Annotated in this window: 52 protein-coding genes and 1 pseudogene (2 of these 53 only partly in view); 40 read left to right on the top strand and 13 right to left on the bottom strand. The window is 59.8% G+C overall.

The window, feature by feature from the left end; translation table 11 throughout:
• Positions 1 to 40, top strand: partial view of an amino-acid N-acetyltransferase gene (gene argA / locus C8K63_RS13400; RefSeq protein WP_108217144.1) — the 3' end only. It extends 1,259 nt beyond the left edge of the window; the window shows 40 of its 1,299 coding nt (coding positions 1,260-1,299); the start codon falls outside the window, past its left edge; its stop codon occupies positions 38 to 40.
• A gap of 111 nt (positions 41 to 151) precedes the next feature.
• On the opposite strand, the pseudogene tauA reads toward argA, so the two are convergent.
• Positions 152 to 376: pseudogene (gene tauA, locus C8K63_RS30790) on the bottom strand (taurine ABC transporter substrate-binding protein); the annotation flags it as partial.
• Positions 377 to 808: 432 nt separating this feature from the next.
• Here tauA and C8K63_RS13385 point away from each other — a divergent pair.
• The 10 genes from C8K63_RS13385 (at position 809) to C8K63_RS13340 (ending at position 10,546) form a co-directional block, all read left to right on the top strand.
• Entirely contained in the window at positions 809 to 2,149 is a 1,341-nt protein-coding gene (locus tag C8K63_RS13385; RefSeq protein ID WP_108217142.1) for an OprD family outer membrane porin, read from the top strand.
• Between the two features lie 412 nt (positions 2,150 to 2,561).
• A complete protein-coding gene (locus tag C8K63_RS13380; RefSeq protein ID WP_108217141.1) occupies positions 2,562 to 3,905 on the top strand; it encodes an OprD family porin in 1,344 nt (447 codons plus the stop codon).
• Between the two features lie 292 nt (positions 3,906 to 4,197).
• Positions 4,198 to 4,836, top strand: coding sequence for a peroxiredoxin (locus C8K63_RS13375; RefSeq protein ID WP_108217140.1), 639 nt, complete (start codon positions 4,198 to 4,200; stop codon positions 4,834 to 4,836).
• 282 nt (positions 4,837 to 5,118) lie between these two features.
• Positions 5,119 to 5,712 (top strand): NADPH-dependent FMN reductase, encoded by a 594-nt coding sequence (gene ssuE / locus C8K63_RS13370; RefSeq protein ID WP_108217139.1) that lies wholly within the window; start codon positions 5,119 to 5,121, stop codon positions 5,710 to 5,712.
• Between the two features lie 91 nt (positions 5,713 to 5,803).
• Positions 5,804 to 6,784: a sulfonate ABC transporter substrate-binding protein gene (locus C8K63_RS13365; RefSeq protein ID WP_108217138.1), complete on the top strand. Its 981-nt coding sequence runs from the start codon at positions 5,804 to 5,806 to the stop codon at positions 6,782 to 6,784.
• Between the two features lie 25 nt (positions 6,785 to 6,809).
• On the top strand, positions 6,810 to 7,958 hold the full coding sequence (gene ssuD / locus C8K63_RS13360; RefSeq protein WP_108217137.1) for an FMNH2-dependent alkanesulfonate monooxygenase: 1,149 nt from the start codon (positions 6,810 to 6,812) through the stop codon (positions 7,956 to 7,958).
• 9 nt (positions 7,959 to 7,967) lie between these two features.
• On the top strand, positions 7,968 to 8,750 hold the full coding sequence (ssuC, locus tag C8K63_RS13355; protein WP_108217136.1) for an aliphatic sulfonate ABC transporter permease SsuC: 783 nt from the start codon (positions 7,968 to 7,970) through the stop codon (positions 8,748 to 8,750).
• The gene (gene ssuB, locus C8K63_RS13350) at positions 8,747 to 9,553 is read left to right on the top strand and encodes an aliphatic sulfonates ABC transporter ATP-binding protein (protein WP_108217135.1); all 807 of its coding nucleotides are present in this window, start codon (positions 8,747 to 8,749) and stop codon (positions 9,551 to 9,553) included. Before ssuC ends, ssuB begins: the two co-directional genes overlap by 4 nt.
• A gap of 33 nt (positions 9,554 to 9,586) precedes the next feature.
• Entirely contained in the window at positions 9,587 to 9,802 is a 216-nt protein-coding gene (locus tag C8K63_RS13345) for a molybdopterin-binding protein (protein WP_007967989.1), read from the top strand.
• Between the two features lie 126 nt (positions 9,803 to 9,928).
• Positions 9,929 to 10,546, top strand: a complete 618-nt coding sequence (locus C8K63_RS13340) for an LpxA family transferase (protein ID WP_108217134.1) — start codon at positions 9,929 to 9,931, stop codon at positions 10,544 to 10,546.
• Positions 10,547 to 10,550: 4 nt separating this feature from the next.
• Here the strand turns inward: C8K63_RS13340 and C8K63_RS13335 are convergent, their stop codons facing one another.
• Positions 10,551 to 11,189: a TetR/AcrR family transcriptional regulator gene (locus C8K63_RS13335; protein ID WP_108217133.1), complete on the bottom strand. Its 639-nt coding sequence runs from the start codon at positions 11,187 to 11,189 to the stop codon at positions 10,551 to 10,553.
• Between the two features lie 200 nt (positions 11,190 to 11,389).
• Complete coding sequence (locus C8K63_RS13330; RefSeq protein WP_108217132.1) at positions 11,390 to 12,766, bottom strand: glutamine synthetase family protein; 1,377 nt, start codon at positions 12,764 to 12,766, stop codon at positions 11,390 to 11,392.
• A 667-nt stretch (positions 12,767 to 13,433) separates the two neighbouring features.
• Between C8K63_RS13330 and C8K63_RS13320 the strand changes: the two genes are divergently transcribed.
• The 7 genes from C8K63_RS13320 to C8K63_RS13285 all read left to right on the top strand — a co-directional run bounded on the left by C8K63_RS13320 (position 13,434) and on the right by C8K63_RS13285 (position 21,835).
• Positions 13,434 to 14,792 carry a glutamine synthetase family protein gene (locus C8K63_RS13320; RefSeq protein ID WP_108217130.1) on the top strand — a complete coding sequence of 453 codons (1,359 nt, stop codon included), beginning with the start codon at positions 13,434 to 13,436 and terminating at the stop codon, positions 14,790 to 14,792.
• 59 nt (positions 14,793 to 14,851) lie between these two features.
• Positions 14,852 to 16,216: an aspartate aminotransferase family protein gene (locus C8K63_RS13315; protein WP_108217129.1), complete on the top strand. Its 1,365-nt coding sequence runs from the start codon at positions 14,852 to 14,854 to the stop codon at positions 16,214 to 16,216.
• Between the two features lie 171 nt (positions 16,217 to 16,387).
• Positions 16,388 to 17,497, top strand: coding sequence for a polyamine ABC transporter substrate-binding protein (locus C8K63_RS13310; RefSeq protein ID WP_108217128.1), 1,110 nt, complete (start codon positions 16,388 to 16,390; stop codon positions 17,495 to 17,497).
• A gap of 243 nt (positions 17,498 to 17,740) precedes the next feature.
• Positions 17,741 to 18,838 (top strand): polyamine ABC transporter substrate-binding protein, encoded by a 1,098-nt coding sequence (locus C8K63_RS13300; RefSeq protein ID WP_108217126.1) that lies wholly within the window; start codon positions 17,741 to 17,743, stop codon positions 18,836 to 18,838.
• A 50-nt stretch (positions 18,839 to 18,888) separates the two neighbouring features.
• Complete coding sequence (locus C8K63_RS13295) at positions 18,889 to 20,031, top strand: ABC transporter ATP-binding protein (RefSeq protein WP_108217125.1); 1,143 nt, start codon at positions 18,889 to 18,891, stop codon at positions 20,029 to 20,031.
• A gap of 35 nt (positions 20,032 to 20,066) precedes the next feature.
• On the top strand, positions 20,067 to 20,948 hold the full coding sequence (locus C8K63_RS13290; RefSeq protein WP_256594946.1) for an ABC transporter permease subunit: 882 nt from the start codon (positions 20,067 to 20,069) through the stop codon (positions 20,946 to 20,948).
• Positions 20,945 to 21,835 (top strand): ABC transporter permease subunit, encoded by an 891-nt coding sequence (locus tag C8K63_RS13285; RefSeq protein ID WP_108217123.1) that lies wholly within the window; start codon positions 20,945 to 20,947, stop codon positions 21,833 to 21,835. The genes C8K63_RS13290 and C8K63_RS13285 overlap by 4 nt, the downstream gene beginning before the upstream one ends.
• Before the next feature lie 52 nt (positions 21,836 to 21,887).
• On the opposite strand, the gene C8K63_RS13280 is transcribed toward C8K63_RS13285, so the two are convergent.
• Entirely contained in the window at positions 21,888 to 22,529 is a 642-nt protein-coding gene (locus tag C8K63_RS13280) for an HD domain-containing protein (RefSeq protein WP_108217122.1), read from the bottom strand.
• Between the two features lie 289 nt (positions 22,530 to 22,818).
• On the opposite strand from C8K63_RS13280, the gene C8K63_RS13275 reads away from it, so the two are divergent.
• Positions 22,819 to 23,784, top strand: a complete 966-nt coding sequence (locus tag C8K63_RS13275; RefSeq protein WP_108217121.1) for a GlxA family transcriptional regulator — start codon at positions 22,819 to 22,821, stop codon at positions 23,782 to 23,784.
• Between the two features lie 145 nt (positions 23,785 to 23,929).
• Here the strand turns inward: C8K63_RS13275 and C8K63_RS13270 are convergent, their stop codons facing one another.
• Positions 23,930 to 26,329, bottom strand: a complete 2,400-nt coding sequence (locus tag C8K63_RS13270) for a penicillin acylase family protein (RefSeq protein WP_108217120.1) — start codon at positions 26,327 to 26,329, stop codon at positions 23,930 to 23,932.
• Between the two features lie 103 nt (positions 26,330 to 26,432).
• A complete protein-coding gene (locus C8K63_RS13265; RefSeq protein ID WP_108217119.1) occupies positions 26,433 to 27,014 on the bottom strand; it encodes a DUF6436 domain-containing protein in 582 nt (193 codons plus the stop codon).
• A 96-nt stretch (positions 27,015 to 27,110) separates the two neighbouring features.
• Here C8K63_RS13265 and C8K63_RS13260 point away from each other — a divergent pair, with 96 nt between their 5' ends.
• Complete coding sequence (locus tag C8K63_RS13260) at positions 27,111 to 28,058, top strand: alpha/beta hydrolase (RefSeq protein ID WP_108217118.1); 948 nt, start codon at positions 27,111 to 27,113, stop codon at positions 28,056 to 28,058.
• Between the two features lie 47 nt (positions 28,059 to 28,105).
• Here C8K63_RS13260 and C8K63_RS13255 read toward each other — a convergent pair whose 3' ends face one another.
• The gene (locus C8K63_RS13255; RefSeq protein ID WP_108217117.1) at positions 28,106 to 28,858 is read right to left on the bottom strand and encodes a DUF2059 domain-containing protein; all 753 of its coding nucleotides are present in this window, start codon (positions 28,856 to 28,858) and stop codon (positions 28,106 to 28,108) included.
• A 108-nt stretch (positions 28,859 to 28,966) separates the two neighbouring features.
• Between C8K63_RS13255 and C8K63_RS13250 the strand changes: the two genes are divergently transcribed.
• Together C8K63_RS13250 and C8K63_RS13245 are read left to right on the top strand one after the other, a co-directional pair.
• The gene (locus C8K63_RS13250) at positions 28,967 to 29,599 is read left to right on the top strand and encodes a 2OG-Fe(II) oxygenase (RefSeq protein WP_108217116.1); all 633 of its coding nucleotides are present in this window, start codon (positions 28,967 to 28,969) and stop codon (positions 29,597 to 29,599) included.
• 2 nt (positions 29,600 to 29,601) lie between these two features.
• Positions 29,602 to 30,087 carry a DUF523 domain-containing protein gene (locus tag C8K63_RS13245; protein WP_108217115.1) on the top strand — a complete coding sequence of 162 codons (486 nt, stop codon included), beginning with the start codon at positions 29,602 to 29,604 and terminating at the stop codon, positions 30,085 to 30,087.
• A 56-nt stretch (positions 30,088 to 30,143) separates the two neighbouring features.
• Here C8K63_RS13245 and C8K63_RS13240 read toward each other — a convergent pair whose 3' ends face one another.
• Positions 30,144 to 30,734, bottom strand: coding sequence for a transporter substrate-binding domain-containing protein (locus C8K63_RS13240; RefSeq protein WP_108217114.1), 591 nt, complete (start codon positions 30,732 to 30,734; stop codon positions 30,144 to 30,146).
• Positions 30,735 to 30,869: 135 nt separating this feature from the next.
• Here C8K63_RS13240 and C8K63_RS13235 point away from each other — a divergent pair, with 135 nt between their 5' ends.
• Positions 30,870 to 31,292 carry a DUF4399 domain-containing protein gene (locus tag C8K63_RS13235; protein ID WP_108217113.1) on the top strand — a complete coding sequence of 141 codons (423 nt, stop codon included), beginning with the start codon at positions 30,870 to 30,872 and terminating at the stop codon, positions 31,290 to 31,292.
• Positions 31,293 to 31,353: 61 nt separating this feature from the next.
• Here C8K63_RS13235 and serA read toward each other — a convergent pair whose 3' ends face one another.
• The gene (serA, locus tag C8K63_RS13230) at positions 31,354 to 32,583 is read right to left on the bottom strand and encodes a phosphoglycerate dehydrogenase (RefSeq protein ID WP_108217112.1); all 1,230 of its coding nucleotides are present in this window, start codon (positions 32,581 to 32,583) and stop codon (positions 31,354 to 31,356) included.
• A 204-nt stretch (positions 32,584 to 32,787) separates the two neighbouring features.
• Between serA and C8K63_RS13220 the strand changes: the two genes are divergently transcribed.
• The 4 genes from C8K63_RS13220 (at position 32,788) to C8K63_RS13205 (ending at position 37,062) form a co-directional block, all read left to right on the top strand.
• Complete coding sequence (locus C8K63_RS13220; protein WP_108217110.1) at positions 32,788 to 34,182, top strand: FAD-binding oxidoreductase; 1,395 nt, start codon at positions 32,788 to 32,790, stop codon at positions 34,180 to 34,182.
• Positions 34,183 to 34,221: 39 nt separating this feature from the next.
• A complete protein-coding gene (locus tag C8K63_RS13215) occupies positions 34,222 to 34,887 on the top strand; it encodes a fumarylacetoacetate hydrolase family protein (protein ID WP_015097256.1) in 666 nt (221 codons plus the stop codon).
• 144 nt (positions 34,888 to 35,031) lie between these two features.
• Positions 35,032 to 35,958 (top strand): SdiA-regulated domain-containing protein, encoded by a 927-nt coding sequence (locus tag C8K63_RS13210; RefSeq protein WP_108217109.1) that lies wholly within the window; start codon positions 35,032 to 35,034, stop codon positions 35,956 to 35,958.
• Between the two features lie 186 nt (positions 35,959 to 36,144).
• Positions 36,145 to 37,062, top strand: coding sequence for an SdiA-regulated domain-containing protein (locus tag C8K63_RS13205; RefSeq protein ID WP_108217108.1), 918 nt, complete (start codon positions 36,145 to 36,147; stop codon positions 37,060 to 37,062).
• A gap of 127 nt (positions 37,063 to 37,189) precedes the next feature.
• On the opposite strand, the gene rpiA is transcribed toward C8K63_RS13205, so the two are convergent.
• Entirely contained in the window at positions 37,190 to 37,864 is a 675-nt protein-coding gene (rpiA, locus tag C8K63_RS13200) for a ribose-5-phosphate isomerase RpiA (protein ID WP_007976402.1), read from the bottom strand.
• A 298-nt stretch (positions 37,865 to 38,162) separates the two neighbouring features.
• Between rpiA and ilvA the strand changes: the two genes are divergently transcribed.
• Together ilvA and C8K63_RS13185 are read left to right on the top strand one after the other, a co-directional pair.
• Entirely contained in the window at positions 38,163 to 39,677 is a 1,515-nt protein-coding gene (ilvA, locus tag C8K63_RS13190; protein WP_108217107.1) for a threonine ammonia-lyase, biosynthetic, read from the top strand.
• A gap of 39 nt (positions 39,678 to 39,716) precedes the next feature.
• Positions 39,717 to 40,142, top strand: a complete 426-nt coding sequence (locus C8K63_RS13185) for a DUF2269 domain-containing protein (protein WP_108217106.1) — start codon at positions 39,717 to 39,719, stop codon at positions 40,140 to 40,142.
• Positions 40,143 to 40,235: 93 nt separating this feature from the next.
• Here the strand turns inward: C8K63_RS13185 and C8K63_RS13180 are convergent, their stop codons facing one another.
• Positions 40,236 to 40,892 (bottom strand): HAD family phosphatase, encoded by a 657-nt coding sequence (locus C8K63_RS13180; RefSeq protein ID WP_108217105.1) that lies wholly within the window; start codon positions 40,890 to 40,892, stop codon positions 40,236 to 40,238.
• Between the two features lie 143 nt (positions 40,893 to 41,035).
• Between C8K63_RS13180 and C8K63_RS13175 the strand changes: the two genes are divergently transcribed.
• Together C8K63_RS13175 and ptsP are read left to right on the top strand one after the other, a co-directional pair.
• Complete coding sequence (locus C8K63_RS13175; protein WP_003229203.1) at positions 41,036 to 41,515, top strand: RNA pyrophosphohydrolase; 480 nt, start codon at positions 41,036 to 41,038, stop codon at positions 41,513 to 41,515.
• A gap of 22 nt (positions 41,516 to 41,537) precedes the next feature.
• Positions 41,538 to 43,817 carry a phosphoenolpyruvate--protein phosphotransferase gene (ptsP, locus tag C8K63_RS13170; protein WP_108217104.1) on the top strand — a complete coding sequence of 760 codons (2,280 nt, stop codon included), beginning with the start codon at positions 41,538 to 41,540 and terminating at the stop codon, positions 43,815 to 43,817.
• A 127-nt stretch (positions 43,818 to 43,944) separates the two neighbouring features.
• On the opposite strand, the gene C8K63_RS13165 is transcribed toward ptsP, so the two are convergent.
• A complete protein-coding gene (locus C8K63_RS13165; RefSeq protein WP_108217103.1) occupies positions 43,945 to 44,691 on the bottom strand; it encodes an NRDE family protein in 747 nt (248 codons plus the stop codon).
• 133 nt (positions 44,692 to 44,824) lie between these two features.
• Between C8K63_RS13165 and C8K63_RS13160 the strand changes: the two genes are divergently transcribed.
• The 3 genes from C8K63_RS13160 (at position 44,825) to C8K63_RS13150 (ending at position 47,532) form a co-directional block, all read left to right on the top strand.
• Complete coding sequence (locus C8K63_RS13160; RefSeq protein WP_108217102.1) at positions 44,825 to 45,607, top strand: sulfite exporter TauE/SafE family protein; 783 nt, start codon at positions 44,825 to 44,827, stop codon at positions 45,605 to 45,607.
• A gap of 97 nt (positions 45,608 to 45,704) precedes the next feature.
• On the top strand, positions 45,705 to 46,511 hold the full coding sequence (gene lgt / locus C8K63_RS13155) for a prolipoprotein diacylglyceryl transferase (RefSeq protein WP_108217101.1): 807 nt from the start codon (positions 45,705 to 45,707) through the stop codon (positions 46,509 to 46,511).
• Positions 46,512 to 46,560: 49 nt separating this feature from the next.
• Entirely contained in the window at positions 46,561 to 47,532 is a 972-nt protein-coding gene (locus C8K63_RS13150; RefSeq protein ID WP_108217100.1) for a thymidylate synthase, read from the top strand.
• Between the two features lie 135 nt (positions 47,533 to 47,667).
• Here C8K63_RS13150 and cadR read toward each other — a convergent pair whose 3' ends face one another.
• Positions 47,668 to 48,117, bottom strand: a complete 450-nt coding sequence (gene cadR, locus C8K63_RS13145; RefSeq protein WP_108217099.1) for a Cd(II)/Pb(II)-responsive transcriptional regulator — start codon at positions 48,115 to 48,117, stop codon at positions 47,668 to 47,670.
• A gap of 93 nt (positions 48,118 to 48,210) precedes the next feature.
• Here cadR and C8K63_RS13140 point away from each other — a divergent pair, with 93 nt between their 5' ends.
• The 6 genes from C8K63_RS13140 to C8K63_RS13115 all read left to right on the top strand — a co-directional run.
• Entirely contained in the window at positions 48,211 to 50,472 is a 2,262-nt protein-coding gene (locus tag C8K63_RS13140; RefSeq protein ID WP_108217098.1) for a heavy metal translocating P-type ATPase, read from the top strand.
• A gap of 16 nt (positions 50,473 to 50,488) precedes the next feature.
• Positions 50,489 to 51,352: a LysR family transcriptional regulator gene (locus tag C8K63_RS13135; protein WP_108217097.1), complete on the top strand. Its 864-nt coding sequence runs from the start codon at positions 50,489 to 50,491 to the stop codon at positions 51,350 to 51,352.
• Between the two features lie 219 nt (positions 51,353 to 51,571).
• Positions 51,572 to 52,648: a putative 2-aminoethylphosphonate ABC transporter ATP-binding protein gene (locus tag C8K63_RS13130; protein WP_108217096.1), complete on the top strand. Its 1,077-nt coding sequence runs from the start codon at positions 51,572 to 51,574 to the stop codon at positions 52,646 to 52,648.
• The gene (locus C8K63_RS13125) at positions 52,648 to 54,372 is read left to right on the top strand and encodes a putative 2-aminoethylphosphonate ABC transporter permease subunit (RefSeq protein ID WP_108217095.1); all 1,725 of its coding nucleotides are present in this window, start codon (positions 52,648 to 52,650) and stop codon (positions 54,370 to 54,372) included. The genes C8K63_RS13130 and C8K63_RS13125 overlap by 1 nt, the downstream gene beginning before the upstream one ends.
• Before the next feature lie 39 nt (positions 54,373 to 54,411).
• Positions 54,412 to 55,437 (top strand): putative 2-aminoethylphosphonate ABC transporter substrate-binding protein, encoded by a 1,026-nt coding sequence (locus tag C8K63_RS13120; protein ID WP_108217094.1) that lies wholly within the window; start codon positions 54,412 to 54,414, stop codon positions 55,435 to 55,437.
• Positions 55,438 to 55,605: 168 nt separating this feature from the next.
• A protein-coding gene (locus C8K63_RS13115) for a phosphonate degradation HD-domain oxygenase (RefSeq protein WP_108217093.1) crosses the window boundary here: on the top strand, positions 55,606 to 56,047 show its 5' portion. 116 nt of this gene lie beyond the right edge of the window; 442 of the gene's 558 nt are visible here — the first part of the coding sequence; its start codon is at positions 55,606 to 55,608; its stop codon lies off the right edge, out of view.

The following is a 56,047-nucleotide window of genomic DNA, read 5'->3' as shown; positions in this document are numbered from 1 at the left end:
CTATCAGCGTAATTCGAAAATCTTCGAAAAAGCCCTGTAACGCTCTGGCTTTTGTGGCGAGGGAGCTTGCTCCCGCTGGGTCGCGTAGCGGCCCCAACTGGGAGTCCTTCGGACTCCAACGGGAGCAAGCTCCCTCGCCACAGAGTTCGCGTTACTGCTGCACCAACCTCGCACTGACATGCGGCGAATACTCCGGCAGCACCGTCTCGACCTTCCCTTGTTCCTTCAAGAATTTCGCTGTCTCGCCAATCTCCTTGGCCGTGCCGCCATTCAGCAGCGCAGTACTCTGTTGCACCCTGGCATCCGGAAAAGCGGAACCGGCCACGACCTGCGGATGTTTGTCGACGTAATCCTTGCGCGTGACCCAGACCTCAAAGTGAAAGAAAACGCGAACGATACACAAACTGTAACAATTGATCCGGATAGTGCGCGTTTGGACGTCATGGGACCGCCTTTCGGTAAAAGATTTGTTTCCGAATTGCGTAAGAAACTAATCGATCTAAAAAAGCAAAAATAAATACCGTTTAGGAATTGGCTTGTGAGCCAAACCCTCTATTCTGTGGTAGTTGGGGAGTGGGGAGCTAAATTCCTAAACGGTATTAGAAAAGAAGTAGTCAATTCTTTTCAGGTTTATGACGAATTCATGACCCTGCAAGGACCAAAAAACCGGGGATTAGACTATGGTCGTAGACACACATGGTTACGATTGACTTGTAGGTCACGCTTTGGCGCTAATCGCGCATCTTAGGATTTCGGGCATCGACTCGAGACCAGGAACACAAGAATTAGAATCGAGAGGAGCTACACAATGAACAAGTCCACCTTGGCTCTGGCCGTGACCGTTGGGGTATTGGCGCAGCAAGCAGGCGCCGCCGGTTTCCTGGAAGACAGCAAGGCTTCCATCAGCTCTCGCACCATGTATTACGACGCCGATATGCGTGAAGGTGCGAGCACTCCTGCCAACCGTCAGCGAGAAACCGCTGAGGGTCTCAAATTCGATTACCTGTCCGGTTTTACCCAGGGTACTGTCGGCTTCGGTATCGATGCCCAGGCACTCGTCGGCATCCACCTGGATGGTGGCAAGGGGCATCACCCGACCGGTAACAGCAACTCGTTCTTCCCTAGCGATGGCAATGAGGCGGCCGACGAGTGGAGCCGTCTGGATGGCAACGTCAAGGCGCGCTTCTCGAAGACCGAAGCTCACCTGGGTGGCGCCCTGGCACCTAACCTGCCGATCCTGATCGCGAACGACAGCCGTCTGCTGCCGCAGACCTTTGAAGGTGGCACCATCACCTCCAAAGAAATCGACAATGTGACCTTTAACTTTGGTCAACTGGAGCACGCGTCGGGTCGCGCCTCCTCGAACTCCACTGGCCTGTCTGTGGCTGGCGCTACTGAGGACAGCAACAAATTCCTCTACGGCGGTGCTGACTGGAAGGTCACCAAAGACCTCATGCTGCAGTACTACTATGCGAACCTGGAAGACTTCTACAAGCAGAACTTCCTCGGTCTGGTGCACGTCTACCCGATCGCGGCCAATCAGTCGTTCAAGACCGATATCCGTTATTTCGACAGCAGCTCCGACGGCAAGAACGGTGATCCGGGCTTCCAGTTCAACAACAACAATGGCTTCGCCAAGGAAAAGGGCGTGGTCGATAACAAGACCTGGAGCGCCATGTTCACCTATACCCTGGGTGGCAACGCATTCCTGATCGGGCATCAGCGTGTCAACGATGACGGCGGCTTCGTTTTCTTGAACCAAGGCAACCTTGTCGATAACAACGGTAATCCTGAAGGTGCCGGCGGCGCGAGCTTCTACTCGTTTACCGACGCCACGGTTGGTAGCTTCATCCGTGCCGGTGAAAACACCACGTTCGGTCAGTACTCCTATGACTTCGCCTCCCTGGGTGTACCAGGCTTGAAAGCTTCGATTGCTTACTTGAATGGCCAGGACATCAAGGCTACCAACGGTGTTGGTAAAGACCTGAGTGAACACGAGACCGACGCGCGCATTGATTACGTGATTCAAACGGGCGCACTCAAAGGGTTTGGTACGACGCTGCGTCACGGTACCTACCGTGGTAACACCAGCACCCTTGACCAAGACCAGACCCGTCTGATCTTCAACTACACCTACAGCTTCATGTAATAGCCGTAAGAAAAGAGCCCCGTCGATTGGCGGGGTTTTTTTTCGCGTTGAATTTTATATTCCATAATCAAAGGTTGTATTTATTTTTTATTCTTTTTGGTTTTTTAATCCGCGCCTTAAAGTGCACCTGTCCGACACTCATCCATGAGCTCGGATTTGGCATTTTCCTCCCTCGACAATTGATCAGTTACAGGAATTGGCCTCGCTGCCGATACCTCGGATCTGTTGTGGGAAGTCATATTCCAAAACGGAATTAAAAAATATTAAAAACTCTTATTGGCTTTAAGGCCATGTATCCCGCGGCCCGCCAAATGACCGGTCTAGACGGTTTACCGCGAATTTATGCATTCAGGATCCCGGGCAATCGATTCGGGACCAGGAACATCAGAATTAGAAACGAGAGGAGCGAAACATGAACAAGTCCACCCTGGCCATGGCTGTGGCCGTCGGGGTATTGACCCAGCAGGCAAGCGCCGCGGGTTTTATCGAAGACAGCAAGGCAACATTGGGGCTGCGTAACTTCTACATCAACACCGATTACCGTGACGGCACCGGCCCGAACAAAAACGAAGAATGGGGCCAAGGCTTCGATCTGCGCTTCATCTCGGGTTACACCCAGGGTACCGTCGGCTTCGGTATCGATGCGATCGGCCTGTTGGGCGTCAAGCTGGATTCGGGCGGCGGTACCAACGGCGCCACGGCGACCTCTTACGGCGGTACGGTTTTCCCGAGCAAATCCAACGGCGAGGCAGTTGATGATTTTTCCAGCCTGGGCCTGACCGCCAAAGCCAAGGTTTCCCAGACCGAACTGAAGCTGGGCACCCTGCAGCCGAAAAATCCGGTGATCGTGACCAACGATGGTCGTTTGCTGCCGCAAACCTGGCAGGGTGGCCAGATCGCTTCCGCCGAGATCAAGGACCTGTCGCTGGTCGGTGGCCAGATCGAAGCCGTCAAAGGCCGTAACTCCAGCAACAATGAGCAGATGTCGATTTCGGGCGCGAACACTCGCGGCACCAAATTCCGCGACAGCAACAAGTTCATCTATGCCGGTGGCGACTACAAGATCACCAAGGACCTGACGGCCCAGTACTACTACGGCAATCTGGAAGAGTTCTACAAGCAACACTTCCTGGGTCTGGTGCACAACTGGGCTATCGGCCCTGGCGTGTTGAAGTCGGACTTGCGTTACTTCAACAGTTCCGACGACGGTGCCAACGGCCACGACCCTCTGTTCTTCACCACTGGCAACTACAGCGGTGCAGCCAACGGTAAAGGCAAGGTCGACAACAACCTGTACAGCGGCTTGTTCCTGTACTCCGTTGCCGGTCACACCTTCGGCGCCGGTTACCAGGTCAGCAACGGCAGTAGCGACTTCCCTTGGCTGAACCAGGGTGACGGTTCGTCGAACTACACCATCACCGATTCGCAAATCCAGAAGTTCGCCCGTGCCGGCGAGAAAACCTGGCTAGCACGCTACTCGTTCGACTTCGCCAGGGTCGGTGTACCTGGCCTGACGGCGGGCCTGGTGTATCTGCATGGCGACAATATCGATACCGTTAACGCCAAGGGTGGCGAGGCTGCCAATGGTGCTTCCGAGTGGGAGCGCGATCTGAACGTGGCTTACGTCGTTCAGGAAGGTCCGCTGAAAAACCTGGGCCTGACATGGAAAAACGCTACCTGGCGCACCGACCTGCCGAACACGCGTTCGCAGGACGAAAACCGCGTGATCCTCAGCTACTCGATTCCGCTGTTGTAATAGCGCTCGCGTAACCGAGACAAAAAAAGCCCCGCCCGGTATTGCACCGGGCGGGGCTTTTACATGTTCAAGACGGGTTCACCCCCGTAATCCCGCCTTGAAGTTCCCTCTTTGCAGCAACTCAAGGCCTTCTCGAACCTTGTGGACGATGTTCGGCGGCTTGTGCGTGCACGTCCAGTGAACAGATTTTTAATATTTCTTTATGATCTAAATAAATCGATATTTATTCTTTTTAATAGATAAAAAACACAGGCACAGTTGAGCCCATCAAGCATTCACAAGGAGCAGCACCATGGGCCTCAGACTTGGCGATATCGCCCCCGATTTCGAACAGAACTCCAGCGCCGGCATCATCCGTTTTCATCAGTGGCTGGGCGATAGCTGGGGCGTGCTGTTTTCCCATCCGGCGGATTTCACGCCAGTGTGCACCACCGAATTGGGCTTCACCGCCAGACTCAAGGATGAATTCGCGGGGCGCGGCGTCAAGGCGATCGCACTGTCCGTTGACCCTGTCGAGTCGCATCACAAGTGGATCGAGGACATCAACGAGACGCAGAACACCGTGGTCAACTTTCCGATCCTGGATGACGCCGACCGCAAGGTCTCGGACCTCTACGACCTGATCCATCCCAACGCCAACGACACCCTGACCGTGCGCTCGCTGTTCGTGATCGACCCGAACAAAAAGGTCCGGTTGACCATCACCTACCCGGCGAGCACCGGGCGCAATTTCAACGAAATCCTGCGGGTGATCGATTCGTTGCAACTCACCGACAACTACAAGGTGGCCACGCCGGCCAACTGGCAGGACGGTGATGAGGTAGTGATCGTGCCGTCGCTCAAGGATGAGGATGAAATCAAGCAGCGTTTTCCCAAGGGCTATCGGGCGGTCAAGCCTTACTTGCGCCTGACGCCGCAGCCGAACCGTTGAAGGTCAGAAGATCGCAGCCTGCGGCAGCTCCTACGTGCATACGCCGATCCCTGTAGGAGCTGCCGCAGGCTGCGATCTTTTCAAGGTACCCACAAAACAGGGGATTTCAGGCCGTTTCGACGGCCTTTTTTTTGTCTGGAGGAATCTGCTCTGCATATTTCTTTAATGCATAACCAAATGAATAAATATGATTTATGGATATATAAATCAGCTGTTAAGGTCACTCCATCGAAGCGAGGTCGCAAACCGCGAATCGCCAGCACCGTGCAAGGAATCGTCTGAATGTTGGTTGTCTCACTCGGTGGCAGTCCCAGCCAGCGCTCTCGTTCCGGGGTGCTGCTGGATCGCTCCCGGCAATGGTTACAAGAGCAGGGCGTGGAAGTGGTGAGTTACCAGGTACGGGACTTCCCGGCCGAAGACCTGCTGCACGCACGCTTCGACAGCCCCAAGGTGATCGACCTGCTGCAACAGATTGAAAACGCCGATGGCCTGCTGATTGCCACACCGGTTTACAAGGCATCGTTTTCCGGTGCGCTGAAAGTCGTGCTGGACCTGCTGCCCGAACGCGCCTTGAGCCACAAGGTGGTTTTGCCAATGGCCACTGGCGGCAGCATCGCCCACATGCTGGTGGTGGATTACGCGCTCAAGCCGGTGCTGTCGGCCTTGAAGGCCCAGGAAATGCTGCAGGGGATTTTCGCCGTCGACAGCCAGATCGCTTACGGTGAAGGCAGCGCGCTGGCGCAACTGGCGCCGGAGCTGGAGCAACGTTTGTATGAAGCGCTGGAGCAATTTTCCGGAGCCATGGCGCGACGGCCCAGGCCGCTCGATCCAGGTCTGTTGAATGAACGTTTGTTGAGTGCTCGCTGGAGCATTTAAGCCTCACCGAAACAACTGAAGTACTGGCCTTACTCGCCCGCCAACGGGCAAGCAGGTGCAGCCAAAACCCAACTGCAAAAAGGAGAGCGCCATGCGCCCTGTCATTTTGCGTCGTGGTCTGGTCGCTCTGTTTGCTGCGGCTGTCACCTTCGGCGCCATTACTCAAGCTCAGGCCGAGACCCTGCGAATCGGCTATCAGAAATACGGCACCCTGGTGCTGCTCAAAGCCAAAGGCACCCTGGAAAAACGCCTCGCCGCCCAAGGCGTGGACGTGCAATGGACTGAATTCCCCGGTGGCCCGCAGTTGCTCGAAGGCCTGAACGTCGGTTCCATCGATTTCGGCGTGACCGGCGAAACGCCTCCGGTGTTTGCCCAGGCAGCGGGTGCCGATCTGCTCTACGTCGCCTATGAACCACCAGCGCCGCACAGTGAGGCGATCCTGGTGCCGAAGGACTCGCCGGTCAAATCGGTGGCGGATCTCAAGGGCAAGAAAGTCGTGCTCAACAAGGGCTCCAACGTGCACTACCTGCTGGTGCGTGCACTGGAAGACGCCGGCCTCAAATACACCGACATCCAGACCGTATTCCTGCCGCCGGCCGATGCCCGCGCCGCGTTCGAGCGTGGCAGCGTCGACGCCTGGGTGATCTGGGACCCGTACCAGGCCGCCGCCGAACAACAGCTGCAAGCGCGCACCCTGCGCGATGGCCAGGGCATCGTCGACAACCATCAGTTCTACCTGGCGACCAAACCTTATGCGCAGAAGAATCCCGAGGTGATCAAGACCCTGGTCGAAGAAGTGCGTGCGATCGGCGAGTGGTCCAAGGCTAACCCGCAAGAGGTGACCCAACAGGTTTCACCGCTGCTCGGCCTGCCAGCGGACATCACCCTGACCTCGGTGAAACGCCAGGGCTATGGCGCGCTGTTCCTCACCCCGGAAGTGGTCGCGGCGCAACAGAAAATTGCCGACAGCTTCTACCAGCTCAAGCTGATCCCCAAGCCGTTGAGCATCAAAGACGTGATCTGGACGCCGCCGGCTGTCGTGGCCCAAAGCTCGGTAACCAAAGCCCAATAATTCGATTCCCCAAGGAGACCACTCCATGAGCCTCAATATTTTCTGGTTCCTGCCTACCCACGGCGACGGCCATTACCTAGGCACCGCTGAAGGCGCACGTGCCGTCGATCACGGTTACTTGCAACAAGTCGCACAGGCAGCGGATCGCCTGGGGTTCGGCGGGGTACTGATCCCTACCGGCCGCTCGTGCGAAGACTCGTGGCTGGTGGCGGCATCGCTGATTCCGGTGACCCAGCGCTTGAAGTTTCTTGTCGCCCTGCGCCCCGGGATCATTTCCCCGACGGTGGCGGCGCGTCAGGCCGCGACCCTGGATCGACTGTCCGGCGGTCGTGCGTTGTTCAACCTGGTGACCGGCGGTGATCCGGAAGAGTTGGCGGGCGATGGTCTGTTTCTCAGCCACGAAGAACGCTATCAGGCCTCGGTGGAATTCACCCGCATCTGGCGTCGGGTGCTGGAAGGCGAAACCGTCGATTACGACGGCCAGCACATCAGCGTGAAAGGCGCGAAATTGCTCTATCCACCGGTCCAGCAGCCACGTCCGCCACTGTACTTCGGCGGCTCTTCGGATGCCGCGCAAGACCTGGCCGCCGAACAGGTGGAAATGGTCTTGACCTGGGGCGAGCCACCGGCCGCCGTGGCGGAAAAGATCGAACAGGTCCGCGCCAAGGCCGCCAAGCTTGGACGCACCGTGCGCTTCGGCATTCGCCTGCATGTGATCGTGCGTGAAAACAACGATGAAGCCTGGAAAGCCGCGGATCGGCTGATCTCCCATCTCGACGACGAGACTATCGCTCGTGCCCAGGCTTCGCTGGCGCGTTTCGATTCGGTCGGTCAGCAACGCATGGCCGCATTGCATGGCGGCAACCGCGACAACCTGGAAGTCAGTCCTAACCTGTGGGCCGGCGTCGGCCTGGTGCGCGGCGGTGCCGGTACGGCGCTGGTAGGCGATGGTCCGACCGTGGCGGCTCGTGTGAAGGAGTACGCGGACCTGGGCATCGACACCTTTATATTTTCCGGATACCCACACCTGGAAGAGTCGTACCGGGTGGCCGAGTTGCTGTTCCCGCACCTCGATGTCGAGCGTCCTGAACTGCCAAAAAGTGCCGGCTACGTCAGCCCGTTCGGCGAGATGGTCGCCAACGACATTCTGCCCAAAGCCGCGTCCCAGAGCTGAGGCGCGGTCATGAAGAAAATCATCCACCGCCTGGCGCCCTGGGCGTTGCCGTTGTTACTGCTGGCGGTCTGGCAGTTGAGTGTGTCGGCGGGTTGGTTGTCGACACGGATTCTGCCGGCGCCGATTGCCGTCATCGAAGCCGGCGTGAGCCTGGTGCGCAGCGGCGAAATCTGGACGCACCTGGCCATCAGCGGCTGGCGTGCCGCGCTGGGTTTTACCATCGGCGGCGGCATCGGTTTGACCCTGGGCTTTATCACCGGCCTGTCGAAGTGGGGCGAGCGCCTGCTCGACAGTTCGGTGCAGATGATCCGCAATGTGCCGCACCTGGCGCTGATTCCGCTGGTGATCCTGTGGTTCGGCATCGACGAGTCGGCGAAGATTTTCCTGGTGGCGCTGGGCACGTTGTTCCCGATTTACCTCAATACCTATCACGGCATCCGCAATGTCGATCCGGCGCTGGTGGAGATGTCGCGCAGTTATGGCTTGTCTGGTTTCGGTCTGTTCTGGCAGGTGATTCTGCCGGGGGCGCTGCCTTCGATTCTGGTCGGTGTGCGCTTCGCCCTGGGCTTCATGTGGTTGACGTTGATCGTGGCGGAAACCATCTCCGCGAGTTCCGGCATCGGCTATCTGGCCATGAATGCCCGGGAATTCTTGCAGACTGACGTGGTGGTGCTGGCGATTCTGTTGTACGCGGTGCTCGGCAAGCTGGCCGACCTCGCGGCCCGTGGACTTGAGCGTGTGTGGCTGCGCTGGCACCCGGCGTATCAGGTTACCAAGGGAGGTGCGGCATGATCGCGGAGCAACCTCCACGCCTGCTGCGCGGCATTCCGCTGGCAGTGCGCAAGCTGCAAAAAACCTTTGGCTCGCGGCAGGTGCTGCGCGAGATCGACCTGCACATTCCGGCGGGCCAGTTTGTCGCCGTGGTCGGTCGCAGCGGCTGCGGCAAAAGTACCTTGCTGCGCTTGCTCGCCGGCCTCGATAAACCCTCGGGCGGTGAGCTGCTCGCCGGTGCCGCGCCATTGAGCGACGCGCGGGAAGACACGCGGCTGATGTTCCAGGAGGCGCGTTTGCTGCCCTGGAAAAAGATCATCGACAACGTCGGTCTGGGCCTCAAGGGCAACTGGCGGCCGCAAGCGCTTGAAGCTTTGGATGCGGTGGGCCTGGCCGATCGCGCCAATGAGTGGCCGGCAGCGTTGTCCGGTGGGCAGAAGCAACGCGTGGCTTTGGCCCGTGCGTTGATTCATCAGCCGCGCCTGCTGTTGCTCGACGAACCCTTGGGGGCGCTGGATGCCCTGACCCGAATTGAAATGCAGCAACTGATCGAACGGCTCTGGCAGCAGCACGGTTTCACGGTGTTGCTGGTGACCCATGACGTCAGCGAAGCCGTGGCGATTGCCGATCGGGTGATCCTGATCGAAGACGGTGAAGTCGGCCACGACTTGCACGTGGACCTGCCGCGCCCCCGGGTCCGTGGATCCCATCGGCTGGCGGCGCTGGAAACCGAAGTCCTCAATCGCGTGCTGGCGCTGCCCGGCCAGCCGCCGGAACCCGAACCTGTTTCACCCTTGCCCACGCAATTGCGCTGGGCTCAATAACTCAAGTTTTATCCAACGACAGGAATCAACATCATGACAATCAAGGCCATCAACGTTCGCAACCAGTTCAAAGGCTCCATCAAGGAAATCGTCCTCGGTGACGTACTGTCGGAAATCGACGTGCAGACCGCGTCCGGCATCGTCACTTCGGTGATCACCACGCGCTCGGTGAAAGAGCTGGAACTGGCGGTCGGCAGTGAAGTGATCGCGTTTGTGAAATCCACCGAGGTGTCGATCGCCAAGTTGTAAGCCGTATGCGTAAACAACAACCCCGGAGGGTTTTAGCCCTTCGGGGTTGTTGTTGGCCTTGCTGGCGGTGGTAGAGTCCGGTGTGGATTTTTTTCGCAGCAAGGTTTGGCGCCAGGGAGATCAAAGATGACAGTCAGGATTTCGGATTACATTCATGGTATGGCCCTCTCGAAGCTTGCCCGATGGGCCGACCTGACGCCCTGGGAGCTGGTGAGCAATGCCCCCGAGCGTGTGCGCGAGCTACTCAAGCAGTTGCCGGATGATGATTACCTGGTATTGGATGATATTGCCGTCCACCGCACGGCGCAGGTCGAAGAGGGCGCCATTCTCAAGGCGCCGCTGATCATTGGCGCTGGCTGTTTTATCGCCGCCGGTGCTTATCTGCGTGGTGGTTGTTGGCTGGATGAGCATTGCATCATCGGCCCCGGCGCCGAGCTCAAGTCTTCCTTCGTGTTTGGCGGCAGCAAACTGGCGCACTTCAATTTTGTCGGTGATTCGGTATTGGGTGCCGGAGTCAATCTGGAAGCGGGCAGCATCGTTGCCAACTATCGCAACGAGCGTGCTGACAAAGCTGTGAACGTGCAGGTCGATGGCGTGCTGGTGCCGACCGGTTGCGACAAGTTTGGCGCGCTGCTGGGCGACGGATCGCGGCTCGGTGCCAACGCGGTCGTCGCTCCAGGCGGGTTGTTGCGACCAGGAACAGTGATTCGACGCCTGGCACTTTACGATTGCGAAGTGATTTAGTGCATCAGTCGCCGAGGGTGCGCTTGGGCAGGTAAGGCGGCAGGTACAACCCCAGGTAAGCATCAAACACCCGCATTCCTTCCTCCGCCATGCGCGGCGTGATCTGCCCGTGCTGTTGCACCGAGCGCGCATACACCCGGTCGCCCAGCTCCATGGCCAGGGCGAACACATCGACATCACTGGGTAATGTCGGCAGCTCGAAGTGATGGTCGAACAGCTTGTGCATCAGGTCGCCCAGTTCAATGTCGTGCTGGCGGTCGGCCTGGGTGACTTCGGTCAGGCCATGTTGGGTCAGAATAAGTTGGCGAGCGGCGGCGTCCTCTGCGTAGATGTCGAGCATGCGTTGTTCCACCAGTCGCGACAGATCGCGCCAGCCATTCAAGGCCAGGTGATCGATGGGGGCTTGCAGGCAGGCGCGGAAGGCCGCATGGACATCGGCGGTCAAGGCTTCGAGCAGGGCAGGCACGCTGGCGAAGAAGTGGTAGACCGAGGAGGGCGGGATCTCCGCGCGCTCGGCGACGCTGTAGATCGACAGGCTGGCCACGCCCTCGGTGGCCAACAGCGTGCGGGCCGCATCGAGAATCGAATCGATCCGGGCCTGGCTGCGTGCGCGGGGTTTGCGGGGGGTGGCTACGCGTGTCATTGAAGTCTCCTGCGGGGCAGTGGGCATTGTACGAGTCGGGTTGTGTGTTGTCTGCCCAGACGCCTTCGCTGGCAAGCCAGCTCCTACAATTGAATGCATTCCTCCTGTAGGAGCTGGCTTGCCAGCGAACCGCCGCAGGCGGCCATAAAAAAACGCCGCAGGCTATGAGGCCGGCGGCGTTTTTTTACTACTGCAACCGATTAAACGGTATGCAGGTACCAGTTGTACTCGAGGTCGGAGATGGAGTGTTCGAACTCCTCCAGCTCGCTCTCTTTACAGGCCACGAAAATATCGATGTATTTCGGATCGATGTACTTGGCCATGACTTCGCTGTCGTCCAGCTCGCGCAGTGCATCACGCAGGTTGTTCGGCAGGCTCTGCTCGTTCTGCTCGTAGCTGTTGCCTTCGACCGGAGCGCCAGGCTCGATCTGGTTGACCAGACCGTGGTGCACGCCTGCCAGGACCGACGCCATCAGCAGGTACGGGTTGGCATCGGCGCCGGCTACACGGTGTTCGATGCGCACCGAGTCTGGCGAACCGGTCGGTACGCGAATCGCCACGGTACGGTTATCCAGACCCCAGCACGGCGAGTTCGGCACGTAGAACTGTGCGCCGAAACGGCGGTACGAGTTGACGTTCGGGCAGAGGAAGGCCATCTGCGCCGGTAGGGTCTCGAGCACACCGCCGATCGCGTGACGCAGTGCGGCGTTCTGCTCGGGATCCTCACTGGCAAAAATATTCTTGCCGTCTTTGTCGAGAATCGAAATGTGGACGTGCAGACCATTGCCCGCCTGGCCCGGATACGGCTTGGCCATGAAGGTGGTGTCCATTTCATGGTCGTAGGCGATGTTCTTGATCAGGCGCTTGAGCAGGACCGCGTAGTCGCAGGCCTTGATCGGGTCGGCCACGTGGTGCAGGTTCACTTCGAACTGCGCCGGGGCACTTTCCTTGACGATGGCGTCGGCCGGGATGCCTTGCTCCTTGGCACCTTCGAGGATGTCCTGGAGGCAGTCGACGTATTCGTCGAGGTCGTCGATCAGGTAGACCTGTGTCGAGTGCGGACGTTTGCCGGAAACCGGCGAGCGAGGGGGTTGCGGACGACCGTTCACGTTCTCCTGGTCGATCAGGTAGAACTCCAGTTCGAACGCGGCGCAGATGGTCAGGCCCATTTCGTCGAACTTGCGTACCACATTGGCCAGCACTTCACGCGGGTCGGCGAAGAATGGCTCGCCTTCGAGTTCGTGCATGGTCATCAACAGTTGCGCGGTCGGGCGCTTCTGCCATGGCTCGTTGCATAGGGTATCGGGGATTGGATAGCAGATTCGGTCAGCATCACCGATGTCCAGGCCCAGACCAGTGCTTTCCACCGTCGAGCCATTGATATCCAGAGCAAATAGAGAGGCCGGCAGGTTGATGCCTTTCTCGTAAACCTTGTGGAGGCTGGTGCGTTCGATGCGCTTGCCGCGCACCACACCATTCATATCCGCAATCAGAAGGTCAACGTACAGAACCTCAGGATGTTCCTTAAGGAACGCGTTCGCTTCGTTAAGCTGAACGGCACGCGGGGGTACCGACATGATGCAACACCTTTGTTGTTAAAAATATCAATCATTGATCTTTTCAGATTCCAGTCAACCCGAACGGCATGCCGAAGTCAAGCGAGGCCTTTTTTGCCCTAAAAAAGCGCTCGCGTGGCTTTTTTGAGGCGATTTGGGGCGTTTTTATGCCCTTGGCCCCTGTGGCGCCCGCAGGCTTGAGCGGGCCGTGTTGTATTTTTTACGGGGGTGTTGTGTAAAAAAATGAACAAGGCTAAGCTCGAATCAAACCCATAACAGCAATAATACCGGGGTGCTTCATGTCTCGCCTGCCGATAATCGGCGTCACCGACTGCTCAAGACAGGTCGGTCGGCATGTTTATCACATCAGTGATGACACGCCCGTCCGTTCCGTGGCCTCAGCGGTTCCGGTGATCCTTGCGTCCCTGACGGTTCGACCGTCCCCGTCCGATATTCTGGACGGTCGCGATGGCACCCCCATTACGGTTACTCCATTCAATATAGAACCGATTCACACTAGCGGCCTGACCATCGTTCAGGGCACCGCTCGTGATTCTGCACGCCCGGCTTCTGCAGCCGAGTCGGCAGGCACGATAATCTGCCGCGCAAACGCTCTACAACGCGACGCCGATGCGTCAAACAATGCCTGACCTTAAAAGGGTCAGACAACTCAAGCCTAGAGGCATTTATGAGTAACAACCTCGACCAGCTCACCGATTGGTTGAAAAACCACAAGATCACAGAAGTCGAATGCATGATCGCCGACTTGACCGGGATTACCCGGGGCAAGATTTCGCCGACCAACAAATTCATCGCCGAAAAAGGCATGCGTCTGCCGGAAAGCGTGCTGTTGCAGACAGTGACCGGCGATTACGTCGAAGACGACATCTATTACGAACTGCTCGACCCGGCCGACATCGACATGATCTGCCGTCCCGACCAGAACGCGGTGTACCTGGTGCCGTGGGCGATCGAGCCGACTGCCATCGTCATCCACGATACCTACGACAAGCAAGGCAACCCGATCGAGCTGTCGCCGCGCAACGTGCTCAAGAAAGTCCTGAAACTCTATACCGACAAAGGCTGGCAGCCGATCGTGGCGCCGGAAATGGAGTTTTACCTGACCAAGCGCAGTGACGACCCGGACTACCCGCTGCAGCCGCCGGTCGGTCGCTCTGGTCGTCCGGAAATCGGTCGTCAGTCGTTCTCCATTGAAGCGGCGAACGAATTCGATCCGCTGTTCGAAGACGTCTACGACTGGTGTGAACTGCAGGACCTTGACCTCGATACGCTGATCCACGAGGACGGCACGGCGCAGATGGAAATCAACTTCCGTCACGGCGATGCCCTGTCACTGGCCGACCAGATCCTGGTGTTCAAGCGCACCATGCGCGAGGCCGCGCTCAAGCACAACGTCGCAGCGACCTTCATGGCCAAGCCGATGACCGGCGAGCCGGGCAGTGCCATGCACTTGCACCAGAGCATCATCGACATCGAGACCGGCAAGAACATCTTCTCTAATGAAGACGGGACCATGAGCCAGCTGTTCCTGCACCACATCGGTGGTCTGCAGAAACTCATTCCCGAGCTGTTGCCGCTGTTCGCCCCCAACGTCAACTCGTTCCGTCGCTTCCTGCCGGACACTTCGGCGCCAGTGAACGTGGAGTGGGGCGAAGAGAACCGCACCGTGGGTCTGCGGGTGCCGGATGCCGGACCGCAGAACCGTCGGGTGGAAAACCGCCTGCCGGGCGCCGATGCCAACCCGTACCTGGCGATTGCCGCGAGCCTGCTCTGCGGTTACATCGGCATGGTCGAAGGCCTGAACCCGAGTGCGCCGGTGGTGGGTCGTGGTTATGAACGCCGCAACCTGCGCCTGCCGCTGACCATCGAAGACGCGCTGGAACGCATGGAAAACAGCGCGACCATCGAGCGTTACCTGGGCAAAAATTTCATCACTGGCTACGTCGCGGTCAAGCGGGCCGAGCATGAAAACTTCAAGCGCGTGATCAGTTCGTGGGAAAGGGAATTCCTGCTCTTTGCCGTCTGATACGCCGGGCGTCGCCGCTGCCTGGCGGCGCCTTCACCTGATTTTTTTAGGAGATTCACATGACCAGCAACAATCCGCAAACCCGTGAATGGCAAACCCTGAGCAATGACCACCACCTTGCTCCGTTCAGCGACTTCAAGCAGCTGAAAGAGAAAGGCCCGCGGATCATCACCAATGCCAAGGGCGTTTACCTCTGGGACAGTGAAGGCAACAAGATCCTCGACGGTATGGCCGGCCTGTGGTGTGTCGCGATTGGTTATGGTCGTGATGAACTGGCCGATGCCGCCAGTAAACAGATGCGCGAACTGCCTTACTACAACCTGTTCTTCCAGACCGCGCATCCGCCGGTACTGGAGCTGGCCAAGGCTATCGCCGACATCGCGCCGCAAGGCATGAACCATGTGTTCTTCACCGGTTCCGGCTCTGAAGGCAACGACACCATGTTGCGTATGGTTCGTCACTACTGGGCGATCAAGGGCCAGCCGAAAAAGAAAGTCATCATCAGCCGCAAGAACGGCTATCACGGTTCCACCGTGGCTGGCGCGAGCCTGGGTGGCATGACGTACATGCACGAACAGGGCGACTTGCCGATCCCGGGCATCGTCCACATTGCCCAGCCGTACTGGTTCGCCGAAGGCGGCGACATGACTCCGGAAGAATTCGGTATCTGGGCGGCCAACCAGCTGGAAGAAAAGATTCTGGAAGTCGGCGTCGACAACGTCGGTGCCTTTATTGCCGAGCCGATCCAGGGCGCCGGTGGCGTGATCATTCCGCCAGCGACTTACTGGCCGCGCATCAAGGAAATCCTCGCCAAGTACGACATCCTGTTCGTGGCGGACGAAGTGATTTGCGGTTTCGGTCGTACCGGCGAGTGGTTCGGCAGCGATTTCTACGGCCTCAAGCCAGACATGATGACCATCGCCAAGGGCCTGACCTCGGGCTACATCCCGATGGGCGGCTTGATCGTGCGTGACGAAGTGGTGGACGTGCTCAACGAGGGCGGTGACTTCAACCACGGTTTCACCTACTCCGGGCACCCGGTGGCGGCGGCTGTGGGGCTGGAAAACATCCGTATCCTGCGCGACGAAAAAATTGTCGAGCGCGTGAAGTCAGAAACGGCACCGTATTTGCAAAAGCGTCTGCGGGAACTGAACGATCACCCGCTGGTGGGTGAAGTTCGTGGGGTCGGGCTGTTGGGGGCCATCGAACTGGTCCAGGACAAGGCCACTCGCAAGCGATACGAGGGCAAGGGCGTCGGCATGATCTGCCGTCAGTTCTGCTTCGACAACGGCCTGATCATGCGCGCAGTCGGCGACACCATGATCATCGCTCCGCCACTGGTGATCACGCCGGCGGAAATCGATGAACTGGTAACCAAGGCTCGCAAGTGCCTTGACCTGACCCTGAGTGCATTGCAGGGCTAAGTGCTAGGCTCTGAGCGAGGGAGCTGCGGCGCTCTCGCTCAAAGCTGTCACAAAGGCCGGTCTTTTCTTGAAAGACCGCCTCGGATCTTGCCAGACTAGCCGCAGTTCCAGTTGTCAGGGTTCTGCCGCTGAACAAAGTGGTTCAAAAAAGAAAAATTTGGAGCATGACGCATGAAGGCATTAGGTAAAAAGCTTGCTGGCAAGACACTTCTCGCCCTGTCCGTCGCGGGCATGATGGCGGGTGCGGTTCAGGCGGACGACAAGGTGTTGCACGTCTACAACTGGTCCGACTACATCGCTGCGGACACCATCGCGAACTTCGAGAAAGAGTCTGGGATCAAGGTCGTTTACGACGTATTCGACAGCAACGAGACCCTGGAAGCCAAACTGCTGGCGGGCAAGTCCGGCTACGACGTGGTCGTGCCATCGAACAACTTCCTGGCCAAGCAGATCAAGGCCGGCGTATATCAAGAGCTGGACCGGTCCAAGCTGCCTAACTGGAAAAACCTGAACCAGGATCTGCTCAAGGCCGTATCGGTCAGTGACCCTGGTAACAAGCACGCCTTCCCGTACATGTGGGGCTCGATCGGCATCGGTTACAACCCGGAGAAGGTCAAGGCCGCGTTGGGCGTCGATACCATCGACTCCTGGGACGTGCTGCTCAAACCGGAAAACATTGCCAAGCTCAAGGGTTGCGGTGTGAGTTTCCTCGATTCGCCGACCGAAATGATCCCGGTCGCGCTGCACTACCTGGGCCTGCCAACCGACAGCCAGAAGAAAGAAGACATCAAGAAAGCCGAGGATCTGTTCCTCAAGATTCGTCCTTCGATCACCTACTTCCACTCGTCCAAGTACATCTCGGACCTGGCCAACGGCAACATCTGTGTAGCGGTTGGCTACTCGGGTGACGTTCAGCAGGCCAAGTCCCGTGCCGCAGAGGCGGGTGACAAGGTCAAAGTCAGCTACGCCATTCCGAAAGAAGGCGCTGGCACCTTCTACGACATGGTCGCGATTCCCAAGGATGCCGAGAACGTTCAGGGCGCCTACAAGTTCATGACGTTCCTGCAGAAGCCTGAAGTCATGGCCGGTATCACCAACGCCGTACGCTTCCCGAACGGTAACGCCGCTGCAACAGCTCTGGTCGACAAAGACATCACCAGCGATCCAGGCATCTACCCGCCAGCCGATGTGCTGGCCAAGTTGTATGCCATCGCCGACCTGCCAGCGGCGACTCAGCGGGAATTGACCCGCAGCTGGACCAAGATCAAATCCGGTAAATAAGTAATTAGCCTGTAGGAGCGAGCCTGCTCGCGATGAACCTGAGAGCGCCGCGGGGTGTCAGGCACCCATCGTTATCGTTGACGACCATCGCGAGCAGGCTCGCTCCCACAGGTGCAACTGTATAAAAATTTTGCTGGAACGGTTTTTCGAGGGTAAGTTGCGCGCCGGTTTTGTTGCCGGGCAACCACGGTTGTCATGTAGCGCGGGGCAACTTGGGCCCAACTAATTTCAGAGGACCTCCACTTGCCTGTTTTTTCTTTCTTGCGCAAAGCCATGCTGGTCGGCGCCGGGCTGACGATTGCTGTCAGTGTCCAGGCCGCCGGCACCGTGCATATTTATAACTGGTCGGACTACATCGGTGAGACCACCCTGGCCGACTTCCAGAAAGAGACCGGTATCAAGCCGGTTTATGACGTCTTCGATTCCAACGAAACCCTGGAAGGCAAGTTGTTGGCCGGGCGTACCGGTTATGACGTGGTCGTGCCGTCGAACCACTTCCTCGGCAAACAGATCAAGGCCGGGGCATTCCAGAAGCTCGACAGGTCGCAGCTGCCGAATTATTCGAACCTCGACCCGGTGCTGCTCAAGCGCCTGGAACAGAACGATCCGGGCAATCTGTACGCCGTGCCGTACCTGTGGGGCACCAATGGCATTGGCTACAACGTCGACAAGGTCAAGGCTGTGCTGGGCGTCGACACCATTGATTCCTGGGGCGTGCTGTTCGAGCCGCAGAACATCAAGAAGCTGCAAAGCTGTGGTGTAGCCTTCCTCGACTCCGCCGATGAAATGATGCCGACAGTGCTCAACTACATGGGCCTGAATGCCAACAGCACCGATCCCAAGGACTACGAAAAGGCCACCGCCAAGTTGCTTGCAGTGCGACCTTACGTGACCTACTTCCACTCTTCGAAATACATCGCGGATCTGGCCAACGGCGATATCTGCGTGGCGATCGGTTTCTCCGGCGACATCTTCCAGGCGAAGAATCGCGCCGAAGAAGCCAAGAAAGGCGTGAACATCGCCTATTCGATCCCGAAAGAGGGCGGCGCGCTCTGGTTCGACATGCTGGCGATTCCGAAGGACTCGGCCAACGTGAAGCAGGCCAATGCCTTCATCAACTATTTGCTCAAGCCTGAGGTGATTGCCCAGGTCAGTGATTACGTCGGCTATGCCAACCCAAACCCTAAGTCGGACAAACTGATGGAACAGTCCATTCGCACCGACGAAGCGGTTTATCCACCGCAAGCGGTGCTCGACAAGACCTACGTGTCCATCGAGCTGCCGCCGAATATTCAACGTTTGATGACCCGCAGCTGGACCAAGGTCAAGTCGGGTAAATAGTTTCAAGGCTCACCTTGAGCGAACTGAAAATTTTGTTGGGAGTTTCGTAAATGGCAGTTGCCTCCGGCGCCTATAAGAAAGCCCTCGAGGGCGACCAGTCACCTAAACAGGTACTGGTCAAAATCGACCGGGTCACGAAGAAGTTCGACGAGACGATTGCCGTGGACGATGTGTCCCTGGAAATCAAGAAAGGCGAAATTTTCGCTCTGCTCGGCGGCTCGGGATCGGGCAAATCCACGTTGCTGCGCATGCTCGCAGGTTTCGAACGGCCCACGGAGGGGCGCATTTTCCTCGATGGCGTAGACATCACTGACATGCCGCCCTACGAGCGGCCGATCAACATGATGTTCCAGTCCTACGCCTTGTTTCCGCACATGACGGTGGCGCAGAACATCGCCTTCGGCCTCAAGCAGGACAAGTTGCCGGCCGCTGAAGTCGATGCGCGGGTGGCCGACATGCTCAAGCTGGTACAGATGAGCCAGTACGCCAAGCGCAAGCCGCATCAGTTGTCCGGCGGCCAGCGTCAGCGTGTGGCCCTGGCCCGTTCCCTGGCCAAGCGTCCGAAATTGCTGCTGCTCGACGAACCGATGGGCGCACTGGACAAAAAGCTGCGTTCGCAGATGCAGCTGGAGCTGGTCGAGATCATCGAGCGCGTCGGCGTGACCTGCGTCATGGTGACCCACGACCAGGAAGAGGCCATGACCATGGCCGAGCGCATCGCGATCATGCACCTGGGCTGGATCGCCCAGATCGGCAGCCCGATCGACATCTACGAAACCCCGACCAGCCGCCTGGTCTGCGAATTCATCGGTAACGTGAACATCTTCGAAGGCGAAGTGATCGACGATGCCGAGGGCCACGCGATCATTACCTGCAAGGACATGGACCACCAGATCTACGTGGGCCACGGCATCAGCACCTCGGTGCAGGACAAGTCGGTCACCTACGCGATCCGTCCGGAAAAACTGCTGGTCACCGCCGAAAAGCCGACCTGCGAGTACAACTGGTCGAGCGGCAAGGTGCATGACATCGCCTACCTCGGTGGCCACTCGGTGTTCTACGTCGAACTGCCAAGCGGTAAGCTGGTGCAGTCGTTCGTGGCCAACGCCGAACGTCGCGGGCAGCGTCCGACCTGGGGTGATCAGGTCTACGTGTACTGGGAAGACGACAGCGGCGTGGTGCTTCGCTCATGAACATGCGCAAATTCAAACGCCGTCTCAATCGAATAATTCCCGGTGGCCGTCAGGTGGTCATCGGCATCCCATTCATCTGGCTGTTCCTGTTCTTCATGCTGCCGTTCTTCATCGTCCTGAAGATCAGTTTCGCCGAAGCAGACGTGGCCATTCCGCCGTACACCGAAATCTACAGCTACGCCGAGCAGAAGCTGCAGTTGCTGCTTAACCTGGGCAACTACTCGATGCTGGCCGGTGACGAGCTGTACATCGCCGCTTACCTCGGCTCGTTGAAGATGGCATTGTTCAGCACCATCCTCTGCCTGTTGATCGGCTACCCGATGGCCTATGGCATCTCCGTCGCCCGCAAGGAAATGCAAACGGTGCTGGTGCTGCTGATCATGATGCCGACCTGGACCGCGATCCTGATCCGCGTTTATGCGTGGATGGGCATCCTCAGCAACAACGGCCTGCTCAACGGTTTCCTGATGAGCATGGGCTGGATCAACGAACCGCTACAGATCCTCAACACCAACCTGGCGGTCTACATCGGCGTGGTTTACTCCTACCTGCCGTTCATGATCCTGCCGCTGTACGCCAACCTGGTGAAGCACGACCAGAGCCTGCTGGAAGCCGCATCCGACCTGGGTTCGAGCACCTTCAACAGTTTCTGGAAAATCACCGTGCCGCTGTCCAAGAACGGCATCATCGCAGGCTGCATGCTGGTGTTCATCCCGGTGGTGGGCGAATTCGTGATCCCGGAACTGCTGGGCGGTCCGGAAACACTGATGATCGGTAAAGTGCTCTGGCAGGAGTTCTTCAACAACCGTGACTGGCCGGTGGCGTCTGCCCTGGCGGTGGTGATGCTGGCGATCCTGATTGTTCCGATCATTCTGTTCAACCGTAGTCAGGCCAAAGAAATGGAGGGCAAGGAATGAAGCGCTTCCGTTTCTCAAGTTTCATGCTGATAGCGGGTTTGCTATTCATCTACGCGCCGATGCTGATCCTGGTGATCTACTCGTTCAACGCCTCCAAACTGGTAACGGTGTGGGGTGGCTGGTCGATCAAGTGGTACGTCGGCCTGCTCGACAACAGCCAGTTGATGGGCTCGGTGGTGCGCTCGCTGGAAATCGCCTGCTACACGGCGGTGGCGGCGGTGGCACTGGGTACATTGGCGGCGTTCGTCCTGACGCGCATTACGCGCTTCAAGGGCCGCACCCTGTTCGGTGGCCTGGTCACCGCGCCACTGGTCATGCCTGAGGTGATCACCGGTCTGTCGCTGTTGCTGCTGTTCGTGGCCATGGCGCAGATGATCGGCTGGCCGCAGGAGCGCGGCATCGTCACCATCTGGATCGCCCACACCACGTTCTGCGCGGCTTATGTGGCGGTGGTGGTCTCGGCGCGTTTGCGCGAGCTGGACCTGTCCATCGAAGAGGCGGCCATGGACCTGGGCGCGAAGCCGTGGAAGGTGTTCTTCCTGATCACCATCCCGATGATCGCCCCATCGCTGGCAGCGGGCGGCATGATGTCGTTCGCGCTGTCACTGGATGACCTGGTGCTGGCGAGCTTCGTGTCGGGTCCGGGTTCCACGACCCTGCCGATGGAAGTGTTCTCGGCGGTGCGTCTGGGGGTGAAGCCAGAGATCAACGCCGTGGCCAGCTTGATCCTGCTGGCAGTGTCGATCGTGACCTTCATGGTCTGGTTCTTCAGCCGTCGTGCCGAAGAAAGCCGCAAGCGTGCGATCCAGCAAGCGATCGAAGAAGCGGCAGCCGATTCGTGGAAGCAGCCGGACGTGCGTCGCGCACAGGCACCGGAAGCGGCTTGAGCCTGAAGTCGGGTTGGCCCTTGTGGCCAACCCGATCCCTCCTACGCGGTTTTTATGCAGTCCAGGGTGATTGGCGGATGACCTCGACGAAGTTCATCGGCTTGAACCCCGGCTCCTGATCCGCCAGCACATCGGTCTTCACATTACCGAACGTGGTCTGTGGACGATGGCGCAAACCATCGGCAAACGCGCAGATGATGCACTCCTTGAATCCCTCGCCCCGTGGATGCGCATGCACCACCGCTTCGCGCTGCACGCTGGAAAACGCCGCGTAGTCCATGCCCAGCACGTCCATCTCGACGCCCGCCGTGACCAGCGCCACAGTAGGCCGCAAGTGCTGAGGCACGCCCGGTGTGGTGTGCAGGGCAATCGAGAGCCAGACCTGTTCGATGTCGTCATCGTTCAATCCGTAAGGCTTGAGAAATGCGGCTGCCGCATTGGCTCCATCGACTTCGAAGCGTTCATTGTCACTGCGATGACCCTGCACCAGGCCCAGGTCATGGAACATCGCGCCGACGTACAGCAACTCCGGGTTGTAGGCCAATCGCTTGCGCTCACCGCTCAGTGCGCCGAACAGGAACACCCGGCGTGAGTGGTGGTAGAGCAGGTCGGACTCGATGTCGCGGATGTATTCGGTGGTGGCCTTGGCCAGCGCGCTGTCCGGGATCCTGATGCCGGCGATGGTGGTGCTCATGGAGTTTTCCTCTTCGTGATGAGGGTTTCAGTCTGTTCCGGCCCCCGAAACCGGACAATCGATCCATGGCTGCGATCCCGGCCAATGAGCGTGCATATCGCGCCAACCTCGCTTGTTGCTTGTGGATTGGCTAGGGTGCACGCAGTCTCTGTAGGAGCGAGCCTGCTCGCGATGGACGTCAACGATGGCGGGGGCTGCCTGGATGAGCGCGGCGCTCTTGTGTACATCGCGAGCAAGCTCGCTCCTACAGGGGATGGTGCAATCAGATCCCTGGAGGGCGATTCACGTCATGAGTAAAACCGTAGCTATCGTGGTGTTCGCCGGCGTCCAGTCACTGGATGTCACCGGGCCCATGGATGTGTTTTCCGAGGCCAATCGTTTCCTTGCCCCGCAGGATCACTATCGTCTTGAGGTGATCGGCGTCGAGCGCGGAATGATGGCGTGCTCCAACGGTTTGGCACTCAATGCCCATCGGCATTTCAGCGAAGCGCTGGAGGCTTATGACCTGCTGCTGGTGGCTGGGGGGCCGCAGTTGCCGTTCATGAGTTTCGGCGCGGCATTCGACACCTGGCTACGCGATGCCTGCGCGCGGGCCAAGCGCTTTGGCTCGATCTGCAATGGCGCGTTTATACTCGCTCGGGCGGGGTTGCTGGAGGGGCGCACGGTCACCACGCACTGGCAGGACACATCGGATCTGGCGGCGCTGTGCCCCTCGTCCCGGGTGGAAGCGGATCGACTGTATGTTGAGGACGGGGAGCTGTTCACCTCGGCCGGGGTCACTGCGGGCATCGATCTGTCCCTGTACCTGCTGGGCCGGGATCACGGGCCGGAAGTGGCGTTGAATGTCGCCAAGCGGTTGGTGGTGTTCACCCAGCGTTCGGGCGGGCAATCGCAATTCAGCCCGTTCCTTGTGCCCCACGCCGAACCGGATTCGGCGGTGGCGATGGTCCAGCATTACGTGCTGGCCAACCTGACGGGAGATTTGACCATCGCCGACCTGGCCAATGCCGCCAATATGAGTGCACGCAACTTCTCCCGGGTGTTCGCCAGGGAAGCGAAAATCACCCCGGCCGAGTTTGTCGAGCGTGCACGGGTCGATGCGGCGCGGGTGATGCTCGAAAGCACCCGCGCGCCGCTCAAGACCGTGGCCTATCAATGCGGTTTCCGCGATGCCCAGCATATGCGCAGTGTGTTCAATCGCAGGCTGGGGGTAACGCCGCAGCAGTTCAGACTGAATTTTGCGGCGATGGTTTGAGCAGAGATTGTTGTTGTCTGTCAGGGCCCCATCGCGAGCAGGCTCGCTCCCACAGGTTTTTCTGGTGTTCACAAAATTTGTGTTCGACAGAGATCCCTGTGGGAGCGAGCCTGCTCGCGATGGGGCCAGCCCTGTCAGTAAAGTTCTACTGCGCAACTCGCGCCGGCAACAGCTTCAAGGTGCTGCGGGTATTGGCCGTGACTTCTTCGTCATTGAGATGTGCCTGGAAGTACATCCCCTCGATGTAGGCCTCGGCCTGATCCTCATAGTGACTGTCGAACAGTACGCCGCTCTGGCCGACCGGGTTGACGGTCAGGCTGTGGGCCGGGTCGGCGAAGTCGATCAGGCGCCGGGTCGAAGGGCCGTAGGTGACAGGCCACGGAGCCGGGCCGATCTTCGCCGAGAGGTTGTTCGGCACTTCATGGGTGCCGGGTGCGGCGAAGGGGCCGACGTTGAAGACCAGGTCCAGCGGCTTTTGCTGCCCCAGTGGATGGCTATGGGTCAGCGTGTGCGCGTTGCCCCACTGCCATTGCGCGGAGTCTGCACCGAGGGCGGTCTTGAGGTGCGCGAGGCTGGCTTGCCAGGCCGCCTTGACCGTGTCGGCACGGGTTTCCTTGCCGAGTGTGCCGCGGTTGTCCCACCACGGTGAATCGGCGCTGGCGGCCAGGCGGGGTAACGCGGCGTCGATCACCCGGGTCGAGAGCAGCGTTTCGAAGAAGTCGTTGCCCAGCTCATCGTGCATCGTCGCGTCAGCCAGGTTGAACAGGAACTGGTTGAACAGCGTGGCGCTGATCGAGTCGAGCGGGTAATCGCCTTTCCACTGGACGAGTTGCTCCACCAGTTTGAGTTCGGCGGGATCGCTCACCACTTCACGCAACACCGGCAACAGCGGTGCCAACAGGCGCGGGCCATAGGCGGTGGTGGTGCCCAGTTGCAGCTGCTGGCTGTTTTCCAGGTTCCATTTGAGCGCTTTGTCGCTGAGCTGACGATTGAGTTGCTGACCTCGATCGGCAAGGTTGTAGTAGCCGGGAATCTCCATGCCGGTCGGTGACACCGGCTGGAAGTTGGCCGAGACGATGTAGCCCCGCGCCGGGTTTTCTTCCTGGGGGTTGGCGCTGAACGGGTAGAAGCCATCCTTGTCCGCCTCGGCGGTGCTGCCGTCGAGGATGAACCACGGGCGAACCCCCACCGGGCGCTTGGGCAATTGCGCCGCCGCCCACCAGCCGATGTCACCCTTGGCATTGGCCCAGACAACGTTCAGGCCCGGGGCCTGGATTTTCGCCGCGGCACCGCGGGCCTTGGCCAGGGTGTCGGCACGATTGAGCTGATAGAAACCCTCGAGTATCGGGTTCTGGCTTTCGAGAAACGCCCACCACATCGCAATCGGTGTCTTGCCGACGCCGCTGCCCAGAGCATCGTTGACGATCGGGCCGTGGGGCGATTGACGCAACACCAGGGTGACTGGCGCCTGGCCCTTGACCGCGATCTGCTGCTCGCTGGTCGTCATGTCCACCCACTTGCCGCGATACCAGACCTGATTGGGGTTGTCCGGGTTGACCTTCTCGGCGATCAGGTCGAGGTCATCGTTCTGGAACATGGTGATGCTCCAGCCGAAGTCGTGGTTCATGCCCAGGGAGGCGAACGGCATCAGGGCCTGATAGTGGCCGTAGAGTTCAAAGCCCGGCGCCGAGAGCTGCGCTTCGTACCACACCGACGGCGCGGAAAAACGGATATGCGGATCACCCGCCAGCAGCGGCTTGCCGCTTTGGGTCCGGCTGCCCGCGACGACCCAGGCGTTGCTGCCCTCGAACTGTGGCAGGCCGTTGTCGGCCAGGGCTTGTTCGCTCAGGCGGGCGAGGGCGTTGAGGTCTTTCCAGTCGGCGCTGGCCAATGAGGGGGCGGTCCCGTTGAGCATGCCTTTTGGCTGCCAGTCGAGATCGAAGATGTTCAGGTATTCAGGCCCCAGTTGATCGCGCACGAATGTCAGCAAGGGTTCGGTACGAAATGCCGCGGCAAAACTGTAGGCCATGTACCCGGCAATGCTGATGGTGTCCTGGGCCGTGAATGGGCGTTTTGGAATGCCCAGCACGTCGAACTCCACGGGTTTTGCGTGGCTGTCCTGATACTGGTTGATGCCGTCCAGATAGGCTTGCATGGCGATGAAGGAGGGCGACTGCTTGTCGAGGTTCGCGAAGTAGGTTTCGGCGCGTTCGCGAATGCGCAGGCTGCGCATCAGTTTGTCGGTGTCGAGCAGTTTCGGCCCGAGCACTTCAGCCAGTTCGCCACGGGCCAGGCGACGCAAGACCTCCATCTGGAACAGGCGGTCCTGGGCATGGACGTAGCCGAGGGCACGGTACAGGTCGGTTTCGTTGTCGGCACGGATATGCGGGACGCCGCGCTCGTCGTAGCGCACGGTGACAGAGCCTTGCAGATGTTGCAGTTCCACCATGCCCTGGCGTGACGGCTGCTTGCTGTATAGGTACCAGCCGGCCCCGGCGGCCAGCATGACGATCAGCAGAGCGAGAGCGGTCAGGCTGCGTTTCATGGTGACTCCTTGTTGTTATTGTGATTCCTGGTGCCACTGTGTAGCACGACGCGCCAGTCTGACGCATCGCCCGTAGGAGGGATTCGTATTACCAGGTCTTTGCCTACTTCGCGGGATCGACAGGCCACGGGCAGTAACACCCCACAGCCAATGTGTGCGTGGCACTCACCGCACGGCCTTCATCGAGCGCCTGCAGAATCGGCTCGATAAAGCTGTTGCTGGAATTACAGGTCAGGCCTTCGCTGTAGGGGCCGAAGTACGCCAGTTTGCCGCTGCGATCCCAGATCGCCACGGCCGGGCTGGCGGGGACTTGTTCGGAGCCGGGCAGGATGTCGATGGATTTGAGGCTGCTCAAGGTACCCGGCAATTGGCCGTGGCTACCGGGTTTTTGCACGACATAGAATTCCACGCCATGGGGTACATAGCGCTCGACCAGTTCGGTCAGGTGTTGCTGATTGCCGACATTGCACGGGCAGGCCGGGTCCCAGAAATGCACCAGGCGGATGGCGCCAGGGCCGGCGAGGGATTCGGGAAGGCGCAGCGGATCCCCCGAAAACATCGCGGTGTGCTCGCTGAACGTGCGCAGGTAACGCCCCTGGAACCAGTCGTAGGCCGCCCACAACACGCCGGCACACACCACGGCGAGCAGGCAGGCAAACAGGGTGGCGCGAAAGGGCGGGCGCATCGGTTCAATCCTCGAAGGTCGGCTAGCTTGCCATGCTTGCCGCGACAGATGAATATCGCAGGCCTATAAAGTCCGTTTCACGTTCTGGAATCGTCCATGCCGGCTACTTTCGACCCTGATCTTCTACGCGCCAGCTTGCTGCCTCTGGCAGCCGGGCAGCCGTTGTCAGCACAGGCGCAAGCTTACCAACGATTCTACGGGCTGGATTTTGCGCAGCGTCAGGTGCGCAGTGGCCTTGGGCGGTTCGAGGTCGATGGTTATGAGCTGGTCAGCCAGTTCTGGTGGCCCGAGCGGGCGAAGGCGACGCTGTTTGTCATCCACGGCTTCTACGATCACACCGGGCTCTACCGGCATGTGATCGAGTGGGCGCTGGACCAGGGCTTTGCGGTGATTGCCTGCGACTTGCCGGGGCACGGCTTGTCCAGTGGCGAACGGGCGAGCATCAAGGATTTCGCCGAGTATCAGGACGCGTTGCAAGGGTTGTTCGGCGAGGCGCAATCCCTCGACTTGCCGCAACCGTGGCACCTGTGCGGGCAGAGTACCGGCGGGGCGATCGTGATCGATCATGTGTTGAATGCGGGGGTGAGCAGCCCGGCACAGGGTCAGGTGATTCTGCTGTCGCCGCTGGTGCGGCCGCGGGCGTGGGGTTGGTCGCAACTGAGTTACTACCTGCTCAAGCCTTTCGTCAAAGCCATCGCCCGGCGTTTCAGCGAGAACTCCAACGACCCGGCGTTTTTGCCGTTCCTGCAAGCAGATCCGTTGCAGCCGCTTCGCCTGCCGACAGCCTGGGTGGGCGCACTGGCACGCTGGATCAAGCGTATCGAAGCCGCACCCACGAGCACGCGACGGCCGCTGATCGTGCAGGGCCAAGCCGACATGACAGTGGATTGGGAGCACAACCTGGACGTTTTGCGGGGCAAGTTTGATCGGCCGCAGGTGCTGATGCTGCCCGAGGCACGGCATCATCTGGCGAATGAAACGTTGGTGATGCGGCAGGAGTATTTCGGGTTTTTGACCCGGCGGATAAAAGGCCGGAACTCCTAGCGACAGTGAGGGCCTGCTCGCTAAAGCGATCTATCTGGCACCGAAATTCATTGGGTCAGGTTCGAATTGCTCTGCCCCACCGCCAACCCCGCCCGAATCGCAGCCAATGCGGCCTGATAATAAGCCTGGCCTTCCGCCGATTCGGCAAAGGTCGCGAACTCTTCCAGCTCGTCGTCCGACAGGTCGCGATAGACATACAACAGCGTGTTGTTGATATCGCTGCCGATCTGGTCCATAAGGCGCTGACGTTGTCCGTTCAGCATGCCCTGTGCCTGACCGGCACCGAGCAGCCCGGGAATCATCGAGCTCAAGCTATCGGCGGCGACGCCAGCAATCGCCAGGCTGACTTCCGCGCCGGCCTCGCGGGCGGGCAGGGCTTGTGCCAAATGGCCGATGATCAGCAGACGGCTGTCGCTGGCCTGCATTTTCGGTAGACCCTTGGCGTTTTTTGCCAGTTGGTCGCGACGGGTCGCCAGCAGCTCGGCGGCGACGATTTTCTTGCCCAGGGGCGATTGGAAAAACGTCAGCGCGGGTTTGGGGTTGGCGAGCTTATTGCGCAATTGCGCTTCGGCACGCTGGTCCACGGCCTGGGCGGAAAAACGCTGATTGCTGTTATTGACCAGTGCCTGAAACACCGCTGGAGGCAGGCTGCCCTGATAGCGTTGCTGAGCAGCCGAGAGGGCGTCGTTGAAATGCGCGCGTTGTTCCGGCCAGCCGGCGACCTTGTACAACTGGTCGTGACCGTCTGCCCAGGCGGGCAATACGCAGAACATCAGCAGTGATAAAAGCAAACGGCGCATAGGGACTCCACTCAGCAGGCGACTATTCTCCGTGCGGCATCCGTACTTGTCGAGAATTCGTATCAGCCCGCTGCGCGGCTCTGTCGGATTTGCGGGTACAGGAATACTATGCGCGGCATGCAAATATCCTCTGATCACCCACTGCTGTTACGAATCGTCGACGATCTGGCCGAGCACGGTTGGTCGCAGCAGAATATTTTCCTGCCTCTGGATCTGACCCAGGCGCTGGCGGCCGAGTGTCGCAAGCGTGCTGTCGAGGGTGAGCTGGCTCCGGCCGCCGTGGGTCGTGGGCCGTCATCGGAGATCCGCGAAGGGATTCGTGGCGACCATATCCAGTGGATTGACCCCGGCCAGGCCGAGGCTTGCGACAGCTACCTGAGATTGATGGGCAGCCTGCGCGAGGCGATCAATCGCGGTCTGTTTCTCGGCCTGGAGGATTTCGAAAGCCATTTTGCGATGTACCCGCCCGGTGCCTTTTACTTGAAGCATGTCGACCGCTTTCGCGATGACGACCGGCGCATGGTTTCGGCGGTGGTTTACCTCAATGACGGCTGGCTTCCCGAGCACGGCGGCCAATTGCGCATGTACCTCGACAATGATCGCGTCCAAGACGTGCAGCCTATCGGCGGCTGCCTGGTGGTGTTTCTCTCCGCAGAGGTGCCCCACGAAGTCCTGCCCGCGACCCGGGATCGCCTGTCGCTGACCGGCTGGTTCCGCCGGCGCGGTAACGAGCCGTTCTGATCATGCAGAAAATTCTCGTCAGCCGCTGCCTGTTGGGCCACCGGGTTCGTTACGACGGCGGGGCCAGCGGGCCGTTCGATCAGCTTGCGCAGTGGCTTGATGAAGGTCGGGTCGTACCCTTGTGCCCAGAGGTCGCCGGCGGCTTGCCGACGCCACGGGCGGCGGCGGAAATTCCGGGCGGGCAGGGCGGGCAAGTTCTCGACGGCCAGGCGCTGGTGATCACTACCGAGGGCGAGGATGTCAGTGCGCAGTTTTTGTCGGGGGCGTATCAGGCTCTGGAACTGGTGCAAAAGCATGGCATCCGCATCGCCATCCTCAAGGCCAACAGCCCGTCCTGCGGCAATCTGCTGACCTATGACGGGACATTCAGTGGTGTGAAGGTCAGTGGCGAGGGCGTGACGGCGGCGTTGCTCAGGCGCCATGGGGTGCAGGTGTTCAGCGAGCTGGAGTTGCTGCAGGCGGCGCAGGCATTGGCAACACTCGATTAACGAGCGACACAAGACACTGTGGGAGCGAGCTTGGTCCCACAGATTCTGCATTTATTTCAGTTCTGCAGCTTCGGTACCACACCCGCATCCGCCCCCAGCCACTTCTGCTCCAGCGCTTGCAGTCGCCCATCATCCTTGATCCGCTGCAACGCGTTTTCCAGGCTGGCGTGGAACGCCGGATTACCCTTCTGAAACGGAATCGCCAGGCTCACGGCCGGGTTGGTTTCAGGTTTCTCTTCCGTCAGCGACTGCACCAGCAGAATGGAGCGCGGCTGTTCTTTTTGCGCGATCAATTGCGCATGGGTTTGAACGTAAGGCTCGCTGAAGTCGAAACGATCCTGGAGGTCTGGGGTCACTGCTATGTGGTTGATGGCGATGTCGTATTTGCCACTTTCGACGCCAGTCAGCAGATCGCTGCCGTCGGTGACGACAAAGTCGGCCCGGACATCGAGTTCACTTGCCAGCAGTTGGCCCAGTTCGACTTCGAACCCCGTGAGTTTGTCGTCATCCCTGAAATTGAATGGGGGTGTGTTGGCTTCAACGGCAATACGCAATTCGCCTCGGTCGTTGACGTCATCTATCAGTTCGGCGTGAGCCAAAGGGCTCAAAAGGGGTAGCAGGCAGATCAGGCCAGGCAGAAAGCGCATGGTCACTCCTTTGAATTTTTATCGCGGACCCTCTGATTCAGGCTCGCTTTGCTATGGTTGTCGAGTGCCTTCGACAACGAATGGCCATGAAGTTGTCATGGTCACGCGAATTTTACGGAAAAACTGGAGAAGAGAATGAAAACCTTTATGTCACGTGCTGCTTTGGCTGGCCTGTTGATGGGTGTTTCGGTGCTGGCCAGTGCAACGCCGGCTCCGAAAGGCGCCGAAGTGTCCATTGTTTCTCCCGAGGACGGTGCGACGATTCCACAGACCGTCGTCGTCAAGTTCGCGGTCGAGAACATTGCCTTGGCACCGGCGGGCGATACCACCAAGAACACCGGTCATCACCACGTGCTGATCGACGTCGATCAGCTGCCAGCCGCCGGTACGCCGATCCCCAAGGATGCCAACCACCTGCATTTCGGCGGTGCGCAGACCCAGGCTGAAATAACGCTCACGCCGGGCAAACACACCCTGCAGCTGGAACTGGGCGATAGCAACCACATACCGTTCGAGCCGCCGATCGTTTCCGAGAAGATCACCGTCAATGTGAAATAAAAAAAGGGAGCCCCCTTCGCAGGGGCTCCCTTTTTATTACACGCAAGCTCGCCGCTGTTCTTTAGAACAGCACGCGGCTACGGATGGTGCCGTTGACGTGTTGCAGCTTCTCTTGCGCCAGGTCCGAGTACTCGGCGTCGACGTCGATCACCACGTAGCCGACCTTCTCGTTGGTCTGCAGGAACTGACCGGAGATGTTGATGCCGTTTTCGGCGAAGACCTTGTTGATCTCGCTCATCACGCCCGGGATGTTCTCGTGGATGTGCAGCAGGCGGTGCTTGCCAGGGTGAGCCGGCAAGGCCACTTCCGGGAAGTTCACGGACGATACCGAAGTACCGTTGTCGCTGTACTTGACCAGTTTTTCCGCCACTTCCAGACCGATGTTGGCCTGGGCTTCAGCGGTGGAACCACCGATGTGCGGGGTCAGGATCACGTTGTCCAGGCCACGCAGCGGGCTTTCGAACTCTTCCTCGTTGGAGCGTGGCTCCACCGGGAATACGTCGATGGCTGCGCCGATCAGGTGCTTGTCCTTGATCGCGTCCGCCAGGGCGTCCAGTTCGACCACGGTGCCGCGGGCGGCGTTGATCAGGATGCCGCCTTTCTTGATCGCGCGGATTTCTTTCTCGCCCATCATCCACTGGGTGGCGGCGGTTTCCGGTACGTGCAGCGAAACGATGTCGGACATCGCCAACAGCTCGTGCAGCTTGCCTACCTGAGTAGCGTTACCCAATGGCAGCTTGGTGATGGTGTCGTAGAAGTACACCTGCATCCCCAGGCCTTCAGCCAGGACCGACAGTTGAGTACCGATCGAACCGTAACCGACGATGCCCAGCTTCTTGCCGCGGATCTCGAAGGAGTTGGCCGCGCTCTTGATCCAGCCGCCACGGTGGCAGGAAGCGTTCTTCTCAGGGATGCCGCGCAACAGCAGGATCGCTTCGGCCAGCACCAGCTCCGCTACGGAACGGGTGTTGGAGTACGGCGCGTTGAACACGGCGATACCGCGCTCACGGGCCGCGTCCAGGTCGACCTGGTTGGTGCCGATGCAGAAACACCCTACGGCCACGAGCTTCTTCGCGTGATCGAAGATTTCTTCGGTCAGTTGAGTGCGGGAGCGAATGCCGATGAAGTGAGCATCAGCGATCTTTTCCTTGAGCTGGGCTTCCGGCAGAGAACCGGTGAGGTACTCGATGCTGGTGTAGCCCGCCGCCTTGAGGACGTCGACAGCCGATTGGTGGACGCCTTCGAGAAGAAGGAACTTGATCTTGCTCTTATCGAGAGAAGTCTTGCTCATCTGCGTAAACCTGTATCCCGGAGAAAAATGGCAGGAAATGGTCAACAGACGCTGACCCGAGCGGCAGGAAAGCCGTCACCGCAGAACAGCCCTTGGGCACTATCCTGCGGGGTCGGTATGCTAGCATATGCGCCCCGCTAAACACTCATTCCTGCGACGTGAAGCGTTCTCAGGATGACCATGAATTGTTCGAGAGTTCTGTCGATGACCAATCCTGCCCTGATTGATGAGCTGAAGACCCTGGTTGAGCCTGGCAAGGTGCTGACCGATGCCGACTCTCTGAATGCTTACGGAAAGGATTGGACCAAGCATTTCGCCCCGGCCCCGACCGCCATCGTGTTCCCCAAGACCACCGAGCAGGTCCAGGCCATTGTCCTGTGGGCCAATAAACACAAGGTGGCACTGGTGCCGTCCGGCGGTCGTACCGGGTTGTCCGCTGCTGCCGTGGCGGCCAATGGCGAAGTGGTCGTGTCGTTCGACTATATGAACCAGATCCTCGACGTGAACCTCACGGACCGCACCGCGGTTTGTCAGCCGGGCGTGGTCACCGAGCATTTGCAGAACGTGGCCGAAGAAAAAGGCCTGTACTACCCGGTGGACTTCGCTTCGGCAGGATCGAGCCAGATTGGCGGCAATATCGGCACCAATGCCGGCGGGATCAAGGTGATTCGCTACGGCATGACCCGTAACTGGGTCGCCGGCATGAAAGTGGTCACCGGCAAGGGCGACGTGCTGGAACTGAACCGCGACCTGATCAAGAACGCTACCGGCTACGACATGCGTCAGCTGTTCATCGGCGCCGAAGGCACCCTCGGCTTCGTGGTCGAAGCGACCATGCGCCTGGATCGCGCGCCGAAAAACCTCACCGCAATGGTCCTCGGTACCGCCGATTTCGACTCGATCATGCCGGTGCTGCACGCCTTCCAGAGCAAGCTTGACCTGACCGCCTTCGAATTCTTTTCCGACAAGGCCCTGGCCAAAGTCATGGGCCGTGGCGATGTCCCGGCGCCGTTCGAAACCGACTGCCCGTTCTACGCGCTGCTGGAATTCGAAGCGACCACCGAAGATGTAGCCAACCACGCCCTGGAAACCTTCGAGCACTGCGTCGAGCAGGGCTGGGTACTGGACGGCGTGATGAGCCAGAGCGAAACCCAGCTGCAAAACCTGTGGAAACTGCGCGAATACATCTCCGAAACCATTTCCCACTGGACGCCGTACAAAAACGACATCTCGGTCACCGTGTCGAAAGTCCCGGCGTTCCTGAAGGAAATCGACGCGATCGTCGGCGAACACTACCCGGACTTCGAAATCGTCTGGTTCGGCCACATCGGCGACGGCAACCTGCACTTGAACATCCTCAAGCCGGATAACCTGAGCAAGGACGAGTTCTTCGCCAAGTGCGCCACCGTCAACAAGTGGGTGTTCGAAACCGTCGAGAAGTACAACGGTTCGATTTCCGCCGAGCACGGCGTGGGGATGACCAAGCGTGACTACTTGACCTACAGCCGCTCCCCGGTCGAGATCGAGTACATGAAAGCGGTCAAGGCAGTGTTCGATCCGAACGGCATCATGAACCCGGGCAAGATCTTCGCGGTTTGATCTGCAATCTTTAAGCATCCATGAAGGCAGGAATCGGTAATGAGCTATCAGCACCAGTATGTCGACGGTACGCGTATTCATTTCCCGCTGGGGAAAGTGGTGTGCATCGGCCGTAACTACGCCGAACACGCCAAGGAACTGGATAACCCGGTACCGACCGAGCCACTTCTGTTCATCAAGCCGGGCAGTTGTGTTGTGCCGCTGGAAGGCGGTTTCAGCATTCCGACCGAGCGCGGCTCGGTGCATTATGAAGCGGAAATCGCGGTCTTGATCGGCAAGCCGTTGTCGACCAGGCCGAGCCGCGAAGAAGTGCTCGACGCCATCTCCGGTTTCGCCCCGGCCCTTGACCTGACTCTGCGCGACAAGCAGGCCGAGCTGAAATCCAAGGGTTTGCCCTGGGAAATCGCCAAGTCCTTCGACGGTGCGGCAGTGATTGCTCCGTTCGTGTCCGGCAGCACGTTTGCCGATCTGACCGACATCGGTATCCGCCTGACCATCAACGGTGAGGTACGCCAGGACGGCAACAGCAGTGCAATGCTCAACCCGATCGTGCCGATGATCCAGCACATGGCCGGCTGCTTCTCGCTGCAGGCCGGTGATGTGATTCTGACTGGCACACCAGTGGGCGTCGGTCCGCTGAATGTTGGTGACGAGATCGTTCTGGAACTGCCGGGCGCGAGCCGCTTCACCAGCAGCGTTCGCTAATCACGCCACGCCCAATGCAGGAGCTGGCTTGCCAGCGAAGAGGCCGCAACATTCAACATCCATGTTGTTTGTTACACCGCTTTCGCTGGCAAGCCAGCCCCTACAGCAATTACCCCTAGCCTGAATTTCTGGAACGCATCCCTGATGGCCACTTCTCCGCTTTCCACGCTTGAACCTGCCCGCCGCTCACGCTTCGCCCTGCGTTGGCAAATATGGCTACTGCTGGTGGTCGTTGTCGCCTACGGCGTTGCGTTTGCCATGCATTGGGATGCGCGGGGCGTGCTCTGGGTGAAAGAGCAATTCAAGAGCCCGGCCGAGCGTCAGGCCAGTATCTGGCTTCCCGACTATCGGGCGGTGATCGATGCCAAGCCGTTGCCGGGCATGGAGAAGGACGAAGCATCGGACTTGGCCTACGACCCCCAGACCAAGACCCTGTTTTCGGTCATGGGCAAGAACCCGTTTCTGGTCGAATTGAACTTGCAGGGCGATGTGCTGCGCAAAATCCCGTTGGTCGGCTGGAGCAACCCAGAGGGTGTCACCGTGCTGGGCGACGGCCGACTGGCTATTGTCGATGAGCGCGACCACCTGATCGCCATCGTCAAGGTCGATGCCGACACTCGCGAGCTGAACATCACTGATTTCCCGACATACGACCTCGGGCCTTCCAAAGACCAGAACAAGGCTTTCGAGGGTGTCACCTGGGATCCGCGCAATCAGCAGCTGCTGCTGGGCGAAGAGCGCCCGCCGGCATTGTTTGTCTGGAAAGGTGATAGCAAAGTCCTTACCGGCGCCAAGCTGAAGCTGGCCAGTCATGCGCTGGACATGCGCAACCTGTCGGCACTGGCCATCGACCCGCGGACCGGCCACATGCTGGTGTTGTCCGCCGAATCGCACCTGTTGCTGGAGCTGGACAATAAGGGTGAACAGGTCAGTTTCATTGCTTTGCTGCGTGGCTTCAACGGCCTGAAAAATACCATTCCGCGTGCCGAAGGCGTGGCCGTGGATGAAGCGGGCACGCTGTATATGGTGAGTGAGCCGAACCTGTTCTATCGCTTCGAAAAACAGAGGTAGTGCCTCTGTGCAGGAGCTGCCGAAGGCTGCGATCTCTTGACTCTGGCATCAACCAGATCGCTAAAGATCGCAGCCTGCGGCAGCTCCTACGCTGATTGCGTATGCGTAAAAGGCTCACGGCCATTAAGCTTCAGTTCAGACGGGCGTGATATTTCATCCGCCTGTATTGACCCTGAGCCCACCCGAATGCGTCGATTTGCCCGCCTCAAATCCCTGATTCTGATTCTGTCGGCGGTCTCGCTGATCGCGTTGATCGGGATCGCCCAGCACATGCGCCTGTTCGAGCGTGCCTGGTTCAATCTGCATACGCTGTGGCAGCCGGTGAGTCCCGGGTCCATCGGCCTGGGCCAATATCGGGTCGTGACCGAGGCCCAGGTGATCGATGGCCAGGTTGACAACGTTTCAGCATTGACCTACGACCCGGTGCGCAAAAGCCTGTTCACTGTTACCAACAAGCGAAGCGAGTTGATCGAGTTGTCCCTCGACGGCAGGATCTTGCGCCGTGTGGCACTGGTCGGTTTCGGCGATCCCGAGGCGGTGGAATTCATCAGCGAGAACACCTACGTGGTCACCGATGAAAGCCAGCAGCGGCTGATCAAAATTCATCTGGAGCAGGACACGACCTTCATCGACGCGGCAGACACCGAACAGATGACCATTGGCGTGCACATGGGCAGCAACAAAGGCTTCGAGGGGTTGGCTTACGATTCAGTGGGCAAGCGCCTGTTCGTGGCCAAGGAGCGCGACCCGATGCTGATCTACGAGGTGTACGGTTTTCCGCGATTCAATCCTGAAGAATCCTGGTCAGTGCACGTGGTCAACGACCCCAAGCGTGATGCCGGGATGTTTGTGCGGGACCTGTCGGGTTTGCAATACGACGAGCGTAGCGGGCATTTGCTGGCGCTGTCGGATGAGTCGCGATTGATTCTGGAGCTGGATGTGGATGGGCGTCCGCTGAGCACAATGTCATTGAGCAAGTGGCAGCACGGCTTGCAGAAAAGCGTACCGCAAGCGGAAGGGGTTGCCATGGATGACGACGGTACGCTGTACCTCGTCAGTGAGCCAAACCTTTTTTACGTTTTCAGGAAACCAGGACAGCCCTGAAGCTTGCCCGGCTCGTGTAGGAACTGGCTTGCCAGCGAAAGCGATGTAACGGCCAACATTGATGTTGAATGTTACGGCCTCTTCGCTGGCAAGCCAGCTCCTACAGAGTGCAAAGGTGGTGTGTGGCTTACTGCGCGCGCAGGGTTTTTACACCTTCGCTGGTACCCAGCAGCAGCAGGTCCGCCGGGCGCGCCGCGAACAAACCATTGGTGACCACGCCGACGATCGCATTGATCTGCGTCTCCAGCTCCACCGGATTGGTGATCTGCATGTTGAACACGTCAAGGATGATGTTGCCGTTGTCGGTCAGTACGCCTTCGCGGTAAACCGGGTCGCCGCCGAGCTTCACCAGCTCGCGGGCCACGTGACTGCGGGCCATCGGGATCACTTCCACCGGCAGTGGGAAAGTACCGAGGACCGGCACCAGTTTGCTGGCGTCGGCGATGCAGATGAAGGTCTTGGCCACGGCCGCGACAATCTTCTCGCGGGTCAGGGCGGCGCCACCGCCCTTGATCAGGTTCAGGTGTTCGTCGCTTTCATCGGCTCCGTCGACGTAGAACTCCAGGTCGCTGACGGTGTTCAGTTCGTACACCGGAATGCCGTGGCCCTTGAGGCGCGCGGCGGTGGCTTCGGAACTGGCGACCGCGCCGTCGAACGCACCTTTGTGCTGGGCCAGGGCATCGATGAAGCAGTTGGCGGTGGAGCCGGTGCCGACCCCGACGATGCTCTTGTCGTCGAGTTTCGGAAGGATGAAGTCGACGGCGGCCTGAGCCACTGCCTGTTTGAGTTGATCCTGGTTCATGCGGGCTCCGGGGTGCCGAGGAGGGAACGAAAGGCCGGCATTATAGGCCCCGCGGTGGTGCAGGGGGAAACACCTGTGGCGAGGGGGCTTGCCCCCGTTGGAGTGCGAAGCGCTCCCCTGCATCTGTTCAGACAGATCGCATGCACAGGTTTTACGACTGCTGCGCAGCCGAACGGGGGCAGGCCCCCTCGCCACAATGGAACTCCACACCCTAAAACCACCGGTTTAGTGTGGTCGTGTGGCTGAAAGCCGGGTTAGACTCCGTGGTCCCGCCCAACCCGCTCAGTGATGCTTTCCGATGCTTGAACAGTACGTCAAAAAGATCCTCACCTCGCGCGTTTATGACGTTGCCGTAGAAACCCCGTTGCAGTCTGCCCGCCAGCTCTCCGAGCGGCTGGGTAACAGCATTTGGCTCAAGCGCGAAGACTTGCAGCCGGTGTTCTCGTTCAAGATTCGCGGCGCCTACAACAAGTTGACCCAGTTGAGCGAAGAAGAACGCGCTCGCGGTGTGGTCACCGCGTCGGCGGGCAACCATGCCCAAGGCCTGGCCCTGGCGGCGAAGGTGTTGGGCGTGAAAGCGACCATCGTCATGCCCAAGACCACCCCGGAGATCAAGGTCGAAGGCGTGCGCTCCCGTGGCGGCAAGGTGGTGCTGCACGGCGATTCGTTCCCGGAAGCTCTGGCTTACTCGCTGAAACTGGTCGACGAAAAGGGCTATGTCTACATTCATCCTTACGACGATCCTCACACCATTGCCGGGCAGGGCACCGTGGCGATGGAAATTCTGCGCCAGCACCCGCAGCCACTGGACGCGATTTTCGTCCCGGTGGGCGGCGGCGGCCTGATCGCCGGCATCGCGGCGTACGTGAAGTACCTGCGCCCGGACATCAAGGTCATCGGCGTCGAACCGGATGACTCCAATTGCCTGCAAGCGGCCATGGCGGCCGGCGAGCGTGTGGTGTTGCCGACCGTGGGCCTCTTCGCCGACGGCGTTGCGGTGGCCCAGATCGGTCAGCACACCTTTGACATCTGCAAAGACCATGTCGATGAAGTGATCACCGTCAGCACCGACGAAATCTGTGCCGCCATCAAGGATATCTACGACGATACCCGCTCGATCACCGAACCTGCCGGCGCCTTGGGCGTGGCCGGGATCAAGAAATATGTCGAGCAGCGCGGCGTCAGCGGTCAGACCTTCGTGGCCATCGACTCCGGGGCCAACGTCAACTTCGATCGCCTGCGCCACGTTGCCGAGCGTGCGGAGCTGGGCGAGGGCCGCGAAGCCATCATCGCCGTGACCATTCCCGAAAAGCCGGGCAGCTTCAAGGCGTTCTGCGAGGCCATCGGCAAACGCCAGATCACCGAATTCAACTACCGCTACAACACCGGCAGCGAAGCGCACATCTTTGTCGGTGTGCAGACACACCCGGAAAACGACCCGCGCAGCGCGTTGCTCGCCAGCCTGAGCGAGCAGGGTTTCCCGGTGCTGGACCTGACCGACAACGAACTGGCCAAGCTGCACATCCGCCACATGGTCGGTGGGCGTGCGGCGCATGTGGTCGATGAAGTGATTCTGCGCTTCGAATTCCCGGAGCGTCCGGGCGCGCTGTTCAACTTCCTCAACAAGCTTGGCGGGCGCTGGAACATCTCGATGTTTCACTACCGCAACCATGGCGCTGCGGATGGCCGGGTCGTCGCAGGCCTGCAAGTGCCCCACGACGAGCGCCACCTGGTGCCAGCGGCGCTCGAAGCAATCGGTTACCCGTACTGGGACGAAAGCGACAACCCGGCCTATCAGCTGTTTCTTGGCTGAACGGCTACGCTGACGGGCAGGTTATAAGGAAATCTGACAATGGAAACGTTAACTGCCCTGAAAATGGCGCACATGGTGGCAACGGTTGTACTGCTGGCTTGTGCGTCGGGTCTGGGCGTCTGGGTTTTGCTTGCGCGGCGCAAGGGTGATGCGACGGCGGGAAGCCGCACCCTGCAACGGCCACGTGTATTTGTCTGGCTGTTGATGGGGTTGGCGCTGCTGAGCATGCCGTTTACCGGCTGGTGGATGGTGCATCTGGTGGGCTGGCCATTGGGGCAGACCTGGTTGCTGGCGTCCAGTGTGCTGTACACCGTGGCGGCGCTTGCGTGGTTCTGGTTGCTGGTGCGGCTGAACAAGCTGCGCAAGACGCCAGGTGGCGGGGGGAAATTCACCTTTGCCTTGGCGTCGTTCAGTTTTGTCTGTCTTGTGGCCATTGCCGGGTTGATGGGTGCCAAGCCTGTTTAAGGCTGAAGACTGTATCGACCCAATCGCGAGCAGGCTCACTCCTACAGGGGAACGCATTCCAATGTAGGAGTGAGCCTGCTCGCGATAGCAATTTTAGTCGCGCAACGAAATCACCGGCCAACCCCGCTTCTCGGCCTCGGCCCGCAGATTCGGGTCCGGATCGACCGCCACCGGATGGGCCACCTGCTCCAGCAACGGAAAATCATTCATCGAGTCGCTGTAGAAGTAGCTGTCTTGCAGCGTATACCCGGTTTCTTCCAGCCACCGATTCAAGCGCGTCACCTTGCCTTCGCGAAAGCACGGCACATCGGTGCTGCGCCCGGTGTAGCGGCCGTCGACCATTTCGCATTCGGTGGCGATCAGGGTTTCGACGCCCAGGCGCACGGCAATCGGCCCGGTGACGAAGCGGTTGGTCGCAGTGATGATCACCAGTTTGTCGCCGGCTGCGCGGTGTTTGGCCAAAAGGTCGATGGCCTTGGGCAGCACGATCGGTTCGATGCAGTCACGCATGTAATCGCTGTGCCACTGATCCAGCGTGGCCATTTCGGTGCGGCCGAGGACTTCCAGGCAGAAGTTCAGGTAAGCGGCATTATCGAGTTTGCCGGCCAGGTAATCCTGGTAGAACTCATCGTTGCGAGCCTTGTAGGCGACGGCGTCGAGAAAGCCGCGCTCGCACAGGTAATCGCCCCAAGCGTGATCGCTGTCACCGCCCAGAAGGGTGTTGTCCAAATCGAATAAAGCCAGGCGCATCGCAGTTACCCGCTGAAAAGTCAGTAAAAAGGCGACAAGAATACGGTCTTTTCACAAGAGTGCACATAAGGTAGGAACCTTCGTTGCCGCCTTCACAACCTTTGTGGAACAATGCGGCGACATGCGTTTGCGAGGTTGTTGCCGTGATCGACCCCGATGGTTTTCGCCCCAATGTCGGGATCATTCTGACGAATGACGCCGGCCAGGTGCTATGGGCTCGCCGAATCAATCAAGATGCCTGGCAATTTCCGCAGGGGGGAATCAACCCCGAAGAGACGCCGGAAGACGCCTTGTACCGCGAGCTGAACGAAGAAGTTGGCCTTGAGCGCGAAGATGTTGAAATTCTTGCCTGCACCCGGGGCTGGTTGCGCTATCGTTTGCCGCAACGTCTGGTGCGTACCCACAGCCAACCGCTGTGCATCGGCCAGAAACAGAAATGGTTTCTCCTGCGCCTGATCTCCAACGAGCAGCGGGTGCGGATGGATTTGACCGGTAAACCGGAATTCGATGGCTGGCGCTGGGTCAGCTATTGGTATCCGTTAGGCCAGGTGGTGACATTCAAGCGCGAGGTGTATCGACGCGCTCTCAAAGAGCTTGCCCCGCGCCTTTTAGCGCGCGACTGACGACGGAGTTCGACCCCGAGCCATGCTCAATACGCTGCGCAAGATCGTCCAGGAAGTTAACTCCGCCAAGGATCTCAAGGCGGCGTTGGGGATTATTGTGTTGCGCGTCAAAGAGGCCATGGGCAGCCAGGTCTGCTCGGTCTACCTGCTTGACCCCGAGACCAACCGCTTCGTGCTGATGGCCACCGAAGGCTTGAACAAGCGCTCGATCGGTAAAGTCAGCATGGCACCCAACGAAGGTCTGGTTGGCCTGGTCGGTACGCGCGAAGAACCCCTGAACCTCGAAAACGCTGCGGATCACCCGCGCTACCGCTACTTCGCCGAGACCGGTGAAGAGCGCTTTGCCTCATTCCTCGGGGCACCGATCATTCACCACCGCCGCGTTGTCGGCGTGTTGGTCATCCAGCAAAAAGAACGTCGCCAGTTCGATGAAGGTGAAGAGGCCTTCCTCGTGACCATGAGCGCGCAGCTCGCCGGTGTTATCGCCCACGCCGAGGCCACCGGTTCGATCCGCGGCCTGGGCCGTCAGGGTAAAGGCATTCAGGAGGCCAAGTTCATCGGCGTTCCGGGTTCGCCGGGTGCGGCAGTCGGTACGGCGGTGGTCATGTTGCCGCCCGCCGATCTGGACGTGGTGCCGGACAAGAACATCACCGACATCGATGCCGAACTCGGTTTGTTCAAGACCGCCATCGAAGGCGTGCGGGCCGACATGCGCACCTTGTCCGCCAAACTCGCCACCCAACTGCGCCCGGAAGAGCGGGCCTTGTTCGACGTCTACCTGATGATGCTCGACGATGCCGCGCTGGGCAGCGAAGTCACCACTGTGATCAAGACCGGGCAGTGGGCCCAGGGCGCTTTGCGCCAGGTGGTCACCGATCACGTCAACCGTTTCGAATTGATGGACGACGCCTACCTGCGCGAGCGGGCCTCGGACGTCAAGGACCTTGGTCGGCGATTGCTGGCTTACTTGCAGGAAGAGCGTCAGCAAACCCTGGTCTACCCCGACAACACCATTCTGGTCAGCGAAGAACTGACGCCGGCGATGCTCGGCGAGGTGCCGGAAGGCAAGCTGGTCGGCCTGGTGTCGGTACTCGGTTCCGGCAACTCCCACGTTGCCATCCTGGCCCGCGCCATGGGCATTCCGACCGTGATGGGCCTGGTCGACTTGCCGTACTCCAAGGTCGACGGCATCCAGATGATCGTCGATGGCTTCCACGGCGAGGTCTACACCAACCCGAGTGAAGTGCTGCGCAAGCAGTTCGCCGAGGTGGTCGAGGAAGAGAAACAACTGGCCCTCGGGCTGGATGCGCTGCGCGATCTGCCGTGCGTGACGGTCGATGGCCACCGCATGCCGCTGTGGGTCAACACCGGCCTGCTGGCGGACGTGGCGCGCGCGCAAAAACGCGGTGCCGAAGGCGTGGGCCTGTACCGCACCGAAGTACCGTTCATGATCAACCAGCGTTTCCCGAGCGAAAAGGAACAACTGGCGATCTACCGCGAGCAGCTCGCCGCGTTTCATCCGCAACCGGTGACCATGCGCACCCTGGACATCGGCGGCGACAAATCGCTGTCGTACTTCCCGATCAAGGAAGACAACCCGTTCCTCGGCTGGCGCGGCATTCGCGTCACCCTCGACCACCCGGAAATCTTCCTGGTGCAGACCCGCGCCATGCTCAAGGCCAGCGAAGGCCTGAACAATTTGCGCATCCTGCTGCCGATGATTTCTGGCATCCACGAGCTGGAGGAAGCCCTGCATCTGATCCACCGTGCCTGGGGTGAAGTCCGCGACGAAGGCTGCGACGTGCCGATGCCGCCGGTTGGCGTGATGATCGAGATTCCGGCCGCTGTTTATCAGACCAAGGAACTGGCGCGGCAAGTGGACTTCCTGTCAGTCGGTTCCAATGACCTGACCCAGTACCTGCTGGCCGTGGACCGCAACAACCCGCGGGTGGCCGATCTTTACGACTACCTGCACCCGGCGGTGCTGCAAGCCCTGCAAACTGTGGTGCGCGATGCCCATGCCGAAGGCAAGCCGGTGAGCATCTGCGGCGAAATGGCCGGTGACCCGGCGGCGGCGGTGCTATTGATGGCGATGGGTTTCGACAGCCTGTCGATGAACGCCACCAACTTGCCGAAAGTGAAGTGGATGCTGCGCCAGATCAACCTGAGCAAGGCCAAGGAATTGCTGGCCGAACTGATGACCATCGACAACCCGCAAGTGATTCACAGCTCGTTGCAACTGGCGCTGAAGAACCTCGGGCTGGCGCGGATGATCAATCCGGCGGCGATCAAGCCCCTCTAAAGGGCGGATGGCCTCTTCGCTGGCAAGCCAGCTCCTACAAAATTGAGTCGTTCGCGTATTTTGTGAGCGTCACGAAAACTGTAGGAGCGGGCTTGCCCGCGAAGGGGCCGGTCCTGACGACAAATATCTAAAGCCTGATCTCTACTTCCCCAAGATGCCCACCAAACGGTCCGAAACTCCTTTCGACCATATGCAACGTCCCATCCGCCTGCACAATCAACGCCGTACTCGCCCGCGTTCCATAACTCTGACTGGCAATGAACACGCTCGACAGCAACGTCTCGGTGGCCAGTCCCACGCCGGTATCCGGCAACTCGGCAAGCGGAGCGGTCTGCGCATCGCTCAATAATGCCAGCAACGCCTGAGGCTGCGGATCATCCAGCACCTCGCTCAATGCCGCCTTGGCCTTGAGCAACTTCGGCCAGGGTGTATCCAGCCCTGCATTGGATAACCCGTAGATCCCCGGGGCCAACATTACCGCTGCCGGTTCCCGGGCATTGAAGTGCCAGAGTTCATTGGCATTGCCGACCAACAGGTTAAAGCCACCATATTCCTGCGAACGGTCGACAACGTCGGCTAAATAGTCGTCAATTGGCATTTCCCCGGTTAGAAAGCGCGCGACCAACTCCCCACGAGACTTGCTCCCTGGCGGTCGATTGGGATCTCGGATATTGGTCAGCGCCGCAAAACGTCCGTTGGCACCGACACCGAGCCAGGTGCCACCGGCCTCGAGGTCGCGCCCCGCATGTACGTGCGGCGCTTCGGGCCATGGCGCCAGAGGCAGGCTGGGGCGGGCGTAGAACTCATCGCGATTGGCCGCCACGACCAGCGGTTGGGCATGACCCGGTCGCCAGGCAAAAACAATCAGGCACATCAGGCTGTCCTTGTGTGTTTTTTGCTCACTCTACTCAGACATCGCTCATCGATCCATCGCCTTGCGCAGTGGAGCTTGAGGCCATGCATCCGTTACCATGCCGCTCCGGTTTTGGGATGCGGGCGAGACAACCATGGAATTTCTGCTCTATCTGGCGCTCGGCGCCTGTGCAGGTGTACTCGCCGGGCTGTTTGGCGTGGGCGGCGGGATCATCATCGTGCCGGTGCTGGTGTTCAGCTTCAAGGCTCAAGGGTTCGATCCGTCGATCCTCACGCACCTGGCAGTGGGTACCTCCCTGGCGACGATCATCTTTACCTCGGTCAACGCGGTACGAGAGCATCACCGCCGTGGCGCCGTGCGTTGGCCGATCTTCATGTGGATGACCGTCGGCATTCTGGTCGGTGCCGGATTCGGCGCGCTGACGGCGGAAGCGATTTCCGGCCCCAACCTGCAGAAACTCATTGGTGTATTTGCCTTGGTGATCGCCGCTCAGCTGGCGCTGGAAGTCAAACCCAAGGCCAGCCGAACCGTGCCGGGCAAACTCGGTCTGACCGTGGCCGGCAGCGCAATTGGCTGGGCTTCGGCGATTTTCGGCATCGGTGGAGGTTCGCTGACCGTACCATTCCTGACCTGGCGCAGCGTGCCGATGCAGCAAGCCGTGGCTACTTCGTCGGCCTGCGGTCTGCCGATTGCCCTGGCCAGTGCATTAAGTTTCATGATTCTGGGCTGGCACGATCCGTTGCTCCCGGCCCATAGTCTCGGTTTCATTTATTTGCCGGCGTTGCTGGGCATTGCCCTGACCAGCATGGTGTTCGCCCGCTTGGGCGCGCGATTGGCCCACAGGTTGTCACCGAAGTTGCTGAAAAGGCTGTTTGCCGCTTTGCTGTTCTGCGTCGGTCTGAACTTTCTAGTCTGAAGCATCTGCTCTGACCAGCAGCGCAATCCTGGCTTAATCCTGAGGTGGCAGCGTCGCCCGGGAATTTTTAAGATTTGAACTCTAACGAGGAGTCGCAATGCTGCCTTACCCGCAGATCGACCCGGTGGCCCTGGCCATCGGTCCGCTGAAAATCCACTGGTACGGTCTGATGTACCTGATCGGCATCGGCGGCGCCTGGCTGCTGGCGTCCCGCCGCTTGAACCGCTTCGACTCGACCTGGACCAGGGAGAAACTCTCCGACATGGTGTTCTGGATGTCGATGGGGGTGATCGTTGGCGGGCGACTGGGTTACGTGCTGTTCTACGATCTGAGTGCTTATCTGGCCAACCCGACGCTGATTTTCGAAGTGTGGAAGGGCGGCATGTCATTCCACGGCGGTTTCATCGGCGTGATGCTGGCGGCGTTGTGGTTCGGTAAAAAGAACAACAAGTCGTTCTTCCAGCTGATGGATTTCGTTGCGCCGATGGTACCGATTGGCCTGGGCGCCGGGCGCATCGGTAACTTCATCAACGCCGAGTTGTGGGGCAAGGCGACTGACGTGCCTTGGGCGATGATCTTCCCGACCGATCCGGCGCAACTGGCGCGTCACCCGTCGCAGCTGTACCAGTTCGCGCTGGAAGGCGTGGCACTGTTCGCCATCCTCTGGTTGTTCTCGCGCAAGCCGCGGCCGACCATGGCGGTATCGGGGATGTTCGCGCTGTTCTATGGCATCTTCCGTTTCATCGTCGAGTTCGTCCGTGTGCCGGACGCGCAACTGGGCTACCTGGCCTGGAACTGGCTGACCATGGGGCAGGTGCTGTGCGTGCCAATGATCGTCGGTGGGCTGCTCTTGATCTGGCTGGCGTATCACCGCGCTCCGTCGGCTCCAGCGGCAGCTGTATAAAATTCGAATCCCGGGGCTTCGGTCCCGGGTTCAAGGACACAGGTAACTCATGAAGCAATATCTCGAACTGGTCGCCCACGTCATCAAGAACGGCACCAAGCAGGCCAACCGTACCGGCGTGAACACCATCAGTTTTCCCGGTGCGATGCTGCGTTATGACCTGCAGGAAGGCTTCCCGGCGATCACCACGCGCAAGATGGCGTTCAAATCGGCCATCGGCGAAATGTGCGGATTCCTGCGTGGCGTGAACAACGCTGCCGAGTTCCGTGCCCTGGGCTGCAAGGTCTGGGACCAGAACGCCAACGAAAACGCCCAGTGGCTGGCCAACCCGTTCCGTCAGGGCGAAGACGACCTTGGCGAAATCTACGGCGTGCAATGGCGTAAGTGGCCGGCGTACAAGCAGATTCCGCTCAGCAACCCGGCCGCCATCGAGCAGACCCTGAGCCAAGGCTATCGTCAGATCGCCGAAGGCGAAGAGGATGGCCGGGCTTATGTGGTGCTGTACAAGGCGATCGACCAGATCCGCCAGTGCGTCGACACCATCATCAAGGACCCGGGCAGCCGTCGCATCCTCTTTCACGGCTGGAACGTCGCCCAGCTCGACGAAATGGCCCTGCCGCCGTGCCACTTGCTATACCAGTTCCACCCGAATGTCGAGACTAGGGAGATTTCCTTGACCCTCTACATCCGCTCCAACGACCTGGGCCTGGGCACGCCGTTCAACCTCACCGAAGGCGCCGCGCTGCTGAGCCTGATCGGTCGCCTGACCGGGTACACGCCGCGCTGGTTCACCTATTTCATCGGTGATGCCCACGTCTACGAAAACCACCTGGACATGCTCAACGAACAGCTCAAGCGCGAGCCGTTCCCGATGCCGAAACTGGTGATTTCCGAGCGTGTGCCGGAGTTTGCCAAGACGGGTGTGTATCAGCCGGAGTGGCTGGAGCTGGTGGAACCGGGCGATTTCTCCCTGGAAGGCTACGAGCACCACGCACCGATGACCGCGCCGATGGCGGTTTAACGCCTCACGCCGTCCCCCTGTAGGAGCGAGCCTGCTCGCGATGGACGTGAACGATGACGCGTACTGTCTGGAAAAATGCGTTGCCGTCGAATTCATCGCGAGCAAGCTCGCTCCTACAGGGGTTAGGTGGTGTGCTTAGTGGCCGTGACTGCGGCCGACATGGGAATGCTCCACCTCCGTCGTCACAACCCCGCCATTCACTTCCAGCCGCTGCAAAATCCCGCATTGATCGATACCTGGCCCCTCGTCGCAGCGTTGGCGCAGGTCGAGCAGTTGTGTCTGCAAGGCCAGCAAGCCGTCGATCCGCGCCCTGACGTGATGGATGTGCTCGTCGATCAACGCGTTGACGCTTTCGCACTGGTCCTGCGGACTGTCGCGAAAGGCCAGCAGGCTGCGGATTTCCTCAAGCGTCATGTCGAGGGTGCGACAGTTACGGATGAAGGTCAGGCGCTCGGCGTGGGCCTGGGTGTAGAGGCGATAATTGCCATCACTGCGTGCCGGTTCCGGCAGAAGGCTCTCGCGCTCGTAGTAGCGGATCGTTTCCACGGCGCAGTCCGTGAGTTTCGCCAATTCTCCAATTTTCATGACGCCAATCTCCAAAACTCCAGAAAGGGTGCTTGACCCTATAGTGGCTACAGGGTCTTTACTTGGCAACAGGCACTCTTATGGACGCAACCAATGAGCGATTCCCTGCATTCACACAAACCCGGGCCTGAACACGGGCACAACCACAAGCTCAAGCCCGTGCAAAAACATGACCACGGCGGTCACGGCGATTCCTGCTGTTCATCCAGGGCGGCGGCGCCCGCGTTGATAAGACTGAGCGAATCGTCGACGCCCGGAGCCCGACTGAGCAGTTTTCGCATCGAGGCGATGGACTGTCCAACCGAACAGACGCTTATCCAGAACAAGCTAAGCAAACTGACCGGTGTGCAGCAGCTGGAGTTCAATCTGATTAATCGGGTGCTTGGCGTGACCCACGATTTGCCCGGTATCGAGCCGATCGTCGAAGCCATCAAATCCTTGGGAATGCAGGCCGAGCCGATGGACCAGGGTGCTGAAACCCCGACACCGGTGCCCCGGCAAAAGCCATGGTGGCCCTTGACACTGTCCGGTGTTGGTGCATTGCTGGCAGAAGTTATCCACTTCACCGGTTCCGCGCCGAACTGGGTGGTGGCGGTTATTGCGCTTGTTTCGATCCTCTGCGGTGGCCTCGGTACCTACAAAAAAGGCTGGATTGCCCTCAAGAACCGCAACCTGAACATCAATGCGCTGATGAGCATTGCCGTGACCGGCGCGGTGCTGATCGGCCAGTGGCCGGAAGCGGCAATGGTGATGTTCCTGTTCACTGTGGCCGAGTTGATCGAAGCCAGGTCCCTCGATCGCGCGCGCAATGCCATCGGTGGCCTGATGCAGATGACCCCGGACACGGCAACGGTGTTGCAGGCTGACGGGAGCTGGCTTGAGCAGGATGCCAAATCCATTGGGCTCGGCGCGCGGGTGCGGGTCCGCCCCGGTGAGCGCATCGGCCTGGACGGCGAAGTGCTGTCCGGTCGCTCGACCATCGATCAGGCGCCAATCACTGGTGAAAGCATGCCGGTGGAGAAAACCGTCGGCGACAAAGTATTCGCCGGCACCATCAATCAGGCCGGATCCCTGGAATATGAAGTAACCGCTGCGGCCGACAACTCGACCCTGGCCCGCATCATTCACGCGGTCGAACAAGCGCAGGGCGCGCGGGCGCCGACCCAGCGTTTCGTCGACAGCTTCTCGAAAATCTACACCCCGGTGGTGTTCGTTCTGGCTCTGGTCGTGGCGGTGATCCCGCCTTTGTTCATGGGCGCGTTGTGGTTCGACTGGATTTATCGGGCGCTGGTGCTGCTGGTGGTGGCCTGCCCCTGTGCGCTGGTGATTTCCACGCCGGTGACCATCGTCAGTGGCCTCGCGGCGGCAGCGCGCAAAGGCATCCTGGTCAAGGGCGGCGTCTATCTGGAGGGCGGTTACAAGCTCGACTACCTGGCCCTGGACAAGACTGGCACCATCACCCACGGCAAACCGGTGCAGACCGATTACCTGTCGCTGGATCCGACCGCCGACGATTCGGCGCCTGCCATTGCCGCCGCGCTGGCCAGGCGCTCGGATCACCCGGTTTCCCAGGCCATTGCCAAAGCGGCTGTGGATAACCCAACCGCGACGCTTATTGTGGATAACTTCGAAGCGCTGGGCGGGCGCGGTGTGCGCGGCGAAATCAACGGCCAGCTCTACCATTTGGGCAACCATCGACTGGTGGAGGATCTGGGGCTGTGCTCGCCGGCGCTGGAAGAGAAACTGTTCGCCCTGGAAAAACAGGGCAAGTCGGTGGTGCTGCTGCTTGATCAGTCCGGGCCATTGGCACTGTTCGCCGTCGCCGATACGGTAAAAGCGTCCAGCCGCGAAGCCATCCGGCAACTGCATGACCTGGGCATCAAAACCCTGATGCTCACGGGCGATAACGTCCACACTGCGCAAGCCATTGCCGCGCAAGTCGGCATCGACGAGGCCAGGGGCGACCTGTTGCCGGGTGACAAATTGCAGGCCATCGATGCCCTTTATGCCCAAGGGCATCGGGTCGGTATGGTCGGCGATGGCATCAATGACGCTCCGGCACTGGCGCGCTCCGAGATCGGTTTCGCCATGGCCGCCGCAGGCACCGATACCGCGATCGAAACCGCCGATGTCGCCCTGATGGACGACGATCTGCGCAAAGTCCCGGCATTCATTCGCCTGTCGCGCCAGACATCGAGCATCCTCAAGCAGAACATCGTCCTGGCTTTGGTCATCAAGGCGATCTTTCTTGGGGTAACCTTCGCCGGGCTCGCTACCATGTGGATGGCCGTGTTCGCCGACATGGGCGTGAGTTTGCTGGTGGTGTTCAACGGTTTGCGCCTGCTGCGCAAGTAAAGGATGAGGGACGGTTGTGCTGAGTGCCGAGCTGAAGGCGTTTTACATGGTGGCCCGCCTGGGCAGCATTACCCAGGCTGCAAAAAAGCTCGGCCTGAGCCAGCCGACGGTGACGACGCAGATCCGCAACCTCGAAAGTCAGTATTCGGTCGAGCTGTTCTACCGTGGTGGCCGGCGTCTCAGTGTCAGCGAAGAGGGCGCGCGGCTGCTACCGATGGTCAAGGTGCTGATGCAACAGGCGGCCGACATCGAGTTTTTCCTGCGTAACTGCGGCCAGGTCCAGGGCTCATTGCGCATTGCCGCTACGGCGCCATATTACATCCTCGACCTGGTGAAAACATTCCGCGAACGTCTGCCGCAAGTGGAGGTGTCGGTGGAAATCGGCAACTCCCAACAGGTGCTTGAAGCGCTGGAGGATTATCGGGTCGATGTCGCGGCGTCGTCGCAATTGCTCGATGACGCGCGGTTGATTCGCCGGGTGCTCGGCAGTGATCCGCTGGTGCTGGCGGTGCATCGCAATCATCCGCTGGCGGTTCACGATCGCATTTCGCTCAGTGCATTGGCCGGGCATACCCTGCTGATGCGCGAACCGGGTTCGACCACCCGTCGTTTGACCGAAGAGTTGCTGGCCAGCGCCAGCGTGTGTTTCGGCCCGCGGCTGGAAATCGGCAGCCGCGAATCGATTCGCGAAGCGGTGCTGCGCAATATCGGTATCAGCATCATTGCCCGCCAGGAAGTGCCCCATGATCCGCAGTTGCGGGTGCTGACCATCGAGAATGCGCCGCAGATTCCCGAGTATCTGTACTGCCTCAAGGAGCGCAAAGGCGCGCGGCTACCGGCGGCGTTTCTGGGGTTGGCGCAGGAAATGGCGCCGGCCTAAAGGTCTTTATCGCCTGTCCCGGCCTCATCGCGAGCAGGCTCGCTCCTACAGTTGACCGCATTCCCCTGTAGGAGCGAGCCTGCTCGCGATGGCGGTAGATCAGCCAGCACAGGAATAACCAAAAATCCTGAATACCACTATCGGCGGTTTTTGCCTTACTGCCACATGACGGACTCATTACAACTCTAGGATGGCCCATCTGCCAGATGAGGTCCGTCCATGAACAACCCTATCGCAACTGCCCTGACCAACCCCGGCGCACCGATGAAAGTGTGCGGCGTACAGAAGCGTTTTGGCGCCTTCACGGCGCTGGATAACGTTTCCCTCGACGTGGCGGCCGGTGAGCTGGTGTGTCTGCTCGGTCCTTCGGGCTGTGGCAAGACCACCTTGCTGCGCTGCATCGCCGGTCTGGAAAAGCAGGACAGCGGCGAGTTGTACCTGGGTGATCGCAACGTTTCCCACCTCGCACCCCAGGCGCGGGACTACGGCATTCTGTTCCAGTCCTACGCGTTGTTTCCCAATCTCACCGTCGAAGCGAACATTGCCTACGGCCTCGCCAGCAATGGCCGCGACCAGATTCGCCAACGTGTCGGTCAGATGCTGGAACTGGTCGGCCTGACCGGCAGCGAGAAAAAATACCCGGGCCAGCTGTCTGGCGGTCAGCAGCAACGTGTGGCACTGGCCCGCGCTCTGGCGCCTGCGCCTTCGTTGTTGTTGCTGGACGAACCGATGTCGGCCCTCGATGCCCGGGTACGCGAGCATCTGTGCACCGAACTGCGCCAGCTGCAACGCAACCTCGGCATCACCACCCTGATGGTCACCCACAATCAGGACGAGGCCATGCTGATGGCCGACCGTATCGCCGTGATGAACAACGGCAAGGTCGAGCAGTACGCCACGCCGCTGGAAATCTACAATCGCCCGGCCACGCCATTCGTGGCGGAGTTCGTCGGCCAGGGTAACTGGTTGCCGTTCCAGCGCAGCAGCGACAGCCACGCTCAGGTCGGTGCAATGAGCATGCGACTGGCCGATGGCGGCGCCAAGGCCGCGTCGGGCCGTTTGTTCTGCCGTCCGGAAGCGATCAACGTCAACCCGCTGGTGCATGAGGAAAACCTGTTCCCGGCCAAGGTTCGTGAAATCACCTTCCTCGGCAACCGCTGCCGCATGAGCTTCGAACTCGATCAATTGCCGGGCCACGCGCTGTTGGCGGAACTGGCGCCGGAAGCCATGCCGCGCCTTGGCGCCCAGCAGATCATGGTCGCCTTGCCGCCGCGCAGCCTGCAGGTGTTTGCCTGATGAGCGCGAACATCGCGCTGCCGCTGCCGCAAAAGCAGGTTCGGCAGACCACCCGCGCCGAGATCGGTGACCGGTTGTTCGTGCTCGGTGGCAAAGTCCTCATGCTGGTGTTGTTGGGGGTTGCCGTATTGATGCCGTTGCTGGCGATCTTCTGGCAGGGTTTCAGCACTGAGGCTGGGCAGGGCGGTGGCTGGGTCGCAGCGAAAGAGCTGGTGACCAGCGAGAACTTCCACTGGTTGCTCGGTAACAGTCTGAAAGTTTCCCTCAGCGTCGCAGCCATCGTCGTACCGTTGGCCTACCTGTTTGCCTACGCCCTGCAACGCACCTTGATTCCGGCCAAAGGCATCTGGCGTGGCATTTCGCTGCTGCCATTGATGGCACCATCGATGCTGCCCGGCATCGCGCTGGTTTATCTGTTCGGCAACCAGGGCATGCTGCGTGGCCTGCTCTCGGACAACATCTACGGCTTCTGGGGCATTGTGCTCGGCGAAGTCATCTACACCTTCCCCCACGCCTTGATGATTCTGCTGTCGGCCCTGTCCCTGGCCGATGCGCGGCTGTTCGATGCCGCCTCCAGTATGGGCGCAAGTCCTGCGAAAGCTTTCCGCAGCATCACCTGGCCGGTGACCCGTCAGGCTGTGTTCGCCGCGTTCTGCCTGGTGTTCACCCTGACCATCACCGATTTCGGTGTGCCGGTGGTGGTCGGTGGCGACTATCAAGTGCTGGCGCTGGAAGCCTACAAAGCCGTGGTCGGCCAGCAACAGTTCGGTCGCGGTGCGTTGATCGGCATGGTGTTGCTGCTGCCGGCGCTATTCAGTTTCGGCGTCGATGCCTGGTTGCGTCGGCGCCACGGCGACTCCATGAGCGGTCGCGCCCAAGTGTTCAAGCCCGCGCCGTCGAAGCTGCGCGACGGCTGCTACCTGGCCATCGTCCTGCTGATCTGCACCGCGTTGCTGCTGGTATTCGGCATGGCGGTGTTCTCGTCCCTGGTGAAGTTCTGGCCGTACAACCTGTCGCTGTCGCTCAACCATTACCAGTTCAATGAAACCGCCGGCGGTGGCTGGCTGGCCTATGGCAACAGCCTGGAGATGGCCTTGGGCACCGCACTGATCGGCTCCATGCTGATCTTCACTGGCGCCTACCTGATGGAAAAAACCAGGGGCCAGCGTGGTCTTAACCTGACCTTGCGCATGCTCAGTTTCGTACCGATGGCGGTGCCAGGCCTGGTGTTGGGGTTGGGTTACGTCTTCTTTTTCAACCTGACCGGCAACCCGCTGCACGTGCTTTACGGCAGCATGACGCTGCTGATCGTCTGCACCATTGCGCACTATTTGACCACCGCGCAAATGACCGCCACCACCGCGCTGCGTCAACTCGATGCCGAGTTCGAAGCCGCCGCGCTGTCGCTCAAGGCGCCGCTGTACCGCCACTACCTGCGAGTCACCGTGCCGATCTGCCTGCCGGCGTTGCTGGACATCGTGCGCTACCTGTTCGTCTCGGCCATGACCACCGTTTCGGCGGCGATCTTCCTCTACAGCCCCGACACCATCCTTGCGGCAGTGGCGGTGCTGAACATGGACGACGCCGGCAACGTCGGCGGCGCGGCGGCGATGTCGACCCTGATTCTGTTCACCTCGGCGGGCGTGTCCCTGCTGCTGGCCTGGGCCTCGCGCGGTTTGCTGCGCCGCTCCCAGGCCTGGCGGCAGACCGCGCCCGGTCATTGAATCTGCACAACCCCTCAACTCAAAAAACAGGAAAAGATCATGTTCAAGCCTATGGCCCTGGCCGCTGCTGTTCTCACCGCTTTCAGCCTGAACGCCTTCGCGGCGAAAACCGAGTTGACGGTGTACACCGCCCTCGAAGCCGAACAACTGAAGACCTATAAAGAAGCTTTTGAAAAGGCCAACCCGGACGTCGAAATCAAATGGGTGCGTGATTCCACCGGCATCATCACCGCCAAACTGCTGGCCGAAAAAGCCCGTCCACAGGCGGACGCTGTGTGGGGCCTGGCCGCTTCCAGTCTGGCTATTCTCGATCAGCAAGGCATGCTGCAAAGCTACGCACCGAAAGACCTGGCCAAGATCGGCGCCAACTACCGCGACGCCACCAACCCGCCAGCCTGGGTCGGCATGGACGTCTGGGCCGCGACTATTTGCTTCAACACCGTCGAAGCCGAAAAGCAGGGCCTGACCAAACCCGTGAGCTGGCAGGACCTGACCAAGCCTGAGTACAAAGGCAAGATCGTCATGCCGAACCCGGCATCGTCTGGCACCGGTTTCCTCGACGTCAGCGCCTGGCTGCAAACCTTCGGCGAGAAGCAGGGCTGGGCCTACATGGACGGCCTGCACCAGAACATCGGCCAGTACGTTCACTCCGGTTCCAAACCTTGCAAACTGGCCGCCGCCGGTGAATTCCCGATCGGTATTTCCTTCGAATACCCGGCCGTTCAACTGAAGCGCCAGGGCGCACCGCTGGACATCATCCTGCCGAAGGAAGGCCTGGGCTGGGAGATCGAAGCGACTGCCGTGATCAAGGGCACTGCCCACGAAGACGCGGCGAAGAAACTGGCTGATTACTCCGCGAGCCCTGAGGCAATGGAGCTCTATAAAGAAAACTTTGCCGTACTCGCCCAGCCTGGCATCGCCAAGCCACAGACTGAACTGCCAGCCGACTACGAACAGCGCCTGATCAAGAACGACTTCGCCTGGGCTTCGAAGAACCGCGACGAAATCCTGACCGAATGGCGCAAGCGCTATGACGGCAAATCCGAGAAAGTGGCGGCCAAGTAAGATCTTTATCGACTGACAGGGCCTCTTCGGGGGCCTTGAGTTCAGGGCACCTTTAGATGACGCAACACAACGACATGCTGATCAGCCCGACGCCCTATGGCGAGCTGATCATTGGCGATTCGCACCATTACGGTAGCGATCCGTCGCTACGGTACTGGAGGAAATCTGATGGAGCGCAATAAGCAAGTGATTGCCGAGGCGTTCGGTTTGTACGAGCGCTTTGGCGACAGCGACTACATCGGTGAGCCGGTGTCGCAGATCGAGCACATGTCCCAGGCGGCGCAATTGGCCATGGCCGAAGGCTTCGACGATGAAGTGGTGCTGGCGGCGTTCTTTCATGACATCGGGCATATCTGCACTGAAAGCGCGGAGAACATGGGCGGCTTCGGTGTGGTCAGTCATGAGCGCCTGGGCGCGGATTATCTGCGCCGCGCCGGATTCAGCGAGCGTATGGCGCGGCTGGTCGAACACCACGTACAGGCCAAGCGTTATCTGACGCTCAAGGAGACGGGATACTACGAGTGCCTGAGCGAAGCCAGCCGCCGGACCCTGGAATATCAGGGCGGGGTGATGACGGCTGAAGAGGCCGAGGCGTTCGAGCAGGACCCGC

Origin of the sequence: Pseudomonas sp. GV085, assembly GCF_003050925.1 — a bacterium.
Lineage (GTDB): Bacteria > Pseudomonadota > Gammaproteobacteria > Pseudomonadales > Pseudomonadaceae > Aquipseudomonas.
Note: the sequence above shows the minus strand (reverse complement) of the source record. Positions and strands in the feature narration are given on the sequence as shown.

What these genes read in the sequence shown, in the direction of transcription:
- C8K63_RS13385 (WP_108217142.1), top strand. Translation starts at nt 809, where the DNA reads ATGAACAAGTCCACCTTGGCTCTGGCCGTGACCGTTGGGGTATTGGCG.
- C8K63_RS13380 (WP_108217141.1), top strand. Translation starts at nt 2,562, where the DNA reads ATGAACAAGTCCACCCTGGCCATGGCTGTGGCCGTCGGGGTATTGACC.
- C8K63_RS13375 (WP_108217140.1), top strand. Translation starts at nt 4,198, where the DNA reads ATGGGCCTCAGACTTGGCGATATCGCCCCCGATTTCGAACAGAACTCC.
- ssuE (WP_108217139.1), top strand. Translation starts at nt 5,119, where the DNA reads ATGTTGGTTGTCTCACTCGGTGGCAGTCCCAGCCAGCGCTCTCGTTCC.
- C8K63_RS13365 (WP_108217138.1), top strand. Translation starts at nt 5,804, where the DNA reads ATGCGCCCTGTCATTTTGCGTCGTGGTCTGGTCGCTCTGTTTGCTGCG.
- ssuD (WP_108217137.1), top strand. Translation starts at nt 6,810, where the DNA reads ATGAGCCTCAATATTTTCTGGTTCCTGCCTACCCACGGCGACGGCCAT.
- ssuC (WP_108217136.1), top strand. Translation starts at nt 7,968, where the DNA reads ATGAAGAAAATCATCCACCGCCTGGCGCCCTGGGCGTTGCCGTTGTTA.
- ssuB (WP_108217135.1), top strand. Translation starts at nt 8,747, where the DNA reads ATGATCGCGGAGCAACCTCCACGCCTGCTGCGCGGCATTCCGCTGGCA.
- C8K63_RS13345 (WP_007967989.1), top strand. Translation starts at nt 9,587, where the DNA reads ATGACAATCAAGGCCATCAACGTTCGCAACCAGTTCAAAGGCTCCATC.
- C8K63_RS13340 (WP_108217134.1), top strand. Translation starts at nt 9,929, where the DNA reads ATGACAGTCAGGATTTCGGATTACATTCATGGTATGGCCCTCTCGAAG.
- C8K63_RS13335 (WP_108217133.1), bottom strand. Translation starts at nt 11,189, where the DNA reads ATGACACGCGTAGCCACCCCCCGCAAACCCCGCGCACGCAGCCAGGCC.
- C8K63_RS13330 (WP_108217132.1), bottom strand. Translation starts at nt 12,766, where the DNA reads ATGTCGGTACCCCCGCGTGCCGTTCAGCTTAACGAAGCGAACGCGTTC.
- C8K63_RS13320 (WP_108217130.1), top strand. Translation starts at nt 13,434, where the DNA reads ATGAGTAACAACCTCGACCAGCTCACCGATTGGTTGAAAAACCACAAG.
- C8K63_RS13315 (WP_108217129.1), top strand. Translation starts at nt 14,852, where the DNA reads ATGACCAGCAACAATCCGCAAACCCGTGAATGGCAAACCCTGAGCAAT.
- C8K63_RS13310 (WP_108217128.1), top strand. Translation starts at nt 16,388, where the DNA reads ATGAAGGCATTAGGTAAAAAGCTTGCTGGCAAGACACTTCTCGCCCTG.
- C8K63_RS13295 (WP_108217125.1), top strand. Translation starts at nt 18,889, where the DNA reads ATGGCAGTTGCCTCCGGCGCCTATAAGAAAGCCCTCGAGGGCGACCAG.
- C8K63_RS13285 (WP_108217123.1), top strand. Translation starts at nt 20,945, where the DNA reads ATGAAGCGCTTCCGTTTCTCAAGTTTCATGCTGATAGCGGGTTTGCTA.
- C8K63_RS13280 (WP_108217122.1), bottom strand. Translation starts at nt 22,529, where the DNA reads ATGAGCACCACCATCGCCGGCATCAGGATCCCGGACAGCGCGCTGGCC.
- C8K63_RS13275 (WP_108217121.1), top strand. Translation starts at nt 22,819, where the DNA reads ATGAGTAAAACCGTAGCTATCGTGGTGTTCGCCGGCGTCCAGTCACTG.
- C8K63_RS13270 (WP_108217120.1), bottom strand. Translation starts at nt 26,329, where the DNA reads ATGAAACGCAGCCTGACCGCTCTCGCTCTGCTGATCGTCATGCTGGCC.
- C8K63_RS13265 (WP_108217119.1), bottom strand. Translation starts at nt 27,014, where the DNA reads ATGCGCCCGCCCTTTCGCGCCACCCTGTTTGCCTGCCTGCTCGCCGTG.
- C8K63_RS13260 (WP_108217118.1), top strand. Translation starts at nt 27,111, where the DNA reads ATGCCGGCTACTTTCGACCCTGATCTTCTACGCGCCAGCTTGCTGCCT.
- C8K63_RS13255 (WP_108217117.1), bottom strand. Translation starts at nt 28,858, where the DNA reads ATGCGCCGTTTGCTTTTATCACTGCTGATGTTCTGCGTATTGCCCGCC.
- C8K63_RS13250 (WP_108217116.1), top strand. Translation starts at nt 28,967, where the DNA reads ATGCGCGGCATGCAAATATCCTCTGATCACCCACTGCTGTTACGAATC.
- C8K63_RS13245 (WP_108217115.1), top strand. Translation starts at nt 29,602, where the DNA reads ATGCAGAAAATTCTCGTCAGCCGCTGCCTGTTGGGCCACCGGGTTCGT.
- C8K63_RS13240 (WP_108217114.1), bottom strand. Translation starts at nt 30,734, where the DNA reads ATGCGCTTTCTGCCTGGCCTGATCTGCCTGCTACCCCTTTTGAGCCCT.
- C8K63_RS13235 (WP_108217113.1), top strand. Translation starts at nt 30,870, where the DNA reads ATGAAAACCTTTATGTCACGTGCTGCTTTGGCTGGCCTGTTGATGGGT.
- serA (WP_108217112.1), bottom strand. Translation starts at nt 32,583, where the DNA reads ATGAGCAAGACTTCTCTCGATAAGAGCAAGATCAAGTTCCTTCTTCTC.
- C8K63_RS13220 (WP_108217110.1), top strand. Translation starts at nt 32,788, where the DNA reads ATGACCAATCCTGCCCTGATTGATGAGCTGAAGACCCTGGTTGAGCCT.
- C8K63_RS13215 (WP_015097256.1), top strand. Translation starts at nt 34,222, where the DNA reads ATGAGCTATCAGCACCAGTATGTCGACGGTACGCGTATTCATTTCCCG.
- C8K63_RS13210 (WP_108217109.1), top strand. Translation starts at nt 35,032, where the DNA reads ATGGCCACTTCTCCGCTTTCCACGCTTGAACCTGCCCGCCGCTCACGC.
- C8K63_RS13205 (WP_108217108.1), top strand. Translation starts at nt 36,145, where the DNA reads ATGCGTCGATTTGCCCGCCTCAAATCCCTGATTCTGATTCTGTCGGCG.
- rpiA (WP_007976402.1), bottom strand. Translation starts at nt 37,864, where the DNA reads ATGAACCAGGATCAACTCAAACAGGCAGTGGCTCAGGCCGCCGTCGAC.
- ilvA (WP_108217107.1), top strand. Translation starts at nt 38,163, where the DNA reads ATGCTTGAACAGTACGTCAAAAAGATCCTCACCTCGCGCGTTTATGAC.
- C8K63_RS13185 (WP_108217106.1), top strand. Translation starts at nt 39,717, where the DNA reads ATGGAAACGTTAACTGCCCTGAAAATGGCGCACATGGTGGCAACGGTT.
- C8K63_RS13180 (WP_108217105.1), bottom strand. Translation starts at nt 40,892, where the DNA reads ATGCGCCTGGCTTTATTCGATTTGGACAACACCCTTCTGGGCGGTGAC.
- ptsP (WP_108217104.1), top strand. Translation starts at nt 41,538, where the DNA reads ATGCTCAATACGCTGCGCAAGATCGTCCAGGAAGTTAACTCCGCCAAG.
- C8K63_RS13165 (WP_108217103.1), bottom strand. Translation starts at nt 44,691, where the DNA reads ATGTGCCTGATTGTTTTTGCCTGGCGACCGGGTCATGCCCAACCGCTG.
- C8K63_RS13160 (WP_108217102.1), top strand. Translation starts at nt 44,825, where the DNA reads ATGGAATTTCTGCTCTATCTGGCGCTCGGCGCCTGTGCAGGTGTACTC.
- lgt (WP_108217101.1), top strand. Translation starts at nt 45,705, where the DNA reads ATGCTGCCTTACCCGCAGATCGACCCGGTGGCCCTGGCCATCGGTCCG.
- C8K63_RS13150 (WP_108217100.1), top strand. Translation starts at nt 46,561, where the DNA reads ATGAAGCAATATCTCGAACTGGTCGCCCACGTCATCAAGAACGGCACC.
- cadR (WP_108217099.1), bottom strand. Translation starts at nt 48,117, where the DNA reads ATGAAAATTGGAGAATTGGCGAAACTCACGGACTGCGCCGTGGAAACG.
- C8K63_RS13140 (WP_108217098.1), top strand. Translation starts at nt 48,211, where the DNA reads ATGAGCGATTCCCTGCATTCACACAAACCCGGGCCTGAACACGGGCAC.
- C8K63_RS13130 (WP_108217096.1), top strand. Translation starts at nt 51,572, where the DNA reads ATGAACAACCCTATCGCAACTGCCCTGACCAACCCCGGCGCACCGATG.
- C8K63_RS13125 (WP_108217095.1), top strand. Translation starts at nt 52,648, where the DNA reads ATGAGCGCGAACATCGCGCTGCCGCTGCCGCAAAAGCAGGTTCGGCAG.
- C8K63_RS13120 (WP_108217094.1), top strand. Translation starts at nt 54,412, where the DNA reads ATGTTCAAGCCTATGGCCCTGGCCGCTGCTGTTCTCACCGCTTTCAGC.